The 57,671-nt window shown below is 69.5% G+C and carries 49 protein-coding genes (2 of these 49 running past the window's edge); 18 read left to right on the plus strand and 31 right to left on the minus strand.

The genetic code is table 11. The features are described 5' to 3' along the window. Positions 1–151 carry the 3' end of a molybdopterin-dependent oxidoreductase gene (locus C2868_RS09455; RefSeq protein ID WP_100810410.1) on the plus strand. The gene continues 1,433 nt to the left of window position 1, outside the view, so the window shows 151 of its 1,584 coding nt (coding positions 1,434–1,584); its start codon lies beyond the left edge, outside the window; it ends in the stop codon at positions 149–151. A gap of 134 nt (positions 152–285) precedes the next feature. Continuing rightward, on the plus strand, positions 286–2,427 hold the full coding sequence (locus C2868_RS09460) for a S9 family peptidase (protein ID WP_332870751.1): 2,142 nt from the start codon (positions 286–288) through the stop codon (positions 2,425–2,427). A gap of 178 nt (positions 2,428–2,605) precedes the next feature. Here the strand turns inward: C2868_RS09460 and C2868_RS09465 are convergent, their stop codons facing one another. From C2868_RS09465 to C2868_RS09495, 7 genes are all read right to left on the minus strand, one after another. Next, a complete protein-coding gene (locus C2868_RS09465; protein ID WP_103663182.1) occupies positions 2,606–3,460 on the minus strand; it encodes a hypothetical protein in 855 nt (284 codons plus the stop codon). Between the two features lie 316 nt (positions 3,461–3,776). Continuing rightward, positions 3,777–4,805: an ATP-dependent 6-phosphofructokinase gene (locus C2868_RS09470; RefSeq protein ID WP_100810407.1), complete on the minus strand. Its 1,029-nt coding sequence runs from the start codon at positions 4,803–4,805 to the stop codon at positions 3,777–3,779. Between the two features lie 120 nt (positions 4,806–4,925). Then, positions 4,926–7,103, minus strand: a complete 2,178-nt coding sequence (locus C2868_RS09475; RefSeq protein ID WP_100810406.1) for a DEAD/DEAH box helicase — start codon at positions 7,101–7,103, stop codon at positions 4,926–4,928. A 268-nt stretch (positions 7,104–7,371) separates the two neighbouring features. Next, on the minus strand, positions 7,372–8,010 hold the full coding sequence (locus C2868_RS09480; protein ID WP_100810405.1) for a hypothetical protein: 639 nt from the start codon (positions 8,008–8,010) through the stop codon (positions 7,372–7,374). A gap of 102 nt (positions 8,011–8,112) precedes the next feature. Continuing rightward, positions 8,113–10,500: a cation-translocating P-type ATPase gene (locus tag C2868_RS09485; RefSeq protein ID WP_100810404.1), complete on the minus strand. Its 2,388-nt coding sequence runs from the start codon at positions 10,498–10,500 to the stop codon at positions 8,113–8,115. After that, entirely contained in the window at positions 10,497–10,709 is a 213-nt protein-coding gene (locus tag C2868_RS09490) for a heavy-metal-associated domain-containing protein (RefSeq protein WP_100810403.1), read from the minus strand. Before C2868_RS09490 ends, C2868_RS09485 begins: the two co-directional genes overlap by 4 nt. Before the next feature lie 81 nt (positions 10,710–10,790). Further along, on the minus strand, positions 10,791–11,681 hold the full coding sequence (locus tag C2868_RS09495) for a glycerophosphodiester phosphodiesterase family protein (protein WP_100810402.1): 891 nt from the start codon (positions 11,679–11,681) through the stop codon (positions 10,791–10,793). 137 nt (positions 11,682–11,818) lie between these two features. On the opposite strand from C2868_RS09495, the gene deoC reads away from it, so the two are divergent. After that, complete coding sequence (gene deoC, locus C2868_RS09500; RefSeq protein WP_100810401.1) at positions 11,819–12,538, plus strand: deoxyribose-phosphate aldolase; 720 nt, start codon at positions 11,819–11,821, stop codon at positions 12,536–12,538. A 60-nt stretch (positions 12,539–12,598) separates the two neighbouring features. On the opposite strand, the gene C2868_RS09505 is transcribed toward deoC, so the two are convergent. The 5 genes from C2868_RS09505 to C2868_RS09525 all read right to left on the minus strand — a co-directional run bounded on the left by C2868_RS09505 (position 12,599) and on the right by C2868_RS09525 (position 16,132). Next, a complete protein-coding gene (locus tag C2868_RS09505; protein WP_100810400.1) occupies positions 12,599–13,594 on the minus strand; it encodes a bifunctional riboflavin kinase/FAD synthetase in 996 nt (331 codons plus the stop codon). Next, entirely contained in the window at positions 13,591–14,055 is a 465-nt protein-coding gene (locus C2868_RS09510; RefSeq protein ID WP_100810399.1) for a hypothetical protein, read from the minus strand. Before C2868_RS09510 ends, C2868_RS09505 begins: the two co-directional genes overlap by 4 nt. Positions 14,056–14,127: 72 nt before the next feature. Beyond that, the gene (locus tag C2868_RS09515) at positions 14,128–14,496 is read right to left on the minus strand and encodes a hypothetical protein (RefSeq protein WP_100810398.1); all 369 of its coding nucleotides are present in this window, start codon (positions 14,494–14,496) and stop codon (positions 14,128–14,130) included. Next, on the minus strand, positions 14,493–15,449 hold the full coding sequence (truB, locus tag C2868_RS09520; RefSeq protein ID WP_100810397.1) for a tRNA pseudouridine(55) synthase TruB: 957 nt from the start codon (positions 15,447–15,449) through the stop codon (positions 14,493–14,495). The genes C2868_RS09515 and truB overlap by 4 nt, the downstream gene beginning before the upstream one ends. Continuing rightward, entirely contained in the window at positions 15,449–16,132 is a 684-nt protein-coding gene (locus tag C2868_RS09525) for a uridine kinase (protein WP_100810396.1), read from the minus strand. The genes truB and C2868_RS09525 overlap by 1 nt, the downstream gene beginning before the upstream one ends. Positions 16,133–16,274: 142 nt before the next feature. On the opposite strand from C2868_RS09525, the gene C2868_RS09530 reads away from it, so the two are divergent. Next, complete coding sequence (locus C2868_RS09530; RefSeq protein WP_181003411.1) at positions 16,275–17,174, plus strand: A/G-specific adenine glycosylase; 900 nt, start codon at positions 16,275–16,277, stop codon at positions 17,172–17,174. A 9-nt stretch (positions 17,175–17,183) separates the two neighbouring features. Here the strand turns inward: C2868_RS09530 and rbfA are convergent, their stop codons facing one another. From rbfA to nusA, 4 genes are all read right to left on the minus strand, one after another. Further along, positions 17,184–17,669 (minus strand): 30S ribosome-binding factor RbfA, encoded by a 486-nt coding sequence (gene rbfA / locus C2868_RS09535; protein WP_100810395.1) that lies wholly within the window; start codon positions 17,667–17,669, stop codon positions 17,184–17,186. A gap of 186 nt (positions 17,670–17,855) precedes the next feature. Then, entirely contained in the window at positions 17,856–20,672 is a 2,817-nt protein-coding gene (gene infB / locus C2868_RS09540; protein WP_258034426.1) for a translation initiation factor IF-2, read from the minus strand. A gap of 55 nt (positions 20,673–20,727) precedes the next feature. Next, the gene (locus tag C2868_RS09545; RefSeq protein WP_100810339.1) at positions 20,728–21,000 is read right to left on the minus strand and encodes a YlxR family protein; all 273 of its coding nucleotides are present in this window, start codon (positions 20,998–21,000) and stop codon (positions 20,728–20,730) included. 72 nt (positions 21,001–21,072) lie between these two features. Then, positions 21,073–22,062 (minus strand): transcription termination factor NusA, encoded by a 990-nt coding sequence (gene nusA / locus C2868_RS09550; protein WP_103663184.1) that lies wholly within the window; start codon positions 22,060–22,062, stop codon positions 21,073–21,075. Between the two features lie 105 nt (positions 22,063–22,167). Between nusA and C2868_RS09555 the strand changes: the two genes are divergently transcribed. The 4 genes from C2868_RS09555 to C2868_RS09570 are packed head-to-tail and all read left to right on the plus strand — an operon-like array spanning position 22,168 to position 26,254. Continuing rightward, complete coding sequence (locus C2868_RS09555) at positions 22,168–22,941, plus strand: NADH:ubiquinone oxidoreductase subunit 4 (chain M) (RefSeq protein WP_103663185.1); 774 nt, start codon at positions 22,168–22,170, stop codon at positions 22,939–22,941. Positions 22,942–22,986: 45 nt separating this feature from the next. Next, positions 22,987–24,495: a sodium:alanine symporter family protein gene (locus C2868_RS09560; protein WP_103663186.1), complete on the plus strand. Its 1,509-nt coding sequence runs from the start codon at positions 22,987–22,989 to the stop codon at positions 24,493–24,495. Positions 24,496–24,536: 41 nt separating this feature from the next. Beyond that, on the plus strand, positions 24,537–25,433 hold the full coding sequence (locus tag C2868_RS09565; protein ID WP_232711142.1) for a DUF1206 domain-containing protein: 897 nt from the start codon (positions 24,537–24,539) through the stop codon (positions 25,431–25,433). Beyond that, positions 25,430–26,254 carry a DUF1206 domain-containing protein gene (locus tag C2868_RS09570; protein WP_232711141.1) on the plus strand — a complete coding sequence of 275 codons (825 nt, stop codon included), beginning with the start codon at positions 25,430–25,432 and terminating at the stop codon, positions 26,252–26,254. Before C2868_RS09565 ends, C2868_RS09570 begins: the two co-directional genes overlap by 4 nt. Positions 26,255–26,267: 13 nt before the next feature. On the opposite strand, the gene C2868_RS09575 is transcribed toward C2868_RS09570, so the two are convergent. After that, positions 26,268–28,100 (minus strand): lipase family protein, encoded by a 1,833-nt coding sequence (locus C2868_RS09575; protein ID WP_100810335.1) that lies wholly within the window; start codon positions 28,098–28,100, stop codon positions 26,268–26,270. 47 nt (positions 28,101–28,147) lie between these two features. Beyond that, on the minus strand, positions 28,148–29,056 hold the full coding sequence (gene ppk2 / locus C2868_RS09580; protein WP_232711140.1) for a polyphosphate kinase 2: 909 nt from the start codon (positions 29,054–29,056) through the stop codon (positions 28,148–28,150). A gap of 116 nt (positions 29,057–29,172) precedes the next feature. Here ppk2 and C2868_RS09585 point away from each other — a divergent pair, with 116 nt between their 5' ends. Continuing rightward, complete coding sequence (locus tag C2868_RS09585; protein ID WP_103663187.1) at positions 29,173–29,787, plus strand: acetate uptake transporter family protein; 615 nt, start codon at positions 29,173–29,175, stop codon at positions 29,785–29,787. On the opposite strand, the gene C2868_RS09590 is transcribed toward C2868_RS09585, so the two are convergent. Together C2868_RS09590 and C2868_RS09595 are read right to left on the minus strand one after the other, a co-directional pair. After that, entirely contained in the window at positions 29,784–31,562 is a 1,779-nt protein-coding gene (locus C2868_RS09590) for a proline--tRNA ligase (protein ID WP_103663212.1), read from the minus strand. The two genes, C2868_RS09585 and C2868_RS09590, sit on opposite strands and share 4 nt — an antisense overlap. 140 nt (positions 31,563–31,702) lie before the next feature. Continuing rightward, the gene (locus C2868_RS09595; RefSeq protein ID WP_181003412.1) at positions 31,703–32,695 is read right to left on the minus strand and encodes a hypothetical protein; all 993 of its coding nucleotides are present in this window, start codon (positions 32,693–32,695) and stop codon (positions 31,703–31,705) included. A 109-nt stretch (positions 32,696–32,804) separates the two neighbouring features. On the opposite strand from C2868_RS09595, the gene C2868_RS09600 reads away from it, so the two are divergent. From C2868_RS09600 to C2868_RS09610, 3 genes are all read left to right on the plus strand, one after another. Further along, positions 32,805–33,746, plus strand: a complete 942-nt coding sequence (locus tag C2868_RS09600) for a linear amide C-N hydrolase (protein ID WP_181003413.1) — start codon at positions 32,805–32,807, stop codon at positions 33,744–33,746. 310 nt (positions 33,747–34,056) lie between these two features. Then, positions 34,057–35,778, plus strand: coding sequence for a maltose alpha-D-glucosyltransferase (treS, locus tag C2868_RS09605; protein ID WP_100810389.1), 1,722 nt, complete (start codon positions 34,057–34,059; stop codon positions 35,776–35,778). Then, positions 35,775–37,241 carry a phosphotransferase gene (locus C2868_RS09610; RefSeq protein WP_103663190.1) on the plus strand — a complete coding sequence of 489 codons (1,467 nt, stop codon included), beginning with the start codon at positions 35,775–35,777 and terminating at the stop codon, positions 37,239–37,241. The genes treS and C2868_RS09610 overlap by 4 nt, the downstream gene beginning before the upstream one ends. 36 nt (positions 37,242–37,277) lie before the next feature. Here C2868_RS09610 and ispG read toward each other — a convergent pair whose 3' ends face one another. Together ispG and C2868_RS09620 are read right to left on the minus strand one after the other, a co-directional pair. Beyond that, positions 37,278–38,429, minus strand: a complete 1,152-nt coding sequence (ispG, locus tag C2868_RS09615; protein ID WP_181003414.1) for a flavodoxin-dependent (E)-4-hydroxy-3-methylbut-2-enyl-diphosphate synthase — start codon at positions 38,427–38,429, stop codon at positions 37,278–37,280. Positions 38,430–38,475: 46 nt separating this feature from the next. After that, positions 38,476–38,754 carry a 2TM domain-containing protein gene (locus tag C2868_RS09620; RefSeq protein WP_100810330.1) on the minus strand — a complete coding sequence of 93 codons (279 nt, stop codon included), beginning with the start codon at positions 38,752–38,754 and terminating at the stop codon, positions 38,476–38,478. A gap of 203 nt (positions 38,755–38,957) precedes the next feature. On the opposite strand from C2868_RS09620, the gene C2868_RS09625 reads away from it, so the two are divergent. Next, positions 38,958–40,883 (plus strand): anthranilate synthase family protein, encoded by a 1,926-nt coding sequence (locus C2868_RS09625; RefSeq protein WP_103663191.1) that lies wholly within the window; start codon positions 38,958–38,960, stop codon positions 40,881–40,883. A 127-nt stretch (positions 40,884–41,010) separates the two neighbouring features. On the opposite strand, the gene C2868_RS09630 is transcribed toward C2868_RS09625, so the two are convergent. Further along, a complete protein-coding gene (locus C2868_RS09630) occupies positions 41,011–42,390 on the minus strand; it encodes an RIP metalloprotease (RefSeq protein ID WP_103663192.1) in 1,380 nt (459 codons plus the stop codon). Between the two features lie 124 nt (positions 42,391–42,514). On the opposite strand from C2868_RS09630, the gene C2868_RS09635 reads away from it, so the two are divergent. From C2868_RS09635 to C2868_RS09645, 3 genes are all read left to right on the plus strand, one after another. Then, complete coding sequence (locus C2868_RS09635) at positions 42,515–43,123, plus strand: hypothetical protein (RefSeq protein ID WP_103663193.1); 609 nt, start codon at positions 42,515–42,517, stop codon at positions 43,121–43,123. A gap of 87 nt (positions 43,124–43,210) precedes the next feature. Continuing rightward, positions 43,211–43,924: a YcnI family protein gene (locus tag C2868_RS09640; protein WP_103663194.1), complete on the plus strand. Its 714-nt coding sequence runs from the start codon at positions 43,211–43,213 to the stop codon at positions 43,922–43,924. A gap of 135 nt (positions 43,925–44,059) precedes the next feature. Continuing rightward, a complete protein-coding gene (locus C2868_RS09645; RefSeq protein ID WP_181003415.1) occupies positions 44,060–45,706 on the plus strand; it encodes a Mur ligase family protein in 1,647 nt (548 codons plus the stop codon). A gap of 32 nt (positions 45,707–45,738) precedes the next feature. Here C2868_RS09645 and dxr read toward each other — a convergent pair whose 3' ends face one another. Continuing rightward, entirely contained in the window at positions 45,739–46,818 is a 1,080-nt protein-coding gene (gene dxr, locus C2868_RS09650) for a 1-deoxy-D-xylulose-5-phosphate reductoisomerase (protein ID WP_100810325.1), read from the minus strand. 101 nt (positions 46,819–46,919) lie between these two features. Further along, entirely contained in the window at positions 46,920–47,867 is a 948-nt protein-coding gene (locus C2868_RS09655) for an FKBP-type peptidyl-prolyl cis-trans isomerase (RefSeq protein WP_100810324.1), read from the minus strand. A gap of 123 nt (positions 47,868–47,990) precedes the next feature. Between C2868_RS09655 and C2868_RS09660 the strand changes: the two genes are divergently transcribed. Beyond that, complete coding sequence (locus C2868_RS09660; RefSeq protein ID WP_181003416.1) at positions 47,991–48,779, plus strand: lysophospholipid acyltransferase family protein; 789 nt, start codon at positions 47,991–47,993, stop codon at positions 48,777–48,779. Between the two features lie 32 nt (positions 48,780–48,811). Here the strand turns inward: C2868_RS09660 and C2868_RS09665 are convergent, their stop codons facing one another. Beyond that, positions 48,812–49,285 carry an OsmC family protein gene (locus C2868_RS09665; protein ID WP_100810323.1) on the minus strand — a complete coding sequence of 158 codons (474 nt, stop codon included), beginning with the start codon at positions 49,283–49,285 and terminating at the stop codon, positions 48,812–48,814. 95 nt (positions 49,286–49,380) lie between these two features. On the opposite strand from C2868_RS09665, the gene C2868_RS09670 reads away from it, so the two are divergent. Continuing rightward, positions 49,381–50,376: an asparaginase gene (locus C2868_RS09670; RefSeq protein ID WP_103663214.1), complete on the plus strand. Its 996-nt coding sequence runs from the start codon at positions 49,381–49,383 to the stop codon at positions 50,374–50,376. A gap of 49 nt (positions 50,377–50,425) precedes the next feature. On the opposite strand, the gene C2868_RS09675 is transcribed toward C2868_RS09670, so the two are convergent. The 5 genes from C2868_RS09675 to C2868_RS09695 form a co-directional block, all read right to left on the minus strand. After that, entirely contained in the window at positions 50,426–51,973 is a 1,548-nt protein-coding gene (locus C2868_RS09675; protein WP_103663215.1) for an APC family permease, read from the minus strand. Between the two features lie 118 nt (positions 51,974–52,091). Next, positions 52,092–54,905: an FtsK/SpoIIIE domain-containing protein gene (locus C2868_RS09680; RefSeq protein WP_103663195.1), complete on the minus strand. Its 2,814-nt coding sequence runs from the start codon at positions 54,903–54,905 to the stop codon at positions 52,092–52,094. Between the two features lie 136 nt (positions 54,906–55,041). Then, the gene (locus tag C2868_RS09685; RefSeq protein ID WP_232711139.1) at positions 55,042–55,935 is read right to left on the minus strand and encodes a PP2C family serine/threonine-protein phosphatase; all 894 of its coding nucleotides are present in this window, start codon (positions 55,933–55,935) and stop codon (positions 55,042–55,044) included. 278 nt (positions 55,936–56,213) lie between these two features. Then, positions 56,214–56,831, minus strand: a complete 618-nt coding sequence (locus C2868_RS09690) for a DUF5684 domain-containing protein (protein WP_100810319.1) — start codon at positions 56,829–56,831, stop codon at positions 56,214–56,216. A 101-nt stretch (positions 56,832–56,932) separates the two neighbouring features. After that, positions 56,933–57,671: the 3' portion of a YaaA family protein gene (locus C2868_RS09695; RefSeq protein WP_103663196.1), read on the minus strand. Its footprint extends 32 nt past the window's final position; 739 of the gene's 771 nt are visible here — the last part of the coding sequence; its start codon lies beyond the right edge, outside the window; its stop codon occupies positions 56,933–56,935.

Here is a 57,671-nt window from a genome sequence, read left to right on the forward strand (position 1 = left end):
GTGGTTCGTCGACTGGGATGCGACTCCGGGCACGCACTACGTCACGGTACGCGCGGTGAACGCCGCGGGCGAGACTCAGACGCAGGAGCGCGCCCCGATCGCCCCCGACGGCTCGAGCGGATGGCAGCGCACCCTCGTCACCGTGACGTAGCGCGGGCCCGCTCGGACCGAATGCCTGACCCCTCCCCGGCCACGAAACGCGGCATCGGACCGCCTCCCACGCGCATCGACTGCCACGCGAGCGGCGTCGACGCCCTGCCCGGATGCCTCGGCTAACGTGGGTCCGTGACCCACGACGCCTCGACCACCGAGAACGACCGACCCCAGACATCCGCCCCCTCGGCGCCGCACGTGCCGCACAGCCGCGAGTTCCACGGCGACGTCGTGGAGGATCCGTACGAGTGGATGCGCGCGAAGGACGACGGGGCCGTCATCGCCCACCTCGAGGCCGAGAACGCCTATACGGCCGAGCGCACGGCGCACCTCGCGGGGTTGCGCGAACGCATCTTCGGTGAGATCAAGGAGCGCACGCTCGAGACCGACCTGTCCGTTCCGTCACGCCGCGGCGCGTGGTGGTACTACGGGCGCACGATCGAGGGCAAGCAATACGGCGTGCAGTGCCGCGCTCCCCTGGCATCGCCGGATGACTGGACCCCGCCGCAACTGACGCCCGGCGAAGCCGTACCCGGCGAACAGGTGCTGCTCGACGCCAACGTCGAGGCCGAGGGCAACGAGTTCTTCTCGCTCGGATCGTTCGACGTGTCGGACGACGGACGCCTCATGCTCTTCGGCGTCGACGTGGCGGGCGACGAGCGGTACACGATCCGCGTGCGCGACCTCGAGACCGGAGCCGAGCACGGCGACGAGATCCCCGGAACCTCCTCCGGCGCGGAGTTCTCGCCCGACGGCGCGTCGATCATCTACTCGACCGTCGACGACGCCTGGCGCCCCGACACCCTCTGGCGCCACGTGGTCGGCACGCCGGTCGCGGACGACGTCAAGCTCTTCCACGAGCCCGACGAGCGCTACTGGCTGGGCGGCGGCTTCACCCGCAGCGAGAAGTTCCTCGTCATCGGGCTCGGTTCGTCGATCACGTCCGAGGTCTGGCTGGTGCCCGCGGACGACCTGACCGCCGAACCGCGCGTCGTCTGGCCGCGCCGCGAGGGCATCGAGTACTCGGTTGACCACGCGATCGTCGACGGTGCCGACCAGCTGTACATCCTGCACAACGAGGATGCCCTGGACTTCGAACTGGTCCGGGTCCCGGCGTCCGACCCCGCGGGCGATCGCACCATCGTGCGCCCGCACACTCCCGGCATCCGTCTGCTCGATGTGGATTGCTTCCGCGACTTCGCGACGATCGAGTACCGGCGCGAGGGCCTCGCCCGCATCGGCCTGCTCGATTACGCGACCGGCGACGTCGACGAGCTCGCGTTCGATGAACCGATATACGCGGCGGGCTTCGGCGGCAATCGCGAGTGGGCCCCGCCCATGTTGCGCCTGGGCTACGACTCGTTCGTCACCCCGAACACCGTCTACGACTACCGCCTTGCCGACGGCGAACTGCTGCTGCGCAAGCGCCAGCCGGTGCTGGGCGGGTACGAGGCATCCGATTACGAGCAGGCGCGGGTGTGGGCGACGACGCAGGACGGCACGCAGGTTCCGATGTCGCTCGTCTGGAAGCGCTCGTTCGGCGACGCGGGGATCGCACCCCGCCCGCTGCACCTGTACGGCTACGGCTCGTACGAGCACTCGATCGAGCCGCGTTTCTCGGTCGCGCGCCTGTCGGAGCTCGACCGCGGCGTCGTGTTCGCGGTCGCGCACGTGCGCGGCGGCGGCGAGATGGGTCGGCAGTGGTACGAGGACGGCAAGCTCGCGCAGAAGCGCAACACCTTCACCGACTTCGTCGACTGCGCCCTGCACCTGATCGACGCCGGCTACACCTCGCCCGACCGCCTCGTCGCCGAGGGCGGGTCGGCGGGCGGGCTGCTCATGGGAGCGGTGGCGAACCTGGCGCCCGAGTTGTTCGCCGGTGTGCTGGCAGACGTTCCGTTCGTCGACGCTCTGACGACGATCCTCGACCCCTCGCTGCCGTTGACCGTCATCGAGTGGGATGAGTGGGGCGATCCGCTCCACGACCCCGACGTCTACGCGTACATGAAGTCGTACTCGCCGTATGAGAACGTGCGCGAGGGCGTGACCTATCCCCGGATCCTGGCCGTGACATCGCTCAACGACACGCGCGTGCTGTACGTCGAACCGGCGAAGTGGGTTGCACGGCTGCGCGAGGTGGGCGCGGATGCGCTGCTGAAGTGCGAGATGGTCGCCGGACATGGCGGAGTCTCGGGGCGCTACAACGCCTGGCGCGAGCGGGCGTTCGAGCTCGCCTGGCTGCTCGATGTGCTGGGCGTCGCCGACGCGACCTGACTGCCGCGTCGCTCCCGGCGGCGGCAACCCCCACCCCCGGACCGTGTCCCACCCCCGGACCGTGTCCCACTTCCGATGACCCATGTCCCACTTCGGCGCGGTATATGCGCCGCATACCGCACCGAAGTGGGACACCCCATCCGTGGGGCCGGGCCCTCGAGACGGCACCGACGCGGGCTCACGCGCCCTCGTGCCAGCCGGCACGGATGAGCGCACCCCGCACCCGCTCCACGGCCCGCCACGCTCCGTTCCGCATATGGACATTGAGGATGCGCACGTGCTCCCAACCCTGCTCCCGAATGCTGTCCCAGCGGTCGGCGTCCTTCGCGAACTGGCGCCGGTCGGTCTCGTGCACACGGCCGTCATACTCGGGACAGACACCCCACCGGGGATAGGCGAGATCGAGTTCGGCCACCGGCCTCCCGCCGTCGTCACACAAGACCCAGTTGATCTCGGGCTCGGGCAGCCCCGCACGCGTCAGCGCCAAGCGCAGCCGTGTCTCGCGAGGCGAACGCACGCCGCTGCGCACCTCGACCAATGCACGACGAAGGATGCCTCGCCGTACGTCGCCCATCACCTCGATCTCTTCACGCAGCTGCTCCGAGGTGGCCAACGGCCGCGCGCCCGACAGCAGGTAGTCCGCGGCGGCGATGAGATCATCGAGCGCCCAGAGCGACCCGACCTGGCGCCAGGCACGCACGGGGGCCTCGATCGGAAGGCCACCACGGCTCAGGATCACCGCCGATTGCCGCGCCTGAAGGCGATGACCGACCACGCCGGGGATGCGGGGTTCGCGACTCGGGCGATGCGCTGCCACGTGCAGGCGCGGACGATACGGCCATTCCGGCATCGGCACGCCCGCCGCCTCGAGCGCGGTCTCGTGGCTGAAGAACTGCCAGCCTGCGAGCCGCGGCGCATACTGTGCGGCGATCTCGAGCGACGACGCCGGGACGGGTAGCGACCGCGACGTTCTCAGCCCGCGATGCGGCGACCGGAGGTCGCTGCGGGAGAGCCGTGCGGCGTTCACGCCCATCGCTCGCGCCTCAGACACTCGGAACACCGGAGGAAGATCGCTGGGAAGAGGCTCGGGTCGTCGCATCCGCCCAGCGTCCTGGACTTCGAGCCACGACCCGACCGGCCACCACCTGGCCGCGGACTCTCATCGACCACGCGCGGTTGTGGAGGATGCACCCGTACATCCGCTATCCCGGACTGCCGGCCGCTCGCTCAGGGTGTGCGTGTCCCACTTTCAACCGCTGCGCGAGGCGCAGAACGGTCGAGAGTGGGACACTCACCCGCGAAAGTGGGACATCAACAGCACGAGGAGGGCCGCGCGACGACCCGACGGGTCAGCCGAAGAGCGCCGCGGCCTCTTCGTAGCGGTAGAGCGGCACCGTGTTGAGCTCGCCCAGGGCGTCCGCGAACGGCACGCGCACGATGTCCGTGCCCTTCAGCGACACCATCTGACCCCATGCCTCGGCCACCACGGCATCGGCGGCGTGCAGCCCGAGCCGCGTCGCCAGCACCCGGTCGAAGCCGGAGGGCGAGCCGCCGCGCTGGATGTGTCCCAGCACCGTAGCCCGCGTCTCGATGCCGGTGATCCGCTCGATCTCGGGTGCGATGACCTCGCCGATTCCGCCGAGCCGCGGGCGGTTGAACGCGTCGAGACCCTTGTCGCTGAAGGCCTCGTCCATGTCCTTGAGCTTGAAGCCCTCCGAGACCACGACCAGCGGCGCGCGGCCCCGGTCGTGCGCCTTCGAGACGAGCTCGCAGATGTCGTCCATCGACATCGGGACCTCGGGGATCAGGATGGCGTGGGCCCCGGCCGCGATACCCGCGTGCAGTGCGATCCAGCCCACGTGTCGCCCCATGACCTCGGCGACCATGCACCGCTGGTGCGAGTCGCCCGTCGTCCGCAGCCGGTCCATCGCCTCGGAGGCGATGTTCACGGCGGTGTCGAACCCGAACGAGTAGTCCGTGGCCAGCAGGTCGTTGTCGATCGTCTTCGGCACGCCGATGACGTTGATGCCGTCCTTGGACAGGCGGTCGGCCGCGGCGAGCGTGCCCTCGCCACCGATCGCGATGATGCCGTCGATCCGATGCCCGTAGAGGGTCTTCGCGATGTTCTCGGCGCCACCCCGGGGCCCCTCGTAGGGGTTCGTCCGCGAGGTGCCGAGGATCGTTCCGCCGACCTTCGACAGGCCCTTCACCTCGTGGCGGGTCAGGGGGAAGAAGTCCCCGTCGACCACGCCGCGCCATCCGTCACGGATGCCGACGAACTCGAGGTCGTACGCGGTCGTGCCCTTCAGCACGACGCCGCGGATGACCGCGTTGAGCCCGGGGCAGTCGCCGCCGCTGGTCAGGATGCCGATCTTCATGTGTGATCCTTGCGTTTCGGGAGGGGGATCCGGCGACGCTGCCCCCGTCACACTATCGCCGGATGCCCCGACCTGCCACACGCCCGACAGCGGGCCCGCGGCATCCGGTACCGGAATCCGCTATTCGCCGCCGAGCGCCCGCCGGGTGAGATGCATGAGGGCGCTGAGCTGGACGGAATCGCTCGAGGCCGGATCGACCGCTTCGCCGTCGAGAGCACGCAGGGACAGCCCCTGCTTCGAGTCGATCAGCTCGGCGATCTTCGTGTCGATCGTGTGCGCGGCGATGATGCGCCATGCCGTGACCGGTTCGCCCTGTCCGATGCGGTGCACGCGGTCGATCGCCTGCGTCTGCTCGGCCGCGGTCCAGCTGAGCTCGGCGAGCACGACGTTCGACGCGGCCTGCAGGTTGAGTCCGACACCGGCGGCCGTCAGCGAACACACCGCGATACCGACGGCGGGGTCGTTGTTGAACGCGTCGATCCCGTCCTGTCGACTCGCGGTCGTCTGGTCGCCGCGAATCGAGATCGTCTTCAACCCCGCCGACGCGAAATGCGCCTCGGCGGCATCCATGACATCGATGTGCTTGGCGAAGAACACGACCTTGCCCACCGCGCGCTGCAGCTGCACGGCGTAGTCGGCCGCGAGGTGCGCCTTCGCCTGACCGATCTTGCGGACCATCGTGAAGACGTTCTCGGACCCGGCACCGGCGGCCTTGGACTCATCGAGCTCGTTCTGCGCCACGAGCCGGACGATGTCGGCGTCGATGTCGTCACCGAGAGGGCTGCCCATGCCAGCGCCCATGCCGCGGTCGCCGCGCGCCGTGACGATGCGGCGGTACCGATCGGCGAGGCGTTGACCGAGCTCGCGCTCGGCGTCCCGGATCGAGCGCCCGAATTCGTCGTCGAGCTCGACCGGCAGATCGGCGATGAGCTTGTCGGGCAGGTCGGCCGCGACATCCTTCTTCTTGCGACGGACGATGCCCATCGAGATGACGGCCTCGCGCGCCTCGGGATAGAAGGCCTTGTCCGCCGGAGTCATGCCCGTCGCGTCGAGCTTCTCCATCAGCTCGGGACCGGGCTTCTCGCCGTTGGTCCAGCCCAGGAAGCGCCAGATCGCGTCGAAGTCCTCGACGTCGTTGATGAGCGGCGTGCCCGTGAGCGCCATGAGCAACGGGTTGCCACCGGGCGTCATCTCGCGGATGCGTCCCGCCAGCGTCAGCACGTTCTGCGAACGCTGCGACGAGAGGTTCTTGATGAAGTGCGCCTCGTCCACGACCATGCCGCGCAGCCCGATCGAGCTGAGCCACGCGAGGTGGCGATCGAGGATTTCGTAGTTGACGATGAAGATGTCGGCGAAGGCGTCGAGCGTCGCGCCATCACCCTGGATGACCGTCGCGCGGCGATGCGGTGTCCACCGCTCGACCTCGCGAGCCCAGTTCATCTTGACGACGTTCGGCACGACCGCGAGCAGCGGGTAGGCGCTGGCGACGGATGCCGCGAGGAGCGACTGCGCTGTCTTGCCCAGACCCGGCTCATCCGCGAGCAGGAATGTGCGGTGACCATCGCGGACCGACTCGAGAAAGCGCGACTGGTGCGCCATGATCTCGCGCCCCTTGGGCGAAAGCCGGTCGAACTCGGGAACGGGAGGCAGCTCCATCGACGCGGCACCGCCCCCGGCACCCGTCTCGAACGCCTTGTACAGCGGGCCCATCAGTTCCCAGCCGTCGAGCCGACGACGCGGGCTCTCGCGCCGCACCGGGCGATCCAGGTCGGGCGCGAGGAAGGGGTTGGCGAGCTGACGCGCCTCGATGGCGGGCGGCACGACCTGCTTCTCGGCGAGCGCGGGCGGCACCACAGGTGCGAGCACGGGAGCCGCATCCGTGATGATGAGTTCATCCGGTGCCAGCTCGGCACCCGATTCCAGCAGCCAGTCGCGGCGCATGCGCCGGGCGACCGGCGACGTCGCCTGGTCGACTTCGAGCAGCTGAATGAGCGAGGTGTCGCGCGCGGCGGTCTTCGCGAGGATGGTCGCGACTCCGTCGAGGCGCTTGAGCGACTCGGAGCGCACCGCATCCGGAACCGTGACGTCTGTCTTCACCCGGGCGCGCTCTTCGCGCACCAGGAATGCGATGACCTGGAATTTGACGCGGTTGGTCGGTCCCAGCTTGCCGCGCTGGGCCTTCGCCTCGACCTCGCGCACCTTGCGCGCGAGGATCGGGATCAGGGGCGCGTCGTCGTCGCGACGTGCGGACGACTGTTTGCGACGCCTGTGCAGCTGTGACTGTGCCGTGCTCGGCATGCTCCTCCTGAGCGTGTGCACCGGGTGAACCGGTGTGATCTCCAACCGTGTGGCCGGCGAACTGATGAAACCCCGTGGGCGGCTGGTGGGCCGTGACAGACACGGGCGAGAAAAGCGGGGGCGTTGCGTGAAGCGGATGCCTCGGCGCGAACGACGCAGCGCCATTCCTCCCGCATATTCTACGGCATCCGGGGCACTCCTCGTGCCCGCGACGCGTCGGCCGCGTCTCGTCAGCCCCAGAGCGCCGCGTCAGCCCCAGAGCGCGGCGTCAGCCCCAGAGCGTTGCGACGATGTCCTCGGTGTAGCCCTGAGGACCGAAGTTGATCCACCGCGTGGACACCCAGCCGTTCGCGCGCAGATAGTGGGTCTCTCCGAACGAGTTCTCTCCGTCACTCTGCTGCGCCCGGCACACGGTCCCATCCGCGAGATCCTCGCACGCGAAGCCTCGATCGGGAAGCGATTCCAATACCGCCCGAGCCTGTGCCTCGTCGACGATCGTGACGTTCGTCGCCAGCCCGTATGACGACGGCAGACCCCACGAGCACCGAAGCGTCTGCACTCCCGAGCCGAGCACCTCGAGCGCCTCGACGATCTCGGTCGATTCCATCGTCACGCCCGGGTCGTTCAGGGGCGGATTCCCGGACTCCAGAACCGACAGCATCGCGGCGGAGTAGATGTCCTCGCATCGCACGGGGATGGAGATGTCCGCCGCGGGCTCGGTGCTGGGCGAAGGCGAAGCCGACGCCCCGGGTGTCTCGCCGAGCGTCGTGATCTCGGGCGTCGGGTCTCCCGTGCTGGTCGGCTCCGGTTGCGGCGTGGCCGAGCATCCCGCGAGCACCGCCGAACTCCCGAGCACCACGGCCAGCAGGCCTCGACGCAGCAGCGACGCGGATCGGTCGGGGTGCATGGCATCCTCTCGGCACAGGGACTCCCCCTAACCTACCGTCGCCGCGCGCCTGCCCGTGCCGCCGGTCCGCGCGTGCGAATGACGACCAGCGAACGCGTCGTCTCAGCGAGCCGAGCGCAGCCGCAGGCTGTTCAGCACGACGAACACGCTCGAGAACGCCATCGCCAGGCCCGAGATCATCGGGTTGAGCAGGCCCAGGGCAGCGAGCGGGATCGCCGCGACGTTGTAGCCGAAGGCCCAGAACAGGTTGCCGCGAATCGTCCGCATCGTGCGTCGAGCAAGGCTCAGCGCCGTCACGATCGACTCGGGATCGTTGCGGACGAGCGTGATATCGCTCGCGTGCATCGCCGCATCCGTTCCGCCCCCCATCGCGATGCCGAGGTCGGCAGCGGCGAGCGCCGCCGCGTCGTTCACCCCATCCCCGACCATCGCCACCCGGCGTCCGCTGGCACGACGGCGCTCGACCTCTGCCAGCTTGCCCTCGGGCAGCACTCCGGCAACGACCTCGCCGATGCCCACGGCGGCGGCCACCGTGCGCGCGGCGTCGGGCCCATCACCCGTGAGCAGCACGACCTCGATCCCCTGCTCGGTCAGGCTCGCGACGGTCCGCACCGCACCCTCGCGCACCTCGTCGCCGACGGCGAAGACCGCACGAGCGGCGAGCTCTCCGGATGAACCCGTCCATCCCACGACGATGACCGAGCTGCCGTCCTCGCGGCGGAGGGCGGCATCGAGATCGGCGGGCAACGCACCGGTCTGCTCGAGAGCGAAAGCGGCGCTGCCGGCAAAGGCGGGCACGCCGTCGACGAGGCCGGTCACGCCCCGGCCCGCATGGCTGCGGAAGTCCGCGAGCCGGGCGGCTTCGCCCGTCCCCGCCCGCGCCTCGTCGTGTGTCACGATGGCGCGCGCGATCGGATGCTCCGACCCGGCTTCGAGCGCTGCGGCGACCCGCACGGCCTGGGCCCGAAGCGCCGTCTCGTCCGGGAGCTCGGTCTCGTCCCGGCGGATGCCCTCGCGGGCGGGTCGGGTGACGACGACCTCGCGCACCGTCATCGCGCCGGTCGTGAGCGTGCCCGTCTTGTCGATGAGCACGGTGTCGATGCGGTTCGCCGACTCGATGGCCTCGGGTCCGGTGATCAGCACGCCCAGCTGCGCGCCGCGCCCGGTTCCCACGAGGATCGCGACGGGCGTCGCGAGGCCGAGCGCGCAGGGGCAGGCGATGATCAGCACAGCGACCGCCGCCGTGAATCCAGCGGCCAGAGGCTGACCGAGCGCGACCCACGCGATGAGCGTCAGGAGGGCGAGCCCGATCACGATCGGCACGAAGATGCCCGAGATCCGGTCTGCCAGGCGCTGCACGCGACTCTTGCCCGCCTGGGCGTCTTCGACGAGGCGCGCGATGTGCGCCAAGCGGGTGTCGGCACCCACCGAGACCGCGCGGACGAGCAGGCGCCCGTCGACCGCGACCGTGCCGCCGGTCACCTCTCCCCCCGCACCGGCCTCGACCGGCACGGCCTCACCCGTGAGCATCGACGCATCCACGGCCGCGCGGCCCTCAACGACGATGCCGTCCGTCGCGATCGTCTCTCCCGGACGCACGACGAACCTGTCGTCGACGCGCAGACGCTCGACGGGGATCCGCTCGCCACCCTCGAGCTCGACATCCTTCGCCCCGAGGTCCATGAGCGAGCGCAGTGCGGCCCCGGCGCGGCGCCGCGAGCGTTGCTCGATGTACCGACCGAGCAACAGGAAGACGGTGACCGCCGCCGCGACCTCGAAGTAGACGAGCGCGGTTGCGTCGTGCACGGGGCCGAAGAGCACCACCTCGTGCCGCAGCCCGATCTGCCCCGCGCTGCCGAAGAACAGCGCCCACACGCTCCACACGTAGGCCGCCATCGTGCCGAGGGTGATCAGGGTGTCCATCGTGGCCGTTCCGTGACGTGCCGCGGCGAACGCGGCGCGGTGGAAGGGCCATCCTCCCCAGAACACGATCGGCGTCGCGAGGACGAGCGACACCCACTGCCAACCGGCGAACTGCCACGCCGGGACCATCCCGAGCACGACGACCGGCAGCGCGAGCGCGGCACTGACGATCAGCCGCGTCGCCAGCCGGGTGCGGCCGGGGATGTCTTCCACATCGTGCTGGTGTCCGCCGTGCTCGTGTTCGTGCACGGAGGGCTCGTGGTCACGGTCAGCACCCTCATCACCGGTGCCGGGGGCGTCGTGGGCGTGCCCGCGCTCAGGGCTCGCATGGCGCTCGGGACGAACCCGCGCGGTGTATCCGGCTTCCGCCACCGCCGCGACGAGCCGCGCATCGTCGACGTCCGCGGGCACCTGGACACGCGCCGACTCGGTTGCCAAGTTCACGGATGCCGAAACCCCCTCGACCTTCTCGAGGCGCTTCTCGACGCGCGCAACGCAACTGGCGCACGTCATTCCCTCGATGTCGAGGGTCGCCTCACGGGAGGGCGTCGGAGTCGCGGCGGTCATGCTCGGCCCGCGAGCGCGTAGCCGGCCTCGCCCACGGCGGCCGCCAGTCGCGGTTCGGGGATCTCGTCGATCGACTCGACGGCAACGGTCGCCGCCGACAGGTCCACGGTCGCCGTCTCGACGCCGGCAAGGTCCGAAACCTCGTGCTCGACCGATCGGGCACAGTGGCCGCAGGTCATTCCCTCGACACGGTAGGTGCGAATCGTCATACGGATGCCTCCTCGCCCGCCATCTTCGACGGTGCACTGTTCGACAACCAGGATACCCCCCTGGGGTATTCCCGCGGTGGATCAGGAAGACGCCAACCAGGTCGACAACGTCCCGGGCCGATCCGTCACGATGCCATCGACGCCGATGTCGACGGCATCGCGCCACTCCCGATCCTCGTTGAACGTGTAGACGACGACGCGGATGCCCGAGGCATGCAGTTCGTCGACGATCTCGGGGCGCGCGATCACCGCGCTTCCCTTCACGAGCACGCCGCGCACCCCGAGCGAACGTGCCGCGTCCACGACATCCGCGGGAAGTGCGCGCAGGATGGCGAGCCGGGAGATGACGTCGGACTCGCGCGCCACCAGGGCCAGGGTCCGGGCATCGAAACTCGCCGCGGCGACCCGGCGCTCCAGACCCCGCGCGTCGATCTCGGCGACGAGATGCCCGACCGCGACCGGCGTCCACTCCCCCTTCAACTCGATCACCGCGCGGGTCGGGGATGCCGCGAGCAGATCGAGGAATTCCTCGACCAACGGCACCGGGGTTCCCGCGAAAGCCGGGCCGAACCACCCGCCGGCGTCCAGGGCTCGAACCTCCGCCAGCGAGAGTTGCGAGAGGCGGCCGAATCCGTTCGTGGTCCGATCGACCGTGGCGTCGTGCATCAGGACGGCCGCACCATCGACGGTGAGCGCGACATCGACCTCGACGTAGTCGAATCCGGCGGCGATCGCGGCCCGGATCGCCGGAAGTGTGTTCTCCGGCGCGCTGCCTGCGTCACCCCGGTGGCTCGCGACGAACGCCGCCTGACCGGGGTCTCGTGTGGCCCCCATCAGTTCGTGGGCCGAAACGGGCGCGGGCGAAGCGCCGAGGAACGCGACCGTCAGGCTCGCGGCGGCGAGCACGGCGACAACGATCAGCGGGCCGACGCCGCGAGTGGCAGCGCGCCCGTCGGCGACGGCTTCGGGCATCGTCGGCCTTTCGAGACGGTCGCGTCTCCGTCGACGCGTGAGCCCACTGTAGACCCCGCCGTTACCTATTCGTTACACCTCGTCGCGATCCCCTGTCCGGGGCTGCCCCAACCAGCGGCGCCGCGTACGCTGGAAGCATGCCCCTCGACATCACCGAGGCCGCGCTGGCGGCCACTCTCGACCACGCGATCCTCAAGCCCGACTTCACACGCGCCGACGTCGACGCCGAGCTCGAGACGGCGGCCCTGTGGCGCGTATTCAGCGTGTGCGTCCGCCCCTCCGACATCCCGTACGCCGTCGCACGGCTCGAGGGCACCGGCGTCGCCGTCGGCACCGTCATCGGCTTTCCTCACGGCACGACGTCGACCGCGGCGAAGGTCGCCGAGGCTCGTCAGGCGATCGCGGACGGCGCGACCGAGCTCGACATGGTCGTGAACATCGGATGGCTGCGGTCCGGCTTCGACGCCGAGGTCACCGCCGATATCGCCGCGGTGGTCGAAGCGGCCGGCGGCCTGATCACCAAGGTCATCCTCGAGACGTCGCTGCTCGACGACGAGCAGATCGCCCGGGGCAGCCGCCTGACCGAGGCGGGTGGTGCCGACTTCGTCAAGACCTCCACGGGTTTCGCGGGCGGCGGCGCGACCGTCCCCCACGTCGAGCTGATGCGTGCGAGCGTCGGGCCCGGTGTTCAGGTCAAGGCATCCGGCGGTGTTCGCGGACTCGACACCGCGCTCGAGATGCTCGCGGCCGGTGCGACGCGGCTCGGCACGAGCGCCAGCGCGACGATCCTCGGCGAGCTCCGTGCGCGTCTGAGCGGCGACGAGACCAGCGCCGCGATCGACGAGTCGTCGTACTGACGGCGTGACCGAGCAGCGCTGACGGATTCAGCCGGGGAGCGTGGCGCTGACGGGCGCCCGTCAGGCCCGACGGGACATGTCCGGGGCCACGGGAGCGGTCAACAGGATCTCGCGGGCCCGCTCGACGTCGTCCGCCATCTGGACTTTGAGCGCCTCGATCCCGGCGAAGGCGGACATTCCGCGGAGGCGTGCGACGAACTGCACCTCGACGATATGCCCGTACAGGTCGAGGTCGGTCTCGTCGAGCACGTACGCCTCGACCTGGCGGCGGTGGACGTCGTCGAAGGTCGGGTTGTCCCCCACCGAAATGGCGGCCGGGTACCGCACACGCGTGCCCGGGGCGCTCGCGGCGACGCCGTCGATGAGCCAGCCCGCGTAGATCCCGTCGCCCGGAACCAGCCCCTCGGTCGCCGGCTCGAGATTCGCGGTCGGATATCCGAGCTCACGCCCGCGCTTGGCGCCGTGAACGACCTCGCCCCACACCGCGGGCGGTCGACCGAGCAGCTTCGCGGCGGCCGCGACATCCCCATCCGCGAGGAGCTCGCGAATCCACGTCGACGAGACACGACGCCCGGCCGGAGAACTGCGCACGTCGGGGATCTCGTCGACGCCGAAGCCGTACTTCTCGCCGAGACGCCGCAGCAGCGCCGCATCGCCCGCGCCCCCGCGTCCGAACCGGAAATCTTCACCGACCAGCACCAGTCGGGCGTGCAACGACTCGACGAGAACGCGGCGCACGAAGTCCTCGGGCTCTTCCGAGGCCAGGCTCTCATCGAACGCGAGCATGAGCGTCGCGTCGATTCCCGTCATCGACAGCAGGGCGGCCTTCTGATGGGCTTCGACGAGCGCAGGCGGACGCTTCTGCGGGTTGAGGAGCGCGAGCGGATGCCGATCGAACGTCACGATCGCGGACCGAGCACCGATACCCGCGGCATCCACGAGCATCTTCTGGATGATCGCGCGATGACCGGCGTGGACGCCGTCGAACTTGCCGATCGCCACGACGGAGGGCCCGAAGTCATCGGGTACCTCGTCCGGGGAGTGGAAGAGGATCATCGCCGCGCCTCGGTGGCGGGCGCTTCGGATTCGACCTCGGCCTGAACGTCGGCCTGTGCCGCGGGCGGATGAGTCCGCAGCCACCACAGGCCCACGAACGGCAGCACGAGCGGGATGAAGAGATAGCCGTAGCCGAATACGGACCAGACCGTGGGGTGGTGGAAGACGTCGGGGATCACGAGGCTGAGCGTTCCGACGATCAGGACACCCAGCAGCTCGAACGTGATGGCGATCCACGCCACGACGTACCAGCGGCGCGTCCCGGCGAAGACGAGCGCGAGCGTCGCCAGCACGTAGACGGCGGCCGCGAGGGCCGAGAGCGAGTACGCGATGGGGGCTTCGTCGAAGCGTTGCGCGATCTGCACGAACGAGCGGCCGAGGGCGGCGAGCGCCATGATGGCGTACACCGCGACCAGCACACGTCCGATGCCGGTCATCCGTCGGCGCGCAGAAGAACTCATATCCCGACAATCCTACGGCGATCCGACCTCGCCGAGAGGCGCCCGATGTCGAGCCGCGGGCACCCGCGGCGCTCAGCCGATCGGCGCGGTCCAGATGACGTGCATGCGCCAGACCATGACCGCGATGGAGAGGGCGACGACACCCATGATCACGGTGCTCCAGCGACTGCGCTCCACGAGCGCCCACGCCACCCCGGCGGCGGGCAGAAGGACCGCGGATACGAGATAGACCCAGAACTCCAACGCGCTCCCGGCCGGCGGATTGCCGACGAAAGGAGCGACGATCGCGACGACGACCTGCACGATGAGCAACAGCTCGATCAGCGCGAGCGAGCCGACGGTCCCATCGCTGGGCCGACGTCCCGCAAGCCCGGCGATCAGGCAGAAGAGCCCGGCTGCGACGGCGACGACGACCTGCGCGATCGTGAGCCACAGGATCATCGGTCTCCCCCATCGTCCACCACGGCGGGCACGTCGCGCGCGGCTCCGGTCGGCAGATTCATCAGGCTCTTCAGGTCGTCTCCGCGGCGGCCGACGACGCCGATGAGTTCGCCCGCGGGGTCGATGGCAGCCGCGTGTTCGCCGACGATGCGCCCGGCCGCTCCGGTCAAGCGCTGCCCGTGACGCAGTGCGGATGCCTCGGCATCCGTGACCCGGATACCCCCGAGCACGCGCACCGCGACATCGGCGGACGAGAGCAGAGGTTCTGTCGCGATCGCGTCGGGACCCACGGCATCCGCGATCCCGAACGGTCCGACGCGGGTGCGACGAAGAGCCGTGAGGTGCCCCCCGACCCCGAGTGCCGAGCCGAGATCGCGCGCGAGCGCGCGAATGTAGGTGCCGCTCGAGCAGTCCACGACGACGTCCACGTCGACGCTGCCCGTGCCGGTCCCGTCGTCCGTGCGCCGGATGTCGAGCACCTCGAAGCGCGAGACGGTCACCTCGCGCGACGCGAGCACGACCTCCTCGCCCGCACGGGCGAGGTCATAGGCGCGGCGTCCGCCGATCTTGATGGCCGACACCGTACTCGGGACCTGAGAGATGCGTCCGGTGAGAGCGGCGATCGGGGCCTGGATGGCCGCGGCGTCGACCGCGGCGAGCACCCGTGGGTCGGCACGCGAGACGATCTCGCCATCCGAGTCATCCGAGTCCGTCGCCGCGCCGAGCCGGATCGTCGCCTCGTAGGTCTTGTCGAGTCCGACGAGATAGGTCAGCAGGCGCGTCGCCGAGTCCACCCCCAGCAGGAGCAGCCCGGTCGCGAGCGGGTCGAGCGTGCCCGCGTGGCCGATCTTGCGGGTGCCGAGCGCCTTCCGGGCGCGTGATACGACATCGTGGCTCGTCATGCCTCCCGGCTTGTCGACGAGCAGGATGCCGGGTCCGTGCGGGCTGGCCATCAGCAGAAATCGGCGTACAGGCGCCGCGGATGCTCGGGGTCGGTGTTGTCGACGATCACGGACGCGGCGCGCGACGGCGCCGACTCGCGCCGATACAGTTCCTGCCCAGCACGGTGACGGTGGTTGGCGGGTGCGGCGGGATCGGGGTCGGAGCCGTCGCGCAGGGCCATGCGCCGCGTCGCGACATCGACCGGCACCTCGAGCCACACCGACCAGTGCCAGAGTCCCCGCAGGGTGGGGCGGTGCAGGAAGATGCCGTCGATGATGAGCACGGCGTCCTCGGGACCCGTCACCCAGCGCGCCTCGGCGGGAACGTCCCGGTCGACATCCCAGGCGGCGAGTTGGAACCCGGTCGAGGGCATCGTGGCGCCCTCGCGGAACGGGTCGATGAGCACGCGCCGGAGCGTCGCCTCGTCGTACGAGTCGAGGTAGAAACCCTCCGGCGAGTCCCGTCCGCGGGCGTACCGCTCGGCACGGGGCCGGTGAAAGCCGTCGATCGAGGCACGGAAGACGGATGTCCCGTCTTCCGCGAACACGTCGGCGAGTCCGTCCGCGAAGACGGTCTTGCCGGCACCGTCGATACCGTCCACCGCGATGAGCACGCGCCCGGCCCGGTATGACCGCCGCACCTCGTCACGGAGCTCCCGCAGCAGAGTCGTACGGGGCGTGACGGGCAGGCGCATCCCCCCAGCCTACGACCCGCACATCCCCCTCACCCGTGAGCGCGAGACTTCACCCGTGTCACGTTTTACGCACCGAAACAGGACATAGGTGAAGTCTCGCGCTCGGGGACGGACGGGGTGCGGGGAACATAGGGTGGAACCCGTGCCCGCATTCGTCCGTCCCGACGCGGCGGCGGAGGTCGGGTGGGTGCCTGAGCTCATCGATTGGTACGCCGCGACCGCGCGCGAGCTGCCCTGGCGGCGCACCGGTTTCGGAGCGTGGGGTGTGCTCGTCAGCGAGTTCATGCTGCAGCAGACCCCGGTCAACCGCGTCGTACCGCACCTCGAGGCATGGCTCGAGCGCTGGCCGACTCCGGCGGCGTTGGCGGCGGATGCTCCGGCCGAAGCCGTACGACAGTGGGCGAACCTCGGCTATCCGCGTCGCGCCCTCTGGCTGCACCGGGCGGCGAGTGAGATCACCGAACGCCACGGCGGGGTCGTCCCGGCGGACGTCGAGGCACTGCTCGCACTCACCGGGATCGGCGACTACACCGCACGCGCCGTCGCGGTGTTCGCCTACGGTCTGCGCGAGCCCGTCGTCGACACCAACACCCGCCGCGTCCTCGCTCGGGTGGTCGCCGGACGTTCGCAGCCCGGACCCGCGCATCGGCGGGACCTCGACGACATGCGCGCCGTCCTCCCCGTCGACGTCGGGCGCTCCACGATCGTGAACGCCGCCGCGATGGAACTCGGCGCGGTGGTGTGCACCGCGCGCTCACCCCGCTGCGATTCGTGCCCGATCGCGCGTTCCTGTGCCTGGCGCGCCGCGGGATATCCCGACACCGGCGATACCCGCCCGCGTCAGGCGCGCTACGAGGGCAGCGACCGCCAGACGCGCGGGGCGATTCTGCGCGCGCTACGCCATGCGGACGGTCCGGTCGTGCTCGAGAGCATCATCGCGGACTGGCCGGATGCGTCGCAGCGTCACCGTGCGATCGACTCCCTCATCGCGGATGGCCTGGCCGAGGCATCCGACGGCCTGCTGCGCCTACCGGGCGCGTGACCGCGGAGGTCAGTCGCCGGTCTCGTCCGCTTCCGTTTCGATTCCCTCTTCGTCGGCCTCGATCTCGGCCTCGTCGAGCTCGCGCGGCTTGACATAGGGGTCGGCGTCGCCCGCGTACGTCGCTGATGCCGCGATCCCGGCCACCGCGGCATCGCGCTCGCGGGCCTCGCGCAGGAGAGCAGAGATGGCGTCCGCGTTCTCGGGCAGGGCGTCCTGGATGAACTCGAGCGACGGCGTCAACCGCGTGTTGAGGTGCTTGCCCATTTCGGAGCGCAGCATCCCGGTCGCCGAGGCGAGCGCCTTGGCGCTGTCGGCGCGCTCTTCCTCGGAGCCGAGGACCGTGTAGAAGACGCTCGCGTGCTGCAGGTCGCCCGTCACACGGACATCGGTGATGGTGACGAACCCGAGACGGGGGTCGCGCAGACCCTTCTCGAGGCGCTCCGCCAGCACGACCTTGATGCGGTCGGCGAGTCGTGCCGCTCTCTCACTGCCCATGTTCCTGCTTCTTTCTCTTCACAAAAACCTCGCCGTGCGGAGAATGACCACCGACGAACGACGGAGGTTCCGGGTGCCGGTGGCGTAAGCATCGGGGTAGGGCCCCGCTCTGCTGAAGCCACCGGCATCCGGAACCGAAGCCGATGTGGGTGCGGACGACATCCGCGTCCGCACCCGAGGAGAAGATCAGCCGCGCGGCTTCTCCACCATTTCCGTCGTCTCGATCTCGTCACCGATCTGGATGTCGTTGAACTTGCCGAGCCCGATACCGGCCTCGTAGTCCGTGCGCACCTCGGTGACGTCGTCCTTGAAGCGACGCAGCGACTCGATGGCGAGACCATCGGCGATGACGACGCCGTCGCGGATGACGCGAGCCTTGGCGTTTCGGGTGATGGTTCCGCTGCGGACGATGACACCGGCGATGTTCCCGAACTTGGAGGAGCGGAACACCTCGCGGATCTCGGCCACACCCGACTGCTTCTCTTCGAACTCCGGCTTGAGCATGCCCGTGAGGGACTGCTCGACGTCGTCGATCGCGTTGTAGATGACGGAGTAGAACCGCACGTCGACACCCTCACGAGCCGCGCGCTCGCGCGCCTTCGCGTCGGGCCGGACGTTGAACCCGATGACGATCGCGTTATCGATCGTCGCGAGGTTGATGTCGGACTCGGTGACCGCACCGACACCACGGTGGATGATGCGCAGCTGCACCGAGTCGTCGACCTCGATCTTGAGGAGCGACTCTTCGAGCGCCTCGACGGCACCCGAGACGTCACCCTTGATGATGAGGTTGAGCGATTCGACCTTGCCCTCTTGCAGCGCACGGGTGAAGTCCTCGAGCGAGATGCGCTTGCGCGCCTTCGCCAGGGCGGCATTGCGCTCGGCAGCCTCACGCTTCTCGGCGATCTGGCGGGCCAGGCGATCCTCGTCGGTCACGATGAACGTGTCACCGGCGCGCGGCACGGAGTTCAGACCCTGCACCTGCACGGGACGCGACGGGAAGGCCTCGAGCACGGGCTCACCGTTCTCGTCCGCCATCGCACGCACGCGGCCGTAGGCCGTGCCCGCCACGATCGCATCTCCGACCCGGAGCGTTCCGGACTGGATGAGGACGGTGGCGACCGAACCGCGGCCCTTGTCGAGCTTGGCTTCGATCGCGACACCACGTGCGGCCTTGTTCGGGTTCGCCGTGAGGTCGAGACCCGCGTCTGCCGTCAGGAGCACCGCATCGAGCAGCTCCTGGATGTTCAGGCCCTTGGTGGCCGAAACATCCACGAACATCACGTCTCCGCCGTACTCCTCGGCGACGAGCCCGTACTCGGTCAACTGCTGACGAACCTTCGCCGGGTTGGCGTCGGGCTTGTCGACCTTGTTGACGGCAACGACGATCGGCACGTTCGCCGACTGCGCGTGGTTCAGGGCCTCGACCGTCTGCGGCATGATGCCGTCGTCGGCCGCGACCACGAGGATCGCGAGGTCCGTCACCTGCGCACCACGTGCACGCATGGCGGTGAACGCCTCGTGACCCGGGGTGTCGATGAAGGTGATGGCACGCTCGATGCCCTCGTGCTCGGTCCACACCTGGTAGGCACCGATGTGCTGCGTGATGCCGCCCGCCTCGCCGGCGACGACGTTGGCGTTGCGGATCGCGTCGAGGAGCCGGGTCTTACCGTGATCGACGTGACCCATGACGGTGACGACCGGGGGCCGGATCTCGAGGTCGTCCTCGTTCTCGTCCTCGAGCTCCTGATCGAGGTCGAGACCGAAGCTCTCGAGGAGCTCCTTGTCTTCGTCCTCGGGCGAGACCATCTGGATCTTGTAGCCGAGCTCTTCGCCGAGGACCTCGAACGTGGCCTCGTCGAGCGACTCGGTCGCGGTCGCCATCTCACCCAGGTTGAACAGGATGGTGACGAGCGTGCCCGGCTGCACGGTGTAGCCGGTGATGTTCTCGATCTTGTCGGCGAAGTCCGAGATCGATGCACCTCGGCGCATCCGGATCGTCTCGCCATTACCGCGCGAGACGTTGACGCCACCGACGACCGGGGCATCCCTCATCTCGAATTCCTGGCGCTTCGCCCTGCGCGACTTGCGCTGCTTGGACTTGCCGCCGCCCTTACCGAACGCGCCTGCCGTACCACCACCGGGACCGCGGCCACGACCGCCACCACCGCCGGGGCGACCGGGGAAGCCGCCGCCGGGCGCACCCGCACCGGGAGCACCGGGACGGAACCCGCCACCACCGGCACCGCCGGGACGGCCGGGGCCGCCGGGACGCTGCTGGAACGGCGCGCCGCCGGGACGACCGGGTCCGCCGGGACGACCGGGCCCGCCGGGACGCGGTGCACCGAGGCGCGGGGCGCCGGGACGCGGCGCCTGCGGGCGCGGGATGTTGCCGGGCGTCGGGGACGGGCGCTGGCCCATTCCCTGCGCGCTGGCGAAGGGGTTGTTGCCCGGGCGCGGGCCGGCGGGACGCTGTCCCATGCCCTGAGCGCTCGCAAACGGGTTGTTGCCCGGACGCGGGGCGCCGCCGGGACGCGGAGGCGCGGGAGCGTCACCGGATGTCTCGGCCGCGGGAGCCGCGGGAGCAGCTGCTGCGGGCGCGTCGGCGGGGGCTGCGGGAGCCGGGGCAGCGGGCGCCGCGGGAGCAGCCGGTGCCGGTGCGGCCTCAGCGGGTGCCGGGGTCGCGGGGGCCGGGGTGCGCGCTGCCGGAGCAGCGGCGGGCGCTGCCGGGGCCGCAGCGGGAGCAGCCGGGGCCGCCGGACGCACGGGGCCGGGACGACCCGCGGGGCGCGGTGACGATGACGCGGCGGCAGGCGCCGGGACCGCGGGTGCGGCTGCACCCTCGGCCTGAAGCGCCTGGCGAAGCTTGCGAGCCACGGGGGGCTCGATGGTGGACGAGGGGCTCTTCACGAACTCGCCGAGCTCTTTGAGCTTGGCCAGCGCAACTTTGCTGTCGACGCCGAGTTCTGAGGCGATCTCGTGCACGCGTGGTTTGGAAGCCACAATTCTCCTGTCTGGGTCCACCCAGGCAGGGCAGACCGTTAGTCGCGGACGGGACTCATTTCGAGCCGTTCACTTTGTTTCCATAGCCGTTCAGCCTGTTCTCTAACGTCTGCGCGTCGAGTGGTCCCGAAACGCGTAGTGCTCGCACGAACGCGCGGCGCCGCAGTGCGGCCTCCACGCAGGCGGGCGTCTCGTGCACCCACGCGCCCCGACCCGGCATCGTCGCACGCTCGTCGGGAACGAGCATGGAACCGATGGAGACGACCCTCAGGAGGGCCGACCGGGGAGCACGCGCGCGGCATCCGACACACGTCCGTACAGGTTCCATCTTACACCTCCCGCTCACGCCGTTCGGCGCGACGCATGCGGCCAGGGATCAGCGATCCTCCGGATCCCGCGGTCAGCGGTCCTCCAGAATGCTGTCGGGCTGGATGTCGATCTTCGCGCCCGTCAGTTTGGCGGCGAGACGTGCGTTCTGGCCCTCCTTGCCGATCGCCAGCGACAGCTGGTAGTCGGGGACGAGTGCGCGGACGGCCTTGGTGGAGGCATCCAGAATGAAGCTCGACGTGACCTTCGCGGGCGAGAGCGCGTTGCCGACGAACTTGGCGAGCTCGGGGTCGTAGTCGACGATGTCGATCTTCTCTCCGCCGAGCTCTTCCGTCACGGCTCGAACGCGGCGACCCATCTCGCCGATGCACGCGCCCTTCGCGTTGATCGAGGGATCGTTGGCCCGCACCGCGATCTTGGTGCGGTGACCGGCCTCGCGTGCGAGCGAGACGATCTCGACCAGACCCGAGGCGATCTCGGGAACCTCGAGAGCGAACAACTTGCGCACGAGGCCCGGGTGCGTGCGCGACACGGTGATCGAGGGACCCTTGGGACCCTTGCCGACACTCGTGACGTAGACGCGCAGGCGCGAGCCGTGCGTGTAGGCCTCGCCGGGCGACTGCTCTTCGGGCGGCAGGATCGCCTCGACCGAGCCGAGATCGACGTGGATCATGCGCGGGTTGGGACCTTGCTGAATGACCCCGGCGACGATGTCGCCTTCCTTGCCCTTGAACTCGCCCAAGACGGCGTCGTCGGCGATGTCGCGCAACCTCTGGCCGATGACCTGCTTGGCCGCGAAGGCGGCGATACGGCCGAAGTCGTCGGGAGTGGTCTCTTCTTCGCCGATGACGGCGTCGTCGTCATCCGTCACCGGAATGAACACGCCGACGTGACCGGTCTTGCGGTCCATCTCGACCCGGGCGCCCGGGGGCACCTCACCCGAGGGCGACGTGTGCTTTCCGTAGGCGGTCAGAATCGCCTGCTCGATGATGCTCACGAGTTCGTCGAAGGGGATTTCCTTCTCGCGCTCGATCGTCTTCAGCAGTCCGAGATCGATGTCCACTTCGGACCTCCCTATTCAGCTCTCGTCGACGCGTCATGCGCGTCGACATCCCCCCTACGTTACCGGATGACATCGGCGATCGTCCCAGGGCCATACCCTGTTCGCATGCACTCCCGACGCGCAGCCGTTGCCAGCACCCTGTTCGCCGCCATGCTCCTGATTTCGGGCTGTGCCACCTCGAGCCACATCCAGGCCGAGGACGACGACCTCGGCGCCGTCGACGTATACGACATCGGTGCGGATGCGACCCTGTCACCCGCACCCAGCGGCCCGGCCGACGAGATCTGGACGATGTTCGTGGGCGTCGTGACCGAACCGGTCGCGGCCGACACCTTCAACAGCTACCGCGTGGGCGATTCCGCCGACAGCGACACCATGGCGTACGTGTCGCGCGATCTGGACGACCCCACCGAGTGGATGCTGGTTGCGAACGCCGCTTACGCGGACGACGCCGACACCCTGCTGCAGACCCTCATCCACGAGTACGCGCACGTGCTGAGCCTCAACGTCGCACAGGTGCCCGAGCCATCCGGCGACTGCGACACGCTCGAGTTGAGCGAGGGATGCGCGCTGCCGACGTCCTTCATCTATGCGTTCCAGACGGATTTCTGGGACGCCTACGGTGACGAGGCGCCCGGTCCCGACAACGACGACTCCGAGGTCGCGGACGCCTTCTACGCCGCGCACGAGGAGGACTTCGTCAGCGACTACGCCGCGACGAACGTCACCGAGGACTTCGCCGAGTCCTTCGCGGCGTTCGTGCTCGAGGCGGAGCCGGATTCGGACTCGCCGCTCGCGCAGAAGCTCGACTTCTTCTGGGCCGTGCCCGAATTCGTGCAGATCCGTGCGCACATCTCCGAACAGTTCGGTCTCGAATAGCCCGCGCTACCCCCGATCGCGCTCCCTCCCGGACATACTGTGCGCATGGATGAGATCAACGACTGGCTGCTGACGTGGGGCGACAACCTCTGGACCTGGATCATCGTCCCCGTGGTGGTGCTGCTCGGCCTGTACTTCACGGCACGCTCCGGTATCGTCCAGTTCCGGCTCATTCCCGAGATGTTCCGCACCCTCACCGACAGGACGCCGCGGACCGCGACGGGTGAGCCGCAGTCGGTCTCGGCGTTCCAGGCGTTCACGATATCGGCCGCCTCGCGCGTCGGAGTCGGCAACATCGCCGGTGTCGGCACCGCGATCGCGCTGGGTGGCCCGGGGGCGATCTTCTGGATGTGGCTCATGGCCTTCGTCGGCGGGGCGTCGAGCTTCATCGAGTCATCGCTCGCCCAGCTGTTCAAGGTGCGTGACACGGATGGCTTCCGCGGCGGCCCCGCCTACTACATGCAGCGAGGGCTGAAGGCGCGGTGGCTCGGGATCTGGTTCGCGATCATCCTGATCGTCTGCTTCCCCTTCGCGTTCTCGTCCCTGCAGGCCAACACGATCTCGGCCACGGTCAGCGGAAGCCTCGGTGACGACGCGGCCCCCTGGCTGCCCTGGGCCGTCGGTATCGGCATCACCCTCCTGACCGCGCTGGTGATCTTCGGCGGGGTCCGTCGCATCGCCTCCGTGACGCAGGCACTCGTGCCCACCATGGCCCTGCTCTACCTGCTGCTCGGGCTCGCCGTCGTGGCGCTGCACATCGACCAGCTGCCGGTGGTGTTCACCCAGATCTTCACGCAGGCGTTCGGATTCAACGAGGTCGTCGGCGCGGCCTTCGGCTACATCGTTCTCACCGGGGTCAAGCGCGGCATGTTCTCGAACGAGGCGGGGCTCGGATCGGCGCCGAACGCCGGGGCGAGTGCCGCGGTCACGCACCCCGTCAAGCAGGGACTCGTGCAGACGCTGGGCGTCTACTTCGACACGTTCCTCGTGTGCACGATCACGGCATTCATCATCCTGGTCTCGGCGCCCGACCTGACCTCGGCCACGAGGGGAATCGGCCTGACCCAGGGGGCGCTCGTATCGACGCTCGGCGAGTGGTCGAACATCGCCCTGACCGTCATCATCTTCCTGCTGGCGTTCAGCTCGATCCTCGGCAACTACTACTACGGCGAGTCGAACATCGAGTTCATCACGACCAAGCGCGGGGCGCTCGTGGGCTACCGCATCCTCGCCGTACTGGCGGTTCTGGCCGGATCGGTCGTTACGGCCGACCTGGTGTGGAACTTCGCCGACGGGGTCATGGGCCTGATGGCGCTGACCAACCTGATCGCGATCGCGCTGCTCTCGGGCATCGCGTTCCGCCTGCTGAAGGACTACACCCGGCAACGCCGCGAGGGGCGCAATCCCGTCTTCACACGGGCACTCATGGCGGATGTCGAGGGCATCGAATGCTGGGAGGACGAGCTTTCCGTCACCGGCCCGATCGACATCGTCGAGAAGGAGCACGAGGCGCGCAAGCATCGCGATCACCTGCACGGGGCTCCCAAGCTCTGACGAAGGCGGCCACGGGGCGGGCTCGCGCCTAGGCTGAGCCGATGGACTCCGAGGCCCCGAAGCGCGTCGCCCGCGACGCGACCACGATGCCCTGGTTCCGCGGGCTCGCACGGCTCGGGTACGTCTCGAGCGGCATCGTCCATGCTCTGATCGGCGTGATCGCGCTCATCGTGGCCCTCGGTGGAGATGCCGCGACGGATCAGACCGGTGCCCTCCGCGCCATCGCCGCACTCCCCCTCGGCTTCACCCTGCTCTGGATCATCGCCGCGGGGTTCTTCGCACTCGCCGCGTGGAAGATCGGCGAGGGCATCCTCGTCCGTGGCGACAGCGTCCTGAAGAAGTGGGGCGGTCGGGTCGGCCAGTGGGGTCAGGCGGTCGTCTTCGCCGCGTTCGGAACGGTCGCCGCGGCCATCGCCTTGGGCGCGCGCCTGAGCAGCGAGCAAGCCGCCGAGAAGGCCAGCCGCGGCGTTCTCGACATACCCGGGGGAACGTTCCTCCTGATCGCGGTCGGTATCGGCGTGGGCGCCACCGGCATCTCGTTCTTGTCCATGGGCGTCCGGCGCAGCTACCGCGGGCAGGTCTCGGTCCCGGAGGGCGCTCTCGGACGGCTCGTCGACATCCTCGGTATCGTCGGGTTCGTCGCGAAAGGCGCGGCGCTCGCGGCGATGGCGGTGTTGCTGGTCATCGCCGCTGTCCGGGACGAGGCTGCAACGGCGGGAGGCCTCGACGGCGCCCTCGCAGCGCTGCTCGGACTCACCCTCGGACCCGTCCTGGTCGCATCCATCGGGATCGGCTTCATCGCCTATGGCGTGTTCTGCCTCTTCCGTGCCCGGTATGCGCGACTCTCGCCCGATCCCGCCCGGCACGCTTCGCGGCGCACGTCGAGCCTCGAGAACCGGCACACCGGCCGAGTCCCCGCACGTACGCTCGGGGAATGACACCCGACATGGCTGACTCCGCGCAGAGGACCGTTCGCAAGGCGGCATCACACCCCGCGTTCCGGATGCTCGCGCGCTCCGGATACGCGGCAAACGGCGTGATCCACCTCCTCATCGGCGCGATCGTGCTCGCAGTCGGCGCCGGGGGCGGCGGGGGTGGGGGAGAGTCCGATCCGACCGGCGCCTTCCGCGCCATCGCGGAGGCGCCGCTCGGCTTCGTCGCGCTCTGGGTCCTGGCCGTCGGGCTCGCGGCTCTCGGCCTGTGGTATCTGGTCAAGGGCGTGCTCGTGGACGTAGACGACGCGCGCAAGCGCTGGATGAAGCGGATCGGCGAGTGGGCCAAGGCGGTCGTCTATGTCGCCATCGGCTACAGCGCGGCATCCGTCGCACTCGGCGCGGGATCGAGCGGCGACGAGAGCGCCCAGAACGCCAGCAGCACCGTGCTCTCGCTTCCCGGCGGTCCCGTCCTGCTGGGAATCGCCGGCCTGGTCATCGTCGGCGTCGGGGCCGGATTCGTCTTCAAGGGCGTCACCCGCAGCTTCCGTGAGAAGCTCCGGATGCCGAGCGGCGCGACGGGTCGCATCGTGACGGTTCTCGGCATCGCCGGATACGTCGCCAAGGGGATCGCCCTCGCCATCGTCGGCGTCCTGGTCATCACGGCCGCGATTCAGGTCGATCCGGAGGAGGCCGGCGGGATGGACCGGGCGCTCTCGGCCCTGATCGACCTGCCCCTCGGGCCCTGGCTCCTCGGCGCCGCGGGCGTCGGGTTCATCGCGTACGGGGTCTACTGCTTCTTCCGGGCCCGCTACGCACGTCTCTGAGGGGGCCGACCGGTCAGGGGCAGTCGTTCGCCGCGGCCCCCACGGGAACGCCGTCGAACCGCGCCTGCGTCCACCGCATCATGGTCGACAGCAACGGCGAGCGCGGCAGCATCGGGCCGGTGTGATCCATCCGATCGAAGACGCGAACCTGCAGCGGCTGCCCCTCGGCGCACCTCTCGGCGACGAATCGCTCGTGCAGCGCCGTCGGAATCACCTCGTCCTGTCCGCCCCAGGCCAGCAGGACGGGGGATTCCCACGGCCCGGTCGCCGCGTTCTGCGCGAGCCGATCCCCCAGCGGCCCGACCGTCAAGTCTGTGTCGTAAAGGGGGCGATCCGCAGAGACGCCCAGCGCCGCGAGCACGGACACGACCACCCCCGGCTCCGTCGGACAGCGCTGCGTCATCTCTCTGACGATCGAGCGCCCACCGGATGCGACGTAATCGGAGATCAACACATCGGGATACGTGTCGGCATAGGGCACGAGCACCCACGAGATGAGCACGGACAGGATCGCGGAGTCCTGCGTGCGAGCGAGCTCTTCGGCGAGCGCGAGCGGGTCCGCCGCGGGCGAGATGGCCACGGTCCCCCGCACGCTGAGTTCGGGCGCGTAGGTGGGTGCGAGCTGGCTCGTCCAGAGCGCGGCGTGCCCGCCCTGGGAGTGCCCCCACACCACGACCCGGGACGACAGCCACAGACCCTCCACGTGCTCCGCAGCACGCACCGCGTCGAGCGCCGAGCGCGCCTCTCCCTCACCGATCAGGTACGGAAAAGTGCCCGGAGCCCCCTGGCCCGTGTAGTCGGTCGCGACGACGACCCAACCCGCTGCGAGGGCCCGATCGATAGCGGGAATCGCCCAGCGCGTGGCCGAGGCATCCGCGAGACTCGGGGCGCACCCGCGGGCGACGCCGGTCGTTCCGTGGTTCCAGATGATGACGGGACGCGGCCCCATGGGCGGGTCCGTGGGCGAGATGACCAACCCGCTCGCGAGCGCGCGGCTGCCGAACGCGTCCGTCGTGCTGTACAGGATGCGCCTGACCTCACCGCCGACCGGTGTGCGTCCGCTGTACGCCCCCTCTCGCAGGAGCGCGCCCGGGGCACTCGGCGGGGCCCCGGCGGGCGCGTCGTAGAAGGCGTCGATCACGGGGGCACCGTCTGCGAGCCAGGAACTCACCCACCAGGATCCGCCGGCGAGCCCCAGCAGCACCGCCGCGAGCGCGTAGCGCCCCACCGCGGCCCAGACGAGCACGCGTCGACTGCCGGTGGTCTCTCCCGGACGCGCTGAGCGCCCGCGGATCCGGCGCGAGGAACGCCAGGTGAGCACGCCACCGAGCACGACGGTCCGCAGCCCGAAGGCGATCGCGACGACGAGCAGGGTGACGTCCGGCCAGAGCAGGGCCAGCAGACCGAACACGACCTGCGCCACGGCAGATGCGGCGGCGAGCACCCGCTCGCTCACCCGGCCGCGTGAGACACCGATGGATGCGCCGAGCCCACCGAGAACGAGCAGCGCAGCGATCAGTTCCGGCAACAGGTCGAGGTTGCGCCCGAGCCAGAAGAGGATCACACCACCACCGACGATCCAGAGGATCGCGAGCACGATGTTCGCGCGGCGCGGGACGTCGCGCGGGGCGATCAGGTCCATCACACCGGCCGCGATGGCGCTGACCCCGATGTAGATCGCCAGCACCCACAGGGATGTCAGCGGCCGGGTGACGATGAATACGCCGAGCAGAATCAGGGGCAGCCCGACCGCGATGCCCACCCAGGCCGGCGCGTGGCCGACGAGCCGACTGAACCCGCCGCGCCGCGGCACGGGGGCGCTCGCGTTCGTGGGCTGCTGGGTCACTCAGGCAATGCTAGATGGGCTCCCGCGAACCTCGGGTCTCGCGCGGCTCAGTCGCCGACTTCGTCACGCTTTCCGCGCAGGACCAGGAGGGGGTCCGGCTCGCCGACGACCGAGGCATCCTTGTCTTCGTATTCGAATTGCGACAGGAAGTAGCGCATCGCGTTCAGGCGCGCCCGCCGCTTGTCGTTCGAGCGGATGATCGTCCAGCGCGCGAAACCCTTGTCGGTGCGCTGGAACATCTCATCCTTCGCGGCCGTGTAATCGTCCCAGCGTCCGAGGGACTCGAGGTCCATCGGTGAGAGCTTCCAACGACGCACCGGGTCGAGCTGACGCAGCGCGAAACGCGTGCGCTGCTCGGTCTGCGACACCGAGAACCAGAACTTCGTGAGCGAGGTTCCGGACTCGACGAGCATCTTCTCGAACTGTGGAACCTGCTGCATGAACTCCTCGTACTCGTCGGTCGAGCAGAAGCCCATCACGCGCTCCACACCCGCCCTGTTGTACCAGGAGCGGTCGAACATGACGATCTCGCCAGCGGTCGGCATGTGCTGAACGTATCGCTGGAAGTACCACTGGCCGGACTCGCTGTCACTCGGCTTGTTCAACGCGACCACGCGCGCCGCGCGCGGATTGAGGTGCTCCATGAACCGCTTGATCGTGCTGCCCTTGCCCGCGGCGTCGCGACCCTCGAACACGATGACCGCGCGGTGCCCGGTGTCCTGCACCCAGTACTGGAACTTGAGCAGTTCGATCTGCAGGAGGTACTTCTGGTCCTCGTACTCCTCCGCGTCGATCCGCGTGTCGTAGGGGTAACCCTCCTGCCAGGTCGTGACCGGATTGCCCATCGGATCCACCAGATCGGGATCGCCCGTCTGTCCGCCGACGACGTAGTAGCCTTCCTGTCGCAGGTTCTCGATGTACTCACGCAGCGACTGCTGCCCGGTAGGAATGGTCACGTCGTGAGACTAGCCCCCGAACCCAACGGACCGTAGACGGACAGGGAACGGGCGGCGAACAAAAGTCACGGCCGCGGGCGCCTCGCGCGCGAGGCGTTCTGGGTTACGGTCGCCTCGTGCCCACGACCCCGGCCCCGCCGCCCCTCCGATCGTTCCGCACCGCCGACCCCGGCCTGATCGGGCTGCTCGGTTTCGCGATCGCGACCCTCACCGCCCAGCTCGCGCACCTCGGCGTCCACGACGACAGCTCGGTGTTCTGGGTCGGCGCGATCTTCGGGGGGATCGTGCAGATCATCGCGGGGATGCTGTCGTTCACGATCGGCGACGACTTCCACTTCCTCGTCTACAACGCCTTCGGCTGGTATTGGCTCTGCATGCCGGGGTTCCTGCTCGGCGGCGAGCTCGGGTTCTTCGAGGTCGCCGGTCCCGCGCGAGGTGTCTTCACGCTCATGTTCGCCGTCCTGGCGGGGCTCTTCGTGTTCCCGGGCGCAACGCACAACAGCGCGCTGCCCATCACCCTGATGTGTGTATCCGGTGGGCTCGCGCTGCAGTCCTTGACCGCGTTCGGCGGCGCGACGGCGTTCGGGGCCGCGGGATCGGTCCTGCTGATCGTCGCATCCGGTCTCGCGACCTACATGCTGGTCGAGAAGTTCATCGTGCGCACGATGGGCCGCTCGGTCGTGCCGCTCGGCCCGGCGTGGCTTCGCGGTTCACGCGATCCGGAGTCCTAGCCGCGCGCTGAGGCGCTCAGCCGCGCCAACCCGTCGGCGACCGACACGACCTCGCGGTCACCCGTGCGACGATCCCAGAGCTCGACCTGACCCTCGGCCGCCCCGCGCCCGACGATCAGGATGCGCGGCACACCGATGAGTTCCGCGTCACCGAACTTCACGCCCGGCGACACCTTCGGACGGTCGTCGTAGAGGACATCGAGGCCCGCCGTCTCGAGCTGATCGGCGATGGACGCGGCGAGATCGAACGCCACGGCATCCCGCCCCGTCGCGACGACGTGCACGTCGAAGGGAGCGACGGACGCGGGCCAGATCAGGCCCTTGTCGTCGTTGTTCAGCTCCGCGATGATCGCAAGGATGCGGGTCACGCCTATCCCGTACGAACCCATCGTGACCGTGACGAGCTTGCCGTTCTCGTCGAGCACCTTCAGGCCCAACGCCTCGGCGTACTTGCGGCCGAGCTGGAAGACGTGACCGATCTCCATGCCGCGGGCGAGGTTGACCGGGCCCGAGCCATCCGGTGCCGGGTCTCCCTCGCGCACCGTGGCGACCTCGACGAAACCGTCGGCCGCGAAGTCGCGCCCCGCGACGAGCGAGTGCACGTGCTTCTCGTGCGCGTTCGCGCCGGTGATCCACGACGTGCCGTCGACGACGCGAGGATCGAGGAAGTAACGGATGTCGGTGGCGGATTCGGACCCGAGGATCGCACCCGTGGGCGACCAGGGGCCGATGTAGCCCTTGACGAGCAGCGGGTGCTTCTCGAAGTCCGCCTCGGTCGCGGCCTCGACGGCGGCGGGGGCGAAGGCGACCTCGACGCGCTTGTCGTCGACGTCGCGGTCGCCGGGCAGACCCACCACGACGAGCTCGCGCGTACCGTCGAGGTGCGTCAGAGCGAGCACGACGTTCTTGAGCGTGTGCGCGGCAGTCCACTCCCCCTCAGCCGGGGCTTCGAGGTGGGCGTTCGCGTGGTCGACGAGCGTGGCGATCGTCGGGGTGTTCGGCGAGTCGAAGATGACGGGCTCGGGCAGCCCGTCGAACGGGATCGGCTCGGGCGCGAGCGTCGTGAAGGCCTCGACGTTGGCCGCGTACCCGCCGTCTGAGCGGACGAACGTGTCCTCGCCGACCGCGGTGGGGTGCAGGAACTCCTCACTGCGCGAGCCGCCCATGGCCCCGGCATCCGCCTGCACGATCACGTACTCGAGTCCGAGGCGCGTGAAGATGCGCTCGTAGGCATCCCGCTGGGCCTGGTAACTCGCGTCGAGCCCGGCGTCGGTGTAGTCGAAGGAGTAGGCGTCCTTCATCGTGAACTCTCGGCCGCGCAGGAGGCCGGCGCGGGGCCGCGCCTCGTCGCGGTACTTGTCCTGGATCTGGTAGATCGACAGGGGCAGGTCCTTGTACGACGAGTACAGGTCCTTCACGAGCAGCGTGAAGACCTCTTCGTGTGTGGGCGCGAGCAGGTAGTCGGCGCCCTTGCGGTCCTGCAGGCGGAACAGCGCGTCGCCGTACTCCTCCCAGCGGCCCGTGACCTCGTACGGTTCGCGCGGCAGCAGCGCCGGGAAGTGCACCTCGTACGCCCCGGCGTTCGCCATCTCCTCCCGGACGACGGCCTCGATCTTGGCCTTGACCTTCAGCCCCAGCGGCAGCCAGGCGAAGACGCCGGGCGCTTGGCGCCTGATGTATCCGGCGCGCACGAGCAGCCGATGGCTCGTGACTTCGGCATCGGCGGGGTCCTCACGGAGCGTGCGGAGGAAGTAGTGCGAGAGACGGGTGACCACGATCGTCAAGTCTAGGCGCGCGGATGCCTCGGCCCCTGCGCCCTGGCTTCGGCGCGCTCCGTGACTCTCTTTCCTGCCGAACCGTCACGAACCGCTCGAAATGCGCTCAAGATTGAGCGTTTCGTGACAGCTCGATTCGCTCAGAGCGCGTCGAGCACGGCCGCGAGGATGGCCGCTGTGCCCTGCTCGTCGTTGGCAACGCTGTCCCCGCTGATCGCGACGCGCGTGTCGCCAGCCGTGGCGACCAGCGTTCCGTATTCCGGCGCCAACATGACCAGATGACCGTGCACTCCGTTCGGGAGCGAGTATTCCTCGGCGCCGACGGTGCGGAGGTCAGCCGAGTCCGGCGCACCGACGTCTCGCTGCACCCGAAGCGAGATGATGCCGCTCTCGTTACTCCACGCACAGCTTTCCACGATGTTCGTCATCAGCGCGATCGCCTCCAGCCCCGCGATCCCCCAGCCGCTCTCGACGAGACCCGCGGCCGGCACCGCCGCGTTCACCGCCGCGAGAAGTTCTGTGCAGTCGAGCAACGGTTCCGCCGCGCCGCCGACGGCCGGTGGGCTCCATGCCAGGACCCGCGGGGCAATCATCTGTGAGAGCGCCTCCACACGCTCGGGGCTCTCAGCCCAGGTCTCGTACGACGATGTCGGCCATTCCGTCGTCTCCATCCACCAAGGTCCCGACACGGTGCGCCAGCTGCAATCCGTGAACCCGCTCATGCACGCTTCTTCCGGCACCGAGACGTGCAACTCCGGAGGCACGACCGACACGGGCAGCACTACGACACCCAGACCCACCTGATCAAACACCCAGTTGCAAACGATGCCGCCTTCGCGGATCACGGATGCCTCCTCCGCGATCCGCTGGCGCGCCTCGCGCACGGGATCGAGTTCGATCGGGGGGCCGAACAGGTCCGAAACCTCGGCGTCCGAGAGCATTTCAGCACAGTCCCCTCCGAACGCCTGCGCGATCGGCTCCGGCGTCGGTGTGGGGCTCGGGCTTTGGGACGGCGTCGGCGTGGGCGTCGGGGACGACGACGAACTCGTCTCGGGTTCGGCTGCGCAAGCGCTGAGCATGAGGGCGGAGACAACCATGAAGGATGCCATTGCTCGGCGTGGGAGTTTCGTCATCCTTCGACCCTATGAGCCGCTCCGGGCCTTGATCGAGCCGTATGCCGGAATTGGCAAACTACGATCCGATCACGCGTGTGTCCGCATCGCTCCCGCTAGGCTCACGCGCGTGTGCACCCGCATCTTCTGGAACGACAACCGCATCGCCAAGACCGTGGCCCGCTGCATGGACTGGGCCGTCAGCGACGAACCCGAGCTCTGGTACGTCCCGGCCGGTCAGCACCGCTCGGGCGACGCCGGCGAAGGATCCCACACCTGGGTCTCGCAGCACGCGAACGTCGTCATCAGTATGTGGGGCATCGGCACGGTCGACGGCCTGAACGACGCGGGGCTCGCGGCCCACGCCCTATACCTGGATCCGACGGATGTCTCGCTCCCCGCCGCCGACGAACGCCCGGCGGTCGCCCACACCATGTGGGTGCAGTATCTGGTGGACAATTTCGCCACCGTCGCGGATGCCGTCGCCGCGGCAGAAGACATCCGGATCGTCGCCCCTCCCCTGCGCGGCGAGACCTTCGGGGTGCACATCGCCCTGGAGGACAGCACCGGCGACTCCGCGATCATCGAGCCGATCGACGGCCGGATGGTCGTGCACCACGGCCGCGAATTCACCGTCATGGCGAACTCCCCCACGCTCGACCGCCAACTCGAGAATCTCGCGCGCTACCGCCCGTTCGGCGGCGAACTCCCGCCGCCCGGTGACATCACGTCGCAAGACCGCTTCGTGCGCGCCTCCTACTTCCTGCACTACCTGCCCGAACCCACGGGCATCGACGAGGCCGTGGCCGGGGTCGTGCAGTTGATCGCCAACGTCTCCGTGCCGTACGGCGCGCCCTACGTGGACGGCGGCGTGTACCCGACCTGGTGGCGCTCGGCAGCGGACCTGACCAACCGCACGTACTACTTCGGCTCGACGCGCAGCCCCGGGATCTTCTGGATCGACCTGCCCACCCTCGCAGGCACCACCGGCGTCCTCCGCCTCGACCCGCGCGACACGTCGCTGGTCGGCGATGAGACATCCCGCCTCGAACCCGCCGCCCTGCGGTACTAGGGAGCTACCTACAGCCGTCGAGCTGGCGCGAAACGCTCGATCGAGCAACGGATGCAGCGGTTCGTGACAGCTCGCCGCGCACCGGACGCCGGAGCCGGGGCCTGCGCCAGGCCATTACAGCAACGCCCAGCAGGGCGCAACGGGTGCCCGGATGATCGCGCTCAGAGCACGCCTGTGACAGGTTTAGAGAGGTGGTTCATCGCCCGCCACCTCGTACGCGTAGGACCAGCGCCGACCGCATCCTGAACATGAGGACGAACGCATGACTGCTCCCGCAGAACCCGCTCCGTATACGGCGTCGATCCCGATCATGACGCAGGAGCCGTTCCCCGATACCCCGGGCAGCCCCGAGCCGGAGTGGTTCAAGACGGCGGTCTTCTACGAGGTGCTCGTGCGCTCGTTCAAGGACGGCGACGGCGACGGCACGGGCGACTTCCGCGGCCTGATCGACAAGCTCGACTACCTGAAGTGGCTCGGCGTCGACTGTCTGTGGGTTCCGCCGTTCTTCCCGTCACCGTTGCGCGACGACGGCTATGACGTGGCCGACTACACCGGCGTCCTGCCCGAGCTGGGCACGGTGGCGGACTTCCAGGAGTTCCTCGACGCCGCGCACGAGCGGGACATTCGCGTGATCATCGACTTCGTCATGAACCACACCAGCGACGAGCACCCGTGGTTCCAGGCCAGCCGCAACGACCCGGATGGCCCATTCGGCGACTTCTACGTCTGGAGCGACACCGACGAGCTCTACGAGGATGCCCGGATCATCTTCGTCGACACCGAGCCCAGCAACTGGACGTGGGACCCGGTGCGCAAGCAGTACTACTGGCACCGGTTCTTCTCGCACCAGCCCGACCTCAACTTCGACAACCCGAGGGTGCACGAGGCGATGATCGACGCCATGCGGTTCTGGCTCGACATGGGCCTCGACGGGTTCCGGCTCGATGCCGTGCCATACCTCTACGAACGACCCGGCACGAACGGCGAGAACCTGCCCGAGACGCACGAGTTCCTGAAGAAGGTGCGCCGAATCGTCGACGCCGAGTACCCAAGCCGGGTGCTGCTGGCCGAGGCGAACCAGTGGCCGGCCGACGTCGTCGACTATTTCGGCGACCCGGATGTCGGGGGCGATGAGTGTCACATGTGCTTCCACTTCCCGGTGATGCCCCGCATCTTCATGGCGGTGCGTCGGGAGTCGCGGTTCCCGATCAGCGAGATCCTGGCCGAGACCCCCTCGATCCCCTCCGGATGCCAGTGGGGCATCTTCCTGCGTAACCACGACGAGCTCACGCTCGAGATGGTCACGGACGAAGACCGCGACTACATGTGGAACGAGTACGCGCAGGATCCGCGCATGAAGGCCAACATCGGCATCCGGCGCCGCCTCGCGCCGCTGCTCGACAACGACATCGACCGCATCGAGCTCTTCACCGCGCTCCTGCTCTCGCTCCCCGGGTCACCCGTGCTGTACTACGGCGACGAGATCGGCATGGGCGACAACATCTGGCTCGGCGACCGCGATGGCGTACGCACTCCCATGCAGTGGACATCCGATCGCAACGCGGGATTCTCGACCGCGAATCCCGGCAAGCTGGATCGTCCGATCGTCCAGGACCCGGTCTACGGATACCTCGCCGTCAACGTCGAGGCGCAGCAGGAGGACCGCTCGTCGCTCCTGCACTGGACGCGACAGATGATCCAGGCGCGCAAACGCCATCCCGCGTTCGGGCTCGGGAGCTTCAACGACCTGGGCGGATCGAACCCGTCGGTGCTGTCGTACTCCCGCGAGCACACGAACGAGGACGGCACGGTCGACGTGATCGTCTGCGTCAACAATCTGTCGCAGTTCCCGCAGCCGGTGGAGCTCGACATGCGACGTTTCGAGGGCATGGTGCCCGTCGAGCTGATCGGCGGAGCCCCCTTCCCCCGAATCGGCGAGCTGCCCTACCTGTTGACGCTGGGAGGCCACGGGTTCTACTGGTTCCAACTGCACGAGCCGGCGACGGAGTCAGAGGAAGTGGGGTTGCTGTGAGCGCGATCGATCATGCCCTTCTCGAGGGTTACCTGGTACGAACGCGGTGGTTCGGTGGCAAGGGACGCCCGTTCCAGGTGTCGCGGGTCCGCGTGCTGGCCGACTTGTCGGCACCCGAGCGGCCGAGCGCGACCGTCTACCTCGTCACCGTGGCCTACTCGGACGAGGTCGGAGGAACCGAGCTCTATCAGGTGCCCCTGGCCGGGTACGACGAGATCGAGGACCGGATCGGCCACGCCTACGTGGGCGCGATCGAGGTGGATGGTCGACAGCGGCATCTCTACGACGCCGTCCACGACCGGGATGCCATGGCTCTCTGGTTGGACGCTTTCATCGCAGCAGAGCCCACCGGTGGCGCGGATGTCGATGGTCTGAGATTCCACCGGCTGCCCGGCGGCGAGCCGCTCGATCCGGAGCTACGGCCCTCGCCCATGACGGGCGAGCAGTCGAACTCGTCGGTCCGTTTCGACGAGACCGCGATGATGAAGATCTTCCGCAAGCTCAGTCCTGGCGTGAATCCCGATATCGAGATCCATGAGGAGCTCACCCGCGGCCACTCGGAGTACATCGCCGAGTTGTGCGGCTGGGTCGAGACGACCGTCGATGGCGAGGTCATCCAGCTGGCGATGCTGCAGGAGTTCCTGCGTACCGCCACCGACGGTTTCGAGCTCGCGATGGCGAGCGTGCGCACGTTGCTCGTCGATCTCGAACAGGAACCGGATGACTCGGGTGGCGACTTCGCGGGAGAGGCTGCGCGCCTCGGCGAAGCCCTCGCGAAGGTGCACGCGCTGCTGCGCGAGCGCTTCCCCGCCGGGCGGCGGGGGGCCGAGACCACCGCGGAGCTGGCGCGAGCCATGACCGAGCGACTGGATCACGCGCTGCGCGTCGTGCCCGAGATCGAACCCCACGCGGCTCGCCTCCGAGCGACGTATTCCGCGGTGGCGGCGCTCGAGGGTCTGGATGTGCAGCGGGTGCACGGCGATCTGCATCTCGGTCAGACACTCAGGACATCCCGGGGATGGCGGCTCGTGGATTTCGAGGGCGAACCGGGCCGCCCGTTCGCGGAGCGGGCGTTGCCCGACTCGCCGTGGCGCGACGTCGCCGGAATGCTGCGCTCGTTCGACTATGCCCCCGGGGTCGTGGAGATGTCGCTCGTGGGCACCGGGCGGATCATCGACGACGACGAGTGGGCGCTGCGGGCGGAGCGAGCAGCCGAGTGGTCCTCACGCGCCCGTAGCCACTTCATCAACGGCTACGTCGGGGTGATCGCCGGAGCGGCGAGCGACGACGATACGAGCACGCACGAGACCCGCACGGACGATACCAGCACGGACGAGCGTCGTGTGCTGCTCACCGCATACGTTGCGGACAAGGCGGTATACGAGGTCGTCTACGAGAAGCGCAACCGCCCGGCATGGATCGGAATCCCGCTCGCCGCACTCGCGCGTATCGACGGCGAGTAGAGCCCGCGGTCACATTCCGCAGGGGCGCGGGGCCGCTCAGGCCGTGACGACCTGCGCGGTGCCCGGAGCAGCGTTGGGGCCCATCTCATCCGCGAGACGGTTGGCCTCTTCGATCAGCGTCGCGACGATCTCCGACTCCGGAACCGTCTTGATGACCTGACCCTTGACGAAGATCTGTCCCTTGCCGTTGCCGGATGCGACACCCAGGTCGGCCTCGCGAGCCTCGCCCGGACCGTTGACGACGCAACCCATGACGGCGACGCGGAGCGGGACCGTCATGTCCTTCAGACCCTCGGTCACGTCGTCGGCGAGCGTGTAGACGTCGACCTGAGCTCGACCGCACGAGGGGCACGAGACGATCTCGAGCTTGCGCTCACGCAGGTTAAGCGACTGCAGGATCTGGTGCCCGACCTTGACCTCTTCGGCGGGTGGAGCCGAAAGCGAGACACGGATCGTGTCGCCGATGCCCTCGCCGAGCAGGATGCCGAAGGCCGTCGCGGACTTGATCGTGCCCTGGAATGCGGGTCCGGCCTCGGTGACACCGAGATGCAACGGCCAGTCGCCCATCTCGGCGAGCAGGCGATACGCCTTGACCATCACGACGGGGTCGTTGTGCTTGACCGAGATCTTGAAGTCGTGGAAGTCGTGCTCTTCGAAGAGGGATGCCTCCCAGCGCGCGCTCTCGGCGAGCGCCTCGGGAGTCGCCTTGCCGTACTTCTGCAGCAGGCGCGGGTCGAGGGATCCGGCATTCACACCGATGCGCAGCGATACGCCGGCGGCCTTCGCCGCGGCGGCGATCGCACCCACCTGGTCGTCGAACTTGCGGATGTTGCCCGGGTTGACGCGCACGGCGGCACACCCGGCATCGATCGCCTGGAACACGTACTTCGGCTGGAAGTGGATGTCGGCGATCACCGGGATCTGGCTCTTCTTCGCGATGATGTGGAGCACGTCTGCGTCGTCCTGCGAGGGCACGGCGACGCGCACGATCTCACAGCCGGATGCCGTCAGTTCGGCGATCTGCTGCAGCGTCGCGTTGATGTTCGTCGTCGGCGTGGTGCACATCGACTGCACGCTGACCGGCGCATCCCCGCCGACGAGCACCTTGCCGACGCGGATCTGTCGACTCTTCCGACGCGGCGCGAGAACATCCGGCACCTTCGGCATTCCGAGATTCACTGCTGGCACGGACCCAGCCTACGCGGGTCGGGCACGGGCACGGCCCGCTCCCAGGTCACTCAGAGAGGCGCTTCATCTCGCTTTGGATCCGACCTTCGCTCGGCCCACCCGCGCCGGCGCCGAAGGCGCGGATACCGGTGAAGATCACGCCGAGCGCGATTCCCGCGATCGGCCAGATCGGCCAGAAGCCCTCGAATCCGTCCGATGCCCCGCCAGAGAAGGCCCAGATCAACACGAAGAGAAGGCTCAGCACCACCCACGTGATCAGTGCCTGCCAGAAGTGGCCCTTGGCCTTGAGACTGCTGATGGCACGCCCGCGGAGATCGTCGCTCATGGCGAAAAGCTTAGGGGTGGCCCGCGCGGACCGACAGGAAGAGGTCGCGTGTCGTGCGTGCTATCGTGACGGCATGTCCGCGAACCGCTCCTGGTGGCCCGCCTCTTAGGCGGTGTGTTCGCGTTTCCACGAATCCAGACCGCCCGCCGTGGCGGTCTTTTCGTTGAGCGACCGCCCCGCCGGGCCGAGCCGAAGGACCCACGATGACCGGCCATCGCCCCCCCAGTGATGCGGATGGCAGCGAACTGCTGCAGCGCCTGCGCGAATCCGCGGACGACCGCCCCCTCGTCCTGATCGCGCGCGATGGTGCGGATGTCGAAGTCCTCACGGGCACCGTCGTCGATGTCGAGCTGCTCGCAGACATCCCCCTCACGGACGCGGACGGCTCACCGCAGGAGGTCCTCGCGCTGGTTCCGTACCGACAGGTGCGCGAACGCGGCTTCGAATGCCATGACGACGGCGCGCCGCTGCGCTGCGTCATCGTGTCGGAGCGCGGCACGATTTCGCGCGACGAGGCCATGCGCGTCCTGCCCGCGACCCCCGTGCCCCTGCACGACACCGGGTTCGACGTGAGTGACGAGGACTACGCCGAGATCGTGCGCGACGTGATCGCCGAAGAGATCGGACGCGGTGAGGGGGCGAACTTCGTCATCCGACGCGACTTCACCGCGCGCATCGACGCCGACCCGCGCGAGAGCGCCCTGACCTGGTTCCGAGCTCTGCTCGAGCACGAGCGAGGCGCCTACTGGACCTTCGCGATCGCCACACCGGGGCACGTCGCCGTCGGCGCGAGCCCCGAGGCGCACGTCAGCGCCAGCGGTGGTGTCGTCACGATGAACCCCATCTCGGGCACGTTCCGGCATCCCGCCGGCGGCTCGACCCCCGAAGCGCTGACGGCATTCCTCGAGAACACCAAAGAGACCGAAGAGCTCTTCATGGTCGTCGATGAGGAGCTGAAGATGATGAGCGCGGTCTGCTCGGACGGTGGCCGCATCACGGGTCCGCATCTGAAGGAGATGTCGCGCCTCACGCACACCGAGTACATGCTCCGCGGGCGCAGCACGCTCGACCCCCGCGACATCCTGCGCGAGACGATGTTCGCGCCGACCGTGACGGGCTCACCGATGCAGAACGCGTGCACGGTGATCCGCCGGCACGAGACGACCGCCCGGGGCTACTACTCCGGCGTGGCCGCGCTGTTCACCCCGAACGGCGATGAGCACGACCTCGACGCACCGATCCTCATCCGCACGGCCTATCTCGTCGACGGCCGCCTGCGCGTGCCGGTGGGCGCGACGCTCGTGCGCCACTCGGACCCCTACGGGGAGGTGGGCGAAACGCACGGCAAGGCGGCGGGCCTGCTCGGCGCGATCGGCGCGGTCCCGCGCGAGAGCGCGCCCGCGCCCGTCGCGGATCCCGATGCACCGACCACGCCGCGCGTCCCGCTCGCGGACGACCCCACGATCGCGACCCTGCTCGCCTCGCGCAACTCGCGGCTCGCGCCGTTCTGGTTGAACCCGCAGGACGTCGATGCCCCGGGCCCGTTCGCCGGACGCAGTGCGCTCGTCGTCGACGCCGAGGACCGCTTCACGACGATGCTCGCGCATCAGCTCCGCCACCTGGGACTTTCCGTGCGCATCGCGCACTGGTCGGAGGTGACGGATGCCGAGGCATCCGATACCGAGCTGCTGATCGCCGGGCCGGGTCCGGGCGACCCGCTCGACGACAGCCCGCGGATGCGTCGCATGCGCGAGATCGTGTCGGCTCGTCTGGCCTCGGGGAAGCCGCTGCTCGCGGTGTGCCTGAGCCACCAGATCCTGGCGAACACCCTCGGGTTGACGCTGGCGCCGCTCACGCGTCCGCACCAGGGACTGCAGCTGAACGTCGACATCTTCGGCCAGCGCGCCTCGATCGGGTTCTACAACACGTTCACGGTGCGGGTCGAGCCCGGGACGACGCGGGTGGGAGCCACCGAGATCGCGGCCGACCCGGCATCCGGTGACGTCTACGCGATGCGCGGACCGGGGTATGCGTCGGTACAGGGCCACCTCGAGTCGATCCTGTCGCGCGACGGCATCGAGACGCTCGAGCGGCTGATCGCGCAGGCCTTCGCCCCCGTCGACGCCTGATCCGTTCCCCCGGCTCGCTGAGCCAGGCCAGCGCACCACTCGGGGCGTCAGAACCCCGTTGGGGCGCGAGCTTCCGCGCCCCAACGGGGTTTCAGCGCCCCGGGTGGCCACGGAAACCGGGCGCGGGTCAGTTGAACAGCTGAATCGGGTTGAACACGTCGGCGAGCAGCAACAGCGCGCCCATCGCGATCAGCAGGATCACGACCACGAAGGTGACCGGCACGAGCTTGGTCGCGTCGACGGGCTTCGGCGGCGGGCGGCGGAACACGCGCGCCCAGGTCTTCTTCACGCCCTCCCACAGCGCGACGACGATATGGCCGCCGTCGAGAGGCAGGAGCGGCACCAGGTTGAAGACGAAGAGCGCGATGTTGAGCGAGCCGAGCAGGCCGAGCAGCACCGAGACGCGGCTCAGGATCGGTGCATCCGTCGACGCGACCTCTCCCGCGATCAGACCCACGCCGACGACGCTCATCGGACCGTTGGGGTCGCGCTCTCCGCCCGTGACCAGGGCGACGCCGGTCTCGTAGAGCTTCACCGGCAGCTGCGCGACGATGCCGACGACGGCACCGACGTTCTCGATGGCGGTCTGGGGGCCGGTCCAGATCGGCTGACTCTGCAGTTCGTTGGCGGGGGTGATTCCCACGAAGCCGACGTCCTGCGTCTCGGCGACGCCGTTCGCATCCAGCACCGGCATGCCGGTGTCGTCATAGACGGGCCGCTCCGCCAGCAGCGGCGTGACGGCGAGCGTCTGCCGTGCACCATCACGCTCGATCTCGAAGCTCAGGCGCGTGCCGGGGTTGTCCCGAATGATCGCGGATACCTCGTCGAAGGACTCGACCGGTGTTCCATCGATCGACAGGATGCGATCGCCCGGCAGGATGCCGGCCGCCGCGGCGGGACTGGCCGGGTCGCCGGGCGCGCACTCGGTCTGCGTGGATCCGGCCGCGACGACGCATTCGCTGACGGCGGCGACCGAGGTCGAGGCGGTCTGCACGCCGATGCCGCTGAAGACCAGCGTGAACAGCACGATGGCGAGCAGGAGGTTCATGACCGGTCCGCCGAGCATGATGATGATCCGCTTGTAGACGGGCAGACGGTAGAAGGTCCGCGAGTCCGCGGTGCCGATCATGGTCTCTTCGTTGGCGACGCGCGCGTCCTGGATCATCGCCGCGAACATCCCCGCGGCACGTCCTGGGCGCGGCCTCGAGACCGCACCTTCGCCTCCCGCGTCCCGTGCAGCCGCGGTCTCGGCCTCGCGCTCCGCGGGGGTCGGGGGGTACATGCCCGCCATCGAGATGTACCCGCCGATCGGGAGGGCTTTGATGCCGTACTCGGTCTCGCCGAATCGCCGGGACCACAGGGTCGGGCCGAGGCCGATCATGTACCGGCCGACGCGCACGCCGAAGAGCTTGGCGGGGAGCAGATGCCCGACCTCATGCAGAGCGATGGAGATCGCCAGGCCGACGACGATGACCAGCAGGCCGATGACGAAAGTGAGCACGGTCACGGGCCCACGCTACCGCCGGTTGCTTGGAACCCGCCCCGAGGGGCGTATGGCTCCGGCGGGAGAGCACTCATGGCGCGGCTAAAGTTGTCGACAGGGTAAGCGGACGATCGGAGGGGGGCCGGGCATGCGCACACGCCAACTGCGCGCGCTCCGCGGTGCATCCGCCGCCACGATCGCCGTGCTCCTCGCCGCCGTGTCGCACACGATCGGTGGGGGCACCGCACCGAGCCTCGCCGTCCTGCTCGCCGTCTCGGCCCTCGCCTGGCCCGTGACGACCGCGCTCGTCGGGCGTCGTCCGCATCCCGCGGGACTCGCGGCGGCCGTCATCGTCGCGCAGACGGCACTGCATGTGGTCTTCGCACTCACCTCGAGCGTCGGCACCCCCGCGAGCGGCTCCTTGCCGGGCAACGCACCGCACGCGCACGGTCAGGTCGCCATCGACACCGTCGGGTCCGTCGCTCAGCTCGTCCTGCCCTCTCCCCCCATGCTGACCGCGCATGTGCTCGCCGCAATCGCCTCGTTCGTCCTGCTGTTCGCCGGGGAACGGATGCTTCGCACCGTCGCCGCGTGGACGCTCCGCCTGCTCGACCGGGCCACCGTAACGGCATCCGGTCCGCTAGCCATCCCGCGCGCGATCTTCACGGACGCGCCCGCGCCTCTCCTCCGTATCGCTCGCGGCGTGATCCGCCGCCGCGGGCCACCTCTGCCGTGGGGCGACGCCAGCGTCGCATAGTCCGCCGGGCAATCCGCTCGCGCGTTCCCCACGAATCCGTCGTGGCGGCTCATCGCCGCGCGGCGTCCACAGAGAGATCTTTCGACTATGAACAGCACGACCCCTGCACCCACCCGTTCCGCACGCCGTCGTTTCGGCGCCCGCGCGGCGGCCGTCGTTTTCGCCGCGGCGGCCCTCGTCGTCGCCGCTCCCCTGGCTGCGCAGGCACACGTCACAGCTACTCCCGACTCCGCGAACGCGGGCGGCTACGGCACGCTGACGTTCGCCTTCAGCCACGGCTGCGACGGCTCGCCCACGAAGTCGCTCGCGATCACGATCCCGGAAGGTCTCGACTCGGTGACGCCGACGGTCGCGGCCGGTTGGGACATCGCCGTCGAGCGCGATGGCGAAAACGGGCCGGTATCGCTCGTGACCTACACGGCGCAGCAGCCCGTCGCGGACGGACTACGCGCGGCCCTCGTTCTCGGTGTGAAGTACTCCGAGAGCGCCGCGGGCGAGACTCTCGCGTTCCCGGTCGACCAGGTGTGCGAAGTCGGAAACACCAACTGGGCCGAGATCGCCGACGCCGGCGTCGATCCGCACTCGCTCGACGCACCGGCGCCCACGGTGACCGTCGGCGAGGCCGCATCGGACGAGCACGGATCGGATCATTCGGACACGGAGCACGCCTCCGACGCCGAGGCCGCGGGCGATTCGAGCGACGTCTCGGCGCTGCCTCTCCTGCTCGGCGGAGCGGGACTCGTGCTCGGCGCCGGCGCGCTGGTCGTCGCCCTGCTCGCGTTCCGTCGCGCGCGCAGCTGACGCGCGACCCGGATGCTCCGGCCCGGTGCTCTCCGCGCGGGGACCGGGCCGGAGCCCGGCGCGCCCCGCGCCGGGCGGCGGGCCGGAGCACGGCGCCGAGGCATCCGTGCTCTCGTCTGATTAGATGGAGGCGCCATGACGACACCCGCCTCTGAACCAGAGTCTGACTCCTCGCCGGGTGCCTCGCTGCTTCCGCCGGTGCTGCGGCCCGAGAATCCGCCCGCCCGCTCCCTGCAGGAACTCGCCGATCGGTATGCGACAGCCGTGCACGGCGACATCGCCGACGCCACCGTCTCGGGCATCACCCTCGCGACCGCCGACCTGCGGCCGGGCGAGGCGTTCGTGGCTATCCAGGGCGTCAACCGTCACGGCGCCGAATTCGCCGCGCAGGTCGCCGAGAAGGGTGCCGTCGCGGTGATCACGGATGCCGCGGGCGCCGAGATCGCGGCGGATGCGGGTCTGCCGATCATCGTCGTCGAGCACCCCCGCGCGATGCTCGGCGATCTGTCGGCCTGGGTTTATGGCACCGGTCCGGGCGATGACCTGCCGATCCTGCTCGGCACCACGGGCACGAACGGCAAGACCAGTACGTCACATCTGCTGGCCGGGATCCTCGAGCAGCTCGGCGTGACCGTGGGACTGAGCTCCACCGCCGAGAGGCACATCGCGGGCGAGGTCATCGTGTCGCGACTCACGACGCCCGAGGCATCCGAGTTCCACGCGCTGCTCGCCCTGATGCGCGAGCGCGGCGTCGAAGCCGTCGCGGTCGAGGTCAGCGCGCAGGCGCTCAGCCGCCACCGCGTCGACGGCCTGATGTTCGACGTCGCGGCATTCACGAACCTCACGCACGACCACCTCGACGACTATCCCGACATGCGGGCGTACCTCGAGGCGAAGCTGCCGCTCTTCCAACCCGACCGCGCACGCCGGGGAGTCGTCGCGCTCGATTCGGCCGCCGGGGCCGAGTTCGTCGCGAGTGCGGGCATCCCGGTCGTGACGATCGGGACGCCCGCGATCGCCGTGGATCCCGAGGCCGCCGCAGCCGCCGACTGGACCGTCACGATCCACGACGAGGCGCAGACCGGAACGCGCTTCACGCTGTCCGGCCCCGACGGCGAGCTCACGACGACCGTTCCGGTCATCGGGCCGCACATGGCCGCGAACGCGGGCCTGGCGATCGTCATGCTGCGCGAGGCGGGTTATGCGTGGGGTCGGATCGTCGAGGCGCTCGAGCGCGACGGCACCATCCATGCGTATCTCCCCGGTCGCACCGAACGCGTCTCGGGCGACCGCGGGCCGGCCGTCTTCGTCGATTTCGGCCACTCCCCCGATGCCTTCGAGAAGACCCTCGCCGCGGTCCGCCGTGTCACGCCCGGACGCGTCCTGATGCTGTTCGGCGCCGACGGCGACCGTGACACCACCAAGCGGCACGACATGGGGCGGACGGCCGTGCAGGGCAGCGACATCCTGGTCGTCACCGATCACCATCCGCGCTTCGAGAACCCGGACTCGATCCGCGCGACCCTCATCGAGGGAGCGCGGCGGGCGAGACCGGACGCCGAGATCTACGAGTTCTCGCCGCCCGAGCGGGCCATCGAGGCCGCGGTCGACCTGGTCGGCGAGGGCGACGCGATCCTGTGGGCCGGGCCCGGACACCAGGACTATCGCGACATCCGCGGGGTCCGCACGCCCTACTCGGCGCGCGAGTTGGCGCGCCGGGCGCTCAAGGCGCGCGGCTGGCCCGTGCCCGATCCGCACTGGCCGGTGCCGTACACCGACTGAGACGGCGTTCCGGATCGTCGTTGCGGCCCGTCTCAGCGGGCGATCGCGGCGTCGGCGGTGCGTCGCGCCCAGGCCTCGGCATCCGCGAGGCTCTCGCGCGTCAGCGCTTCCGGCGCCTCGTGCTCGTCGACGACGCGCGCCACCGTGTCCACGATGCCCGTGAACCCGAGTCGTCCCTCGTGGAAAGCATCCACGGCCTGCTCGTTCGCGGCGTTGAACACCGCGGGGTAGGTCCCCCCGGCACGCCCGACCCGCTTCGCGAGGGCGACCGCGGGGAATGCGTGCTCATCGAGTGGCTCGAACGTCCAGGCCGTCGCCTGCGTCCAGTCGAGAGGGCGTCCGACGCCGCCGACGCGGTCCGGCCAGTCCAGCCCGAGCGCTATCGGCAACCGCATGTCGGGCGGCGATGCCTGAGCCAGGGTCGAACCGTCCACGAACTCGACCATGGAGTGGACGATCGACTGCGGGTGCACCACCACATCGATGTCGTCGTACGAGACATCGAACAGCAGGTGGGCCTCGATGACCTCGAGGCCCTTGTTGACGAGCGTCGCGGAGTTGGTCGTGACCATGCGCCCCATGTCCCACGTCGGGTGCGCGAGAGCCTCGGAGGGGGTGACGTTCTCGAGCGCGGCACGCGAGCGACCGCGGAACGGGCCCCCGGAGGCCGTGAGGACGAGACGTCGCACCTCGTCCGCCGAGCCGCCGCGCAGGCACTGCGCGATGGCGGAGTGCTCCGAATCGACGGGAACGATCTGGCCGGGCGCGGCGATCCGCGAGACGAGATCCCCACCGACGATCAGGGATTCCTTGTTCGCCAGCGCCAGCGTGCGCCCGCACTCGAGCGCGGCGAGCGTCGGCCCGAGGCCGACCGACCCGGTGATGCCGTTGAGCACCACGTCCGCCTCGACATCCCGAACCAGGCGCTCGGCCTCTTCCGCTCCGAGCGCCGTGAACTCCACGCCGAACTCGGCTGCCTGCTTCTCGAGCGTCGCGCGGTCCGTCCCGGCGGCGAGCCCGACGACCTCGAAACGTCCGGGGTTGGCGCGCACGACGTCGAGCGCCTGCGTCCCGATCGAGCCGGTGGATCCGAGGATGATGATGCGGCGCATCCGGTCAGCCTACCGAGCGGGCATGACGGGTCACTTCGACGAGCGCCGCGACCGACATGCTCCGTGAGGGGCGAGCCGTTCCTCAGCGACCGGGCGGCGGATCAGCCCGCGGCGCGCTGCGTGGCGAGGATGTCGACGACGAAGACGAGGGTCTCCTTCTGCAACTCGTTGCCCTCGACCGCGCCGTAGCCGAACTCGGGCGGGATCACGACGACCACCTGCGAGCCGACCGTCTGACCCTCGAGCGCCTGACGGAATCCGTCGACGACCCCCGATGTCGAGAAGCTCGCGGGTGCACCCTTGTCCCAGCTCGAGTCGAAGACCGTGCCATCCGACCACTTGACGCCCGTGTACTGCACGAGCACGGTGTCGCCCGGGTTGACGGTCGCGCCGTCGCCCTTCTTGAGCACCTCGATGTCGACCGTCGTGGGGGCTTCGCTCTCCGGGAGGGTGATCGTCGGGGCACCGTCGTCCGCGAGTTCGACGGTCGGGAAGCCATCGACGGGGTCCTGATCGGCACCCCAGGCGGCGAGCGGCGTGACACCCAGGACGTCCACGACGTACACCTGGGCGCCCACCGTCGCACCGGACTGGTCCTGGCTTGCGGGGAAGGTCAGCGCGAGCCGCGTTCCGACGTTCGCGCAGCCCAGGATCTGAGCGATGCTCTGGCCCGCGGTCACCGGCTGGGGCAGGAGTTCGCCGTCAACGTACCCGACGTCACCGAGGCGCTCGCCGGTGTCGGCCGCGAACGCGCTCAGCGCGTACTGGACGTAGTCACCCTCCTCGAGCGCGTCGCCGTCACCCTCGGTGATGACCGTGCGCTCGAGCGCTGCGACCTCGAGCCCCGGGGTGAACGTCGCCGTCGAGACCGTGCCGATCTCACCCTCGACGGTGACCGAGTCGGATGCCTTGCCGGAGGACGCCGCCGCGTCGCACAGCGCCGACGAGCCGGAGGCGGAGGCGTCGGGCGTGCTCGTGCCGGAGCATCCGGCCAGGACGATGGCGGACAGGGCGAGCGCCGACAGGGCGGCGAGCGGGCGAATGCGCACGGATGGACCTCAATGCTGTTCGGGGAGAGAGGCCCATCCTGTCGGACATTCCTTTGACTCACCTGAACGCGTCCGCGGGGCTGGATTCCGCGTCGCGTATGCGTCGCGCGATACCCTCGGGCAATGACCCCCGCACAACCGGAGCCCGCGGGCGCGCCCGTCGCGACCGCCCAGGATCGCCGCGAACCGGGTGGCATGGGACTGACCTACGGCGTGGGCCGCATGGTGGTCGCCCCGCTGGCCCGGCTCATCTACCGCCCGATCGTCGAGGGCCGCGAGCGGGTACCGCGTGAGGGCCCGGTGATTCTCGCGAGCAACCATCTCTCGTTCATCGACTCGATCGCGATCCCCGTCGCGGCGCCCCGCCCCGTGCACTTCCTGGCGAAGTCTGCCTATTTCGAGGGCACGGGAATCTCGGGATGGTTCACCCGCGAGTTCTTCTCCGCGATCGGCGCCGTGCCTGTTCAGCGCGGTGCCGGCCAGGCCGCGCTCGATGCGCTCGACCAGCAGCGGGCGCTCCTCGACGCCGGCCGCGCCGTCGCGCTCTACCCCGAGGGCACCCGATCGCTCGACGGACGCCTGTACCGCGGGCGGACGGGCGCGGCGTTCCTCGCCCTGCAGACCGGCGCCCCCGTCGTGCCCGTCGGACTGATCGGCACCGCCGAAGTCATGCCCGTCGGCGCGCGGATGCCGTCACTCCGCCGACGCGTGACGGTGCGGTTCGGCGAACCTCTGGATCTGTCGCATCACGGGGCACCCGAGTCGGGCCGCGCCCGGCGCGGCGCGACCGACGAGATCATGGCGGCGATCCACGCGCTCACGGGTCAGGAGCTCGCCGGGACCTACAACGAGGCGCCCGCGCACGGAGCCGTCGAGAAGATCAAGCGCGCGCTTCCCCACGAGCGACTCTGACGTCTCGACCCTCGGCGTGCCCACGGCATCCGTCAGCTCGCGACCTCGATCGTCGCCTCGTGGCGGACCGGGAAGTTGACGGAGTTCGCGATGAAGCACCACTCGTGGGCGAGCGTGTGCGCGCGGTGAGCCTCGTCGCGCATGGCGGCATCCGCGACCACGACGCGCGGCCGCAGAACGACCTCGGTGAATGCGCCACCCCCGCGACCGTCGAGCACCATCCTGCCTTCCGCCTCGTCGGTGTACCCCACGACCACCACCCCGAGCGTGACGCAGGCATGCAGGTAGCTCAGCAGGTGGCATTCCGAGAGCGCAGAGACGAGCAGGTCCTCGGGGTTCCACTTGGCGGGGTCGCCCCGAAACGGACGATCCGCGGATGCCTCGAGCACCGGTTTACCGGCGATCTCGATCGTCACCGCCCTGTCGTAGTCGCGGTAGCCGCTGGTGCCGGTGCCCCGGTCGCCCGTCCAGGTCGTCGCGACGCGGTAGAGGTGCTCGCCGTTCATACCGGAAGTGTCGCACGCCGCGTGCGCCCGGGGGCGATCGCGGGCTCGAAGCTCTGCCATCCGTCGGCGCGCGGCGACGCGATTAGGCTGACGTGGTGTCGAAATCCCTCTCTGTTCCGGGCGCCGTCGAACTCGCGACCGTCGATCGCGGCGGATTCGTCGAGTCTCGTCACAGCGGTGCCGCGGTCGTGCTCGCGCCCGACGGAACCGTCCGCGCATCCTTCGGCGACGCCGAGGCGACGCTGCTGCCCCGTTCCAGCCTCAAGCCGCTCCAGGCGGTCGGAATGCTCACGGCCAATGCCGAGCTCGCGGGTGAGCGCCTCGGCCTCGCCACAGCAAGCCACACCGGAACCGACCGGCACGTCGAGGTCGTCCGCGCGATCCTCCATCAGGCGGGGCTGACCGAGGACGCCCTGGGCTGCCCCGCGGCACGCGCGTCCGATCCCGAGACGCGCGACCGGCAGATCCGCGACCTCGATCCCGCGTCGTCGATCCGCATGAACTGCTCGGGCAAGCACGCGGCGATGCTCCTCACCTGCGTCGCGAACGGCTGGGACACGGCGGATTACCTCGACCTCGAGCATCCGCTGCAGCGTCACGTGCGCGATACGATCGAGCGCCTCGCGGGCGAGAAGGTCCAGGCGAGCGTGGTCGACGGATGCGGTGCGCCCGTCCACGCGGTGACGTTGACCGGGCTCGCGCGCGGTATCCACCGCATGGGGACCGCGTCCGAGCGCTCGCCGTTCGCCCTGCACCGCCACGCGGCATCCGTCGTTGGCGCCGTGCGGGAGAATCCCTGGACGATCGCCGGACCCGAGCAGCCCGACACGATCCTCGGCGAGCGCCTCGGCGTGTTCGCGAAGCTCGGCGCTGAGGGCGTCCAGGTCGCGGTCGCCCCCGATGGGACGACGGTGGCGCTGAAGATGCTCGACGGCGGCCAGCGCGCCGCGCCGATCGTGGCGCTCACCCTGCTTCAGACGGCGGGCGCCCTCAGCGCCGCGGACGTCGCGCTCGTGGCGGACGACCTGCACCTGGATATCCGCGGAGGCGCTGAGGTCGTCGGCCGCATCCGCGCGGCCGTCACCGTCTGAGTCGCCATCGCGTGACCCGGGGCGGGATCATCCCGCCCGCGCATCATGCTCAGACGAGACCTCCGTCGATCGACCGTCCATAGTCGGCCGGGTCTTCGGGTACGAGCACCTCGGAGTCGCGGTTGAGTGTCTCCCCTCGGAAGAAGGGCTTCGACCGCGGGAAGGCGAACCAGATCAGCATCAACAGGACGCCGATCGCGAGGGCACCGACGCCGACCACGAAAGTGCCGCCGATGCCGAGCAGAACGGTGTAACCGTAGTCGACGTCGTACATGTCGATAGCGGACTGCACGAACGCGTAGGTGAGCATGAGCGCGCCCAGCAGCGGCAGGAGACCCTTGTAGAAGAAATCCCGGCCCGAGCGGAACAGGTCTCGGCGGAAGTACCAGACGCAGGCGAAGCCGGTGATGGCGTAGTAGAACGCGATAGCGAGTCCGAGCGACAGGATCGAGTCCTGCAGGATGTTGTCGCTGATCAGGGTCATGCCGACGTAGTACAGGGAGGCGACGGCGCCCATCACGAGGGTCGAGAACGACGGGGTCTTGTACCGCGGGTGCACGGTCGCGAAGCGCCGCGGCAGGGCCTTGTACGCGGCCATGGCGAGGGTGCCGCGCGCCGTGGGCAGGATGGTGGTCTGCGTCGACGAGACGGCCGAGATCAGCACCGCGACGACCAGGACCCAGCCGAACGGACCGAGCAGCCCGTCCTTGATCGCCAGGAAGAAGTCTGCGGCGTTCGCCTCGTTACCGAGGCCTGTGCCGTCGGTGCCGAGGCCCGCGTACATCATGGCGGCGACCGTGACCGTGACGTACGTGACGAGCAGGATGACCGTGGTCAGCAGGGCGGCGAGACCGGGGATGCGCTTGGGATCCTTCGTCTCTTCGTTGAGCGCGAGGCAGGTGTCCCATCCCCAGTAGATGAAGAGCGCGAGCAGGACGGCCTCGGTGAAGCCCGACCAGTCGGTGAAGCCCAGCGGGTTGAACCATGCCCAGTCGAAGGGCGTCGCGCCGGGTGCGGTGCCCGAGAAGAACTGGGTGAGGGCCGCGATCACGAAGATGGCGAGGGCGAGGTATTGGATCGCGAGCAGGACGTTCTGCACCCGTTCGCCGATCTCGACGCCCCGCCAGCTGACCCAGGTCATCGCGGCGATGAAGGCGACCCCTGTGGCGGTCACGAGCGGCACGTTGTCGGCGAGCGATCCGTCGCCGATGAGGGACCACAGGTAGATGCCGGCGATCTGGGCGAGGTTTGCCAGCACGACCATTCCGGCGACCGCGACGCCCCAGCCACCCATCCACCCGACGAACGGTCCGAATGCTTTGGTGCCCCACGTGAACGTGGTGCCGCAGTCGGGCACGGCTCTATTCAGCTCGCGGTACGCGAACGCGATGAAGAGCATGGGGATGAAGGCGATCACGAACGCGATCGGGGCCTGGGCACCTACCGCGAGCACGACGAAGCCGAGGGTGGCGACGAGCGAGTAGACCGGCGCGGTCGAGGCCAGTCCGATCACGGTCGAACCCCAGAGCCCCAGCGTGCCGGTGGCGAGACCCTTGCCTTCGGGACGGCGGAGGTCGATCGGAGTGGTGGCGGTCATGTCCACACCTTGGCCGAGCCGGAGCCTTCACCGCAAGAGAGAATCGTGTCTTCGGGCGTCTCCCCCGCGCAATGCGCCCCCCGGCGCGGCCTCGACGACCCGCGCCGCACCTGCCACATCACCTCGACGATCCCCGCAGATCCACCCGTGCCGGACGCGCTCCCGGGGCGCACAGCCATGCTCGTCCCGCGCCCGGGCGGGCGTACGGCGGAAGCGAGCGCTCCCCGGCTACCGTCCGCAACTCGGACGCGCAGTCCGCGTCGACGATCAACGGATGCCTCGGCCGCAGCTCCTGCAACAGGCCCCAGCGCGCCAACCACTCCTCGCCGTCGCCGACGAGAATCTGCGCCGTCGATGATTCCGCCCGCACATCGCCCGTCTGAACGTCGCCCGTCTGAACGGCGCCCCTCTGAACATCGCCCCTCTGAACATCGCCCAGCCGCACGCCGAGCGGTGTGTCCCGGAGTAGGCGTACGCCCGCGGTTCTGCCCACGCGGGTACGCAGCGCCGCGGCGGTCGCGTCCGTCTGTCGCGTGACGACCCCCGTGAGCACCCCCGGTGTCCACGTTCCCAGACTCGGAGGCGTCGACGCGGGGCGCTCCTCGACGCGGGCGAACTGCACATCCCAGCCCGCGAATCTTCCACGGCCGGGCGGCAGGTCCGGCCGGAACCCGCTGCCCTCACCTCCCGCGGCGACGTGATCCGCGCGCGTGGTGAGCGCGAGGAGCGCGCGCTGCGGCAGCGTGTCGATGATCCGACCCAGGCGACCCGACAGGGAGCGCGCCGTCACGATCAGCCGTCCCGAACGCGCGATCCGGTCGAGGCGCTCCCCCACGGCGACGGCGTGGTCGGGCGGGAATCGGGCAAGCAGGTCATCCGCGTCGTCCACGAGCCAGAGCCCCGTCTCTCGCTCGCCCATCAGCGTGTCCCACGCCGCCTCGAGATCGTCGGGCACCACGATCGCGTCAGCGACCTGAGCCGCGATGAGCGCGACGATAGACGACTTTCCGGATGCACCGCGCCCGATGACGGCAAGGCCGCTGGTCTCGGCGAGCGCGATCGGGAACTGCCGCTGACGAGCCGGGTCGTCGGCGAGGGCCAGCAGCACGGCCCCGTCGGCATCCGACCGCTCGCGGAGGTCTTGCAGCGTGACCTGACCCGGGAGGGCCGGCAGCCACGGCGCGCGGGGAGCACCCTGCGGTCGGGTCGAGCGCGCCACGTCCGCAAGCTCGGCGCTGCTCGTCAGCGCGACGCGCAGAGCCTGTGGGGCGGTGTCGCCCGCGCGCCGGACGAATGCCCGCCCCCGGCCGGCCGAGCCCCCGGGAAGACGCGCGGCGGAGTCGTCACCCAGCACCGCGCGGCTATCCGCCGCATCCGCCGAGCGCAACGCCACGCGGAGCGGGCAGTTGGCGAGCAGCGCGTCGGCCATTGCGCCCGACACACGCTGCGAACCGAGGATGAGGTGCAGGCCGAGCGCCCGCCCCCGCGCCGCGACATCCGCGAAGATGCGGTGCAGCCCATCGCGCTCGGCGAGAAGCGCCGCGAACTCGTCCACGACGATCACGAGCCGGGGCAGATCGACCCGCGGGTCGGTGATGTCCCGCGCACCGCGAAGCGCGAGCTCGTGCTCGCGTCGGCGCAGCTCGGCCCGCAGGCTCGCGATCGCCCGCTCGGCGGACCCGCCGTCCAGGTCGGTGATCACGCCCGTGACGTGCGGGAGGTCCGCGAGCGCGTCGAACGTCATCCCGCCCTTGAAATCGGCGAGGAGGAAGGAGACCTCTCGTGTCGAATAGGCGGCGCACAGCGCCGTTATCCACGTCGTCAGCAGCTCGGACTTGCCGCTGCCCGTGATGCCCGTGACGACGGCGTGCGGTCCATCGCGGACGAGGTCCACGAGCACGTCGCCGTCGCCCGCGCGCCCCAGGGCCACGGATAGACCCCCGGGCTCACCGACCCCGAGGGCGTCGCGCACCGAAGCGAACGAGACCGGACCCTCCGTCTCATCTCGCCCGTAGAGCACCCGTCCACGCTCCGCGAGCAGGCGTGCCATCGCCCGCGCCTGGCCCTCCGAAAGCGCCTCGACGGCCAGCTCGACTCGATCCGTCCCGACTGTGAGGGTCGCGTCGTCCGGTTCACGCACGTCGAGGACCACAGCGCACCGCGGATCGATCGTCGACCCCGCCGGACCCCACGTCATGAGGATGCCCCTGCGCGCGGGACCGGAGTCAGCGGGGCTCACGACGAGCTGCATGGGGCCCTCGCCGATGCCCGACACGCGAAGCGGGTCGCCGTACCCGTCGCGGAGCACAGCACCGTACCCGTCGCGGTGCCCGTCACCGTGCAGCGCCTGGTGCGGGAGCCCCGACATCCACTCCCATCGCTCCGGCTCAGGACCCGTCACCCGCAGCGCCTCGGGCGTATGCGCGAGGCAGAGCTGCAGGACGAGCCCGCGAACGACGGCGCGCGCGAGCGCCGGTTCACCGCGCACCGCCACGCCGACGCGCCAATCGACCGTGAGCGGTGCGTCCCGGAGGCTGGCGACGCTGCGGCGTAGCCGCTCGGCCTCGGGTCGCGACGTATCGCCCGTCAGCCGGAGATCGCTCGGGCGCTCGCCTCGACCCACGACGAGATGTCGCGACCCCGGGGTTCGTCGTCGCCAGATCTCTTCGGAGCGCTGAGAGAACGCCGAGACATCCGGATGCAGCGCACGCAGTTCTCGCCGTTCGCGCGCGTGGCGCACGGTCGCGGCGGCTTCGATCTCGGCCAGCACCCGCTCGTACTCGGCCTCGGCCCGTGCTCTGCGGCGGCGGCCTCCCCGCACCTGGTCGAGGAGCCCGCCGACCGCCACGAGCGGGCCGAGGAGCGCAAACAGGAGGGCGAACGGCGAGCCGATGATGGCCCAGAGCGCGACGCCACCGACGAGGGGCACCATCGTCGCGACGAGAGGAAAAGGCGCCCGGGAGGGCAGGACAGGCGGCGCGGGAAGCGTCAGGGGATCATCGAGGGGCACATGCCCCAGTCAACGCGTGACACCACGGACAATGGTGCCGGTGAGCCCGATCCGGGGATCAGGCGCCGGCAGCCGGCTCTGGGGAGGAACTCTCCGACACGGTGGCCTGCGGTCGTCGCGCGGAACCGCGCTCGGCCGTGTCGGTGTCGTCGTCGGTCACGTCGGCCGGGCGCGTTCCCGGACGCCGCACGTCGACGACGACGATCGAGATGTTGTCTCGTCCTCCGTTATCGAGGCACGCCTGCATCATCTGCTCGATCGCGACCCGCGGATCGTCGTTCTCGAGCAGGAAGTGACGGATGCCGAAGTCGGTGAGCTCCTTGGTCAGCCCGTCGGAACAGATGACGAAGCGATCCCCATCGAGCACGTCCAGGCGAATGTAGTCGGGGTGCACGCTCTCGCTCGGACCCACGGCGCGCGTGATGACGTTTCCGTAGGGGTGGTTCTCGGCCTCTTCCGGGCTGAGACGGCCGGAGGCGATGAGCTCTTGGACGACCGAGTGATCCGTCGTGACCTGGGCCAGCGTTCCGTCACGCAACAGGTAGACGCGGGAGTCACCGATGTTGAGAGTCACCCACGTGGGTTCGATGCCCGTGGTCTCGAGGAAGATCCCGGTGACCGTGGTCCCGGTGCCGTCGTCGGTCGCCTCGGGGTGGGCGATGATGTCCTTCACCGCGCGCGAGAGCGCCTTCTCGATCGACTTCGGGTTGATCCGGCCGTCACGCACGAGATCTCCGAGGCGATCGACCGCGCTCGCGCTGGCGATCTCGCCGCCCAGATGCCCGCCCATACCGTCCGCGACGATGAAGAGCGGATAGTCGGCGAGAACGGCGTCCTGATTGAGCTCACGACGCATCCCGCGATGCGTCACGGCAGCCCACGAAAGCGAGAGCTCGCCGCCGCCCTTGAGCGTTACGGTGCGGCGATCTGCGATCGCGTCGAATTCGGGCACGCGGTCATCCCTCCGATGGGCCAGCGACTCGGTGCGCCGAGATCACGCCGACCGCGCGCGGCGCGGCGCGGCTTACACATCCTAGTAGACCACCCCGGACCTGCAGATTTCGTGGTGCGCAGTATCACCGAAGCCCCCGTCTCGGCGCCCGTGGTCCGGTTGCGGCGGAACAGAATCCCGACGAGCCGTTCGCCGAGAGCGAACACGCCGTCGAACGAGCGGGCACCCGCGCGACGAAACCCCCGCCACGGATGCGACGGGGGTTTCGGCACGGGTGGTTACGTCCGGGGTGCGCTCGGGTCTTCCGGGGCGACCGGGGGCGCCGGAGGCGGCGAGTAGGAGCCGGGCTGCGTGGCAGGGTTCGCGGGGAACCCGCCAGCCGGGGTCTGAACGGGGATGCCGTTCCAGACCGTCTTGTCGGCGAGGAAGTTGCCCGCCCACGGCGCCGCGGGGATGGCGGTGTTCCAGCGCGACTTGTCGAAGGCCAGGATGCCGAGCCACACGATCGCGAGGAAGAAGTAGAGGATGAGCCAGACGGCCTCCTTCTGCAGCTTCAGCCCCACGCGCCACGCGGCGGCCAGCGTGTACAGGAAGGCCGCGATCGGGATGATCTGACCGATGACGGGGATCCAGCCGAGGACACCGCTCGCGAGCCAGAGCACCAGCAGCCACCACGGGTTCAGGTCACCGAGCTTGACGAAGATCATGGTGTTGTAGATCGGCACCCAGGCGCGCCACTTGCCCTCGACCCCGGCCTTTTCGAAGATCTTCATGTAGAAGATCGCTCCGATGACGTATCCGGCGATGAGGATGATGAAGAGGAACGGAAGGAAGAGGAACAGGAAGGCAAGCGCCGCACCCGACCCGTTGTCGTAGTAGGTGATATCCAGAGGCATGTCCATATCCATCTCTCGGGGCCCTCAGGCCGCGGTTCGGGGGCCCGTCGGGCCCGCGTGTCACATGGTAGCGAGATACCGGGCAAACATGCAGGAGAATCTCAGGTAACTCCCGATTTTTCCTCCACCAGGGTCCAGACGCCGTCGGCCCCCGGTCGCACCTCGACGCCCGCGGCACCCGCCCATCGCGCGAACCCGGCCGCGCTCCGGATGCGCGGCCGGTCACTGGCGAGCAGGCGCGCGAGCGCGCCCTTCGCGTGCTTGTTGAAGTGGTTGAGGGCCCGCACCGCGCCATCATCGCCGGTCGCGGTCACGACGCGCAGATAGACCGACGGGAGCGCAGAGGGAACGGGACCCAGCGCCGCATACGCCTCGGAGCGCAAGTCCAGGATGAACGGGGCTCCGGATGCCGCGAGCGCTGCCGTGACCGCGGTCGCCCAGTGCCGACGGAGGGAGCCGAGCGAAGGGATCGACGCCGTCGCCCCCAGCCGGTAGGCGGGGATGCGATCGAGTGCACTCACCGGGCCGAAGGGCGCGCTGTGGATCATGACGTGTGCACCGAGCCAGCGTCTCGCTGCCGGTCCGAGAGTGTCGGCCGCGAGGGCGTCGTAGAGCACTCCCGTGTACCGGTCGATGGCGGCCATCGTCGGGGACGCGTCCAGCGCCGCATTGACCTCGATCTCGCCCGACTGACGGGGGCTCAATCCGAGAACCCGCGCGGCCTCGGCGTGGTCACCCGAGAGCTGGATCAGCGCGTCCACGGCGCTCCGGCGCTGCGGACCGAGGACCGGCAGGGCAAGCCGATCGAGATCGAGGGGCGCGAGTGCGCCACCGGGCTTC

The sequence above is a fragment of the Microbacterium sp. CJ77 genome (assembly GCF_002911615.1).
Taxonomy (GTDB): Bacteria; Actinomycetota; Actinomycetes; order Actinomycetales; family Microbacteriaceae; genus Microbacterium.

What these genes read in the sequence shown, in the direction of transcription:
- C2868_RS09465 (WP_103663182.1), bottom strand. Translation starts at nt 3,460, where the DNA reads ATGGGCGTGAACGCCGCACGGCTCTCCCGCAGCGACCTCCGGTCGCCG.
- C2868_RS09470 (WP_100810407.1), bottom strand. Translation starts at nt 4,805, where the DNA reads ATGAAGATCGGCATCCTGACCAGCGGCGGCGACTGCCCCGGGCTCAAC.
- C2868_RS09475 (WP_100810406.1), bottom strand. Translation starts at nt 7,103, where the DNA reads ATGCCGAGCACGGCACAGTCACAGCTGCACAGGCGTCGCAAACAGTCG.
- C2868_RS09480 (WP_100810405.1), bottom strand. Translation starts at nt 8,010, where the DNA reads ATGCACCCCGACCGATCCGCGTCGCTGCTGCGTCGAGGCCTGCTGGCC.
- C2868_RS09485 (WP_100810404.1), bottom strand. Translation starts at nt 10,500, where the DNA reads ATGACCGCCGCGACTCCGACGCCCTCCCGTGAGGCGACCCTCGACATC.
- C2868_RS09490 (WP_100810403.1), bottom strand. Translation starts at nt 10,709, where the DNA reads ATGACGATTCGCACCTACCGTGTCGAGGGAATGACCTGCGGCCACTGT.
- C2868_RS09495 (WP_100810402.1), bottom strand. Translation starts at nt 11,681, where the DNA reads ATGCCCGAAGCCGTCGCCGACGGGCGCGCTGCCACTCGCGGCGTCGGC.
- deoC (WP_100810401.1), top strand. Translation starts at nt 11,819, where the DNA reads ATGCCCCTCGACATCACCGAGGCCGCGCTGGCGGCCACTCTCGACCAC.
- C2868_RS09505 (WP_100810400.1), bottom strand. Translation starts at nt 13,594, where the DNA reads ATGATCCTCTTCCACTCCCCGGACGAGGTACCCGATGACTTCGGGCCC.
- C2868_RS09510 (WP_100810399.1), bottom strand. Translation starts at nt 14,055, where the DNA reads ATGAGTTCTTCTGCGCGCCGACGGATGACCGGCATCGGACGTGTGCTG.
- C2868_RS09515 (WP_100810398.1), bottom strand. Translation starts at nt 14,496, where the DNA reads ATGATCCTGTGGCTCACGATCGCGCAGGTCGTCGTCGCCGTCGCAGCC.
- truB (WP_100810397.1), bottom strand. Translation starts at nt 15,449, where the DNA reads ATGGCCAGCCCGCACGGACCCGGCATCCTGCTCGTCGACAAGCCGGGA.
- C2868_RS09525 (WP_100810396.1), bottom strand. Translation starts at nt 16,132, where the DNA reads ATGCGCCTGCCCGTCACGCCCCGTACGACTCTGCTGCGGGAGCTCCGT.
- rbfA (WP_100810395.1), bottom strand. Translation starts at nt 17,669, where the DNA reads ATGGGCAGTGAGAGAGCGGCACGACTCGCCGACCGCATCAAGGTCGTG.
- C2868_RS09545 (WP_100810339.1), bottom strand. Translation starts at nt 21,000, where the DNA reads ATGGAACCTGTACGGACGTGTGTCGGATGCCGCGCGCGTGCTCCCCGG.
- C2868_RS09555 (WP_103663185.1), top strand. Translation starts at nt 22,168, where the DNA reads ATGCACTCCCGACGCGCAGCCGTTGCCAGCACCCTGTTCGCCGCCATG.
- C2868_RS09560 (WP_103663186.1), top strand. Translation starts at nt 22,987, where the DNA reads ATGGATGAGATCAACGACTGGCTGCTGACGTGGGGCGACAACCTCTGG.
- C2868_RS09565 (WP_232711142.1), top strand. Translation starts at nt 24,537, where the DNA reads ATGGACTCCGAGGCCCCGAAGCGCGTCGCCCGCGACGCGACCACGATG.
- C2868_RS09570 (WP_232711141.1), top strand. Translation starts at nt 25,430, where the DNA reads ATGACACCCGACATGGCTGACTCCGCGCAGAGGACCGTTCGCAAGGCG.
- C2868_RS09595 (WP_181003412.1), bottom strand. Translation starts at nt 32,695, where the DNA reads ATGACGAAACTCCCACGCCGAGCAATGGCATCCTTCATGGTTGTCTCC.
- treS (WP_100810389.1), top strand. Translation starts at nt 34,057, where the DNA reads ATGACGCAGGAGCCGTTCCCCGATACCCCGGGCAGCCCCGAGCCGGAG.
- C2868_RS09620 (WP_100810330.1), bottom strand. Translation starts at nt 38,754, where the DNA reads ATGAGCGACGATCTCCGCGGGCGTGCCATCAGCAGTCTCAAGGCCAAG.
- C2868_RS09625 (WP_103663191.1), top strand. Translation starts at nt 38,958, where the DNA reads ATGACCGGCCATCGCCCCCCCAGTGATGCGGATGGCAGCGAACTGCTG.
- C2868_RS09635 (WP_103663193.1), top strand. Translation starts at nt 42,515, where the DNA reads ATGCGCACACGCCAACTGCGCGCGCTCCGCGGTGCATCCGCCGCCACG.
- C2868_RS09640 (WP_103663194.1), top strand. Translation starts at nt 43,211, where the DNA reads ATGAACAGCACGACCCCTGCACCCACCCGTTCCGCACGCCGTCGTTTC.
- C2868_RS09645 (WP_181003415.1), top strand. Translation starts at nt 44,060, where the DNA reads ATGACGACACCCGCCTCTGAACCAGAGTCTGACTCCTCGCCGGGTGCC.
- dxr (WP_100810325.1), bottom strand. Translation starts at nt 46,818, where the DNA reads ATGCGCCGCATCATCATCCTCGGATCCACCGGCTCGATCGGGACGCAG.
- C2868_RS09660 (WP_181003416.1), top strand. Translation starts at nt 47,991, where the DNA reads ATGACCCCCGCACAACCGGAGCCCGCGGGCGCGCCCGTCGCGACCGCC.
- C2868_RS09665 (WP_100810323.1), bottom strand. Translation starts at nt 49,285, where the DNA reads ATGAACGGCGAGCACCTCTACCGCGTCGCGACGACCTGGACGGGCGAC.
- C2868_RS09675 (WP_103663215.1), bottom strand. Translation starts at nt 51,973, where the DNA reads ATGACCGCCACCACTCCGATCGACCTCCGCCGTCCCGAAGGCAAGGGT.
- C2868_RS09680 (WP_103663195.1), bottom strand. Translation starts at nt 54,905, where the DNA reads ATGGTGCCCCTCGTCGGTGGCGTCGCGCTCTGGGCCATCATCGGCTCG.
- C2868_RS09690 (WP_100810319.1), bottom strand. Translation starts at nt 56,831, where the DNA reads ATGCCTCTGGATATCACCTACTACGACAACGGGTCGGGTGCGGCGCTT.